We start from the raw sequence: 47,064 nt of genomic DNA on the forward strand, positions 1-47,064 counted from the left end.
ACTCAGGGGCTGGGTCTACGGCCTTCGCTGGGTCCCGGGCCCTCAGGGGCTGGGTCTACGGCCTTCGCTGGGTCCCGGGCCCTCAGGGGCTGGGTCTACGGCCTTCGCTGGGTCCCGGGCCCTCAGGGGCTGGGTCCACGGCCTTCGCTGGGTCCCGGGCCTTTGGGCGGGGGCTGGGTCCACGGCCTTCGCCGGGCGTTGCGTCCCTGGCCGCCCCGGACTGCCCCTTCGGGTGGGTTCCCCGTGGCCTGAAGGGCTGGAGAATCCAGCCCGTCAGGCCACGGCACCCCGAGCGGTAATTGGGCGAGGTGGGGGACCGGGGTCCGGCGGCGGAGCCCCGGTTTCTTCGACGGACCGGGCCCGCGCAACGAATCGACGCGCTTGGCCCAAAACCCGTAATGAATCGACGGCGGATGCGCAACATTCGGACCTTGTCGGTCGATCCCCCCAAACGTACCGTCATTATGTCGCTACGTCTCTCCCCAAGGTCTGCCCATGCCGCCGCTGCGCACTGCCCTGCTCCAGAGCTCCGGTCACCCCGGCGACCCTGCCCGTAACCTCAAGGTTCTCGATGAGGCCGCCGGGCGCGCCGCGGCCGGCGGGGCCGGGCTGCTCGTCACCTCGGAGATGTTCCTTACGGGCTACGCCATCGGCGAGGGCATCCGTCGGCTGGCCGAGCCGGCCGACGGGCCGGGTGGCCGGGCCGTGGCCGAGATCGCCGCCGCGCACGGCCTCGCCGTCCTCTACGGCTACCCCGAGCGGGACGCCGACCGGGACGACACCGTCTACAACTCCGCGCGGCTGGTCGGCCCGGACGGCGCCGAGCTCGCCAACTACCGCAAGACGCATCTCTTCGGCTGCTTCGAGCGCGACTGGTTCACCCCCGGTGACACCCCCGTCGTCCAGGCCGAGCTCGGCGGGCTCACGGTGGGCGTCATGATCTGCTACGACGTGGAGTTCCCGGAGAACGTACGGGCCCACGCCCTGGCCGGGACCGATCTGCTGCTGGTGCCGACCGCGCAGATGCACCCCTTCCAGATCGTCCCCGAGTCCCTTATCCCGGTCCGGGCCTTCGAGAGCCAGCTGTACATCGCGTACGTCAACCGCACCGGCCCCGAGGGCGAGTTCGACTTCGTCGGGCTGAGCTGTCTGGCCGGCCCCGACGGCACCGTCCGCGCACGGGCCGGCCGCGGCGAGGAGCTGGTCATCGGCGACGCGGACCCCGAGCTGCTGAGCGCCTCGCGCACGGCCAACCCCTATCTGCGCGACCGCAGGCCCGGACTGTACGGGTCGCTGAGCTGACCCGGTCCCGATCCCGCCCCCCTTACTTCCCCCCTCGCAAGGAGTCCGTACCCGATGTCCATGGTGCCCACCGCCGTCCCCGGCGAGCACGAGCCTCTGCAGGCCGACACCCTCCCGCCCGTCACCATGTTCGGTCCGGACTTCCCCTACGCCTACGACGACTACCTTGCCAACCCCGAGGGGCTCGGCCAGATACCGGCGACCGAGCACGGCAGCGAGGTCGCGGTGGTCGGCGGCGGGCTGTCCGGCATCGTCACCGCGTACGAGCTGATGAAGATGGGCCTGAAGCCCGTCGTCTACGAGGCCGACCGGATCGGCGGCCGGCTGCGCACCGTCGGCTTCGAGGGCTGCGACGACTCGCTGAGCGCCGAGATGGGCGCGATGCGCTTCCCGCCGTGCTCCACCGCGCTCCAGCACTACATCGACCTGGTGGGCCTGAAGACCGAGCCGTTCCCCAACCCGCTGGCCCCCGACACCCCCTCGACCGTCGTCGACCTCAAGGGCGAGTCGCACTACGCCCGTACCATCGAGGATCTGCCGCAGATCTACCGCGAGGTGATGGACGCCTGGAACGCCTGTTTGGAGGAGGGCGCCGACTTCTCCGACATGAACCGGGCCATCCGCGAGCGGGACGTCCCCCGGATCCGCGAGATCTGGGCCCGGCTGGTCGAGAAGCTCGACAACCAGACCTTCTACGGCTTCCTCTGTGACTCCCCGGCCTTCCGGTCCTTCCGCCACCGGGAGATCTTCGGCCAGGTCGGCTTCGGCACCGGTGGCTGGGACACCGACTTCCCGAACTCCATCCTGGAGATCCTGCGGGTCGTCTACACCGAGGCCGACGACCACCACCGCGGCATCGTCGGCGGCAGCCAGCAGCTTCCGCTGCGGCTGTGGGAGCGTGAGCCCGAGAAGATCGTCCACTGGGCGCAGGGCACCTCGCTGTCCTCCCTGCACGGTGGCGAGCCGCGCCCGGCCGTGACCCGGCTGCACCGCGCCGCGGGCGACCGGATCGTGGTCACCGACGCGAGCGGCGACATCCGCTCGTACAAGGCGGTCGTCTTCACTGCGCAGTCCTGGATGCTGCTCTCCAAGATCGACTGCGATGACTCGCTCTTCCCGATCGACCACTGGACGGCGATCGAACGCACCCACTACATGGAGTCCAGCAAGCTCTTCGTCCCCGTCGACCGGCCCTTCTGGCTGGACAAGGACGAGGTCACGGGCCGGGACACGATGAGCATGACGCTCACCGACCGGATGACCCGCGGCACCTACCTGCTGGACAACGGCCCGGACCAGCCCGCCGTCATCTGCCTCTCGTACACCTGGTGCGACGACAGCCTCAAGTGGCTGCCGCTGTCCGCGAACGAGCGGATGGAGGTCATGCTGAAGTCACTGTCCGAGATCTATCCGAACGTCGACATCCGCAAGCACATCATCGGCAGCCCGGTCACGGTCTCCTGGGAGAACGAGCCCTACTTCATGGGCGCCTTCAAGGCCAACCTCCCCGGCCACTACCGCTACCAGCGCCGGCTGTTCACCCACTTCATGCAGGACCGGCTGCCGGCCGATCAGCGCGGCATCTTCCTCGCGGGCGACGACATCTCCTGGACCGCGGGGTGGGCCGAAGGCGCCGTACAGACCGCGCTCAACGCGGTGTGGGGCGTGATGCACCGCTTCGGCGGCAGCACGGACGCCAAGAACCCGGGGCCGGGCGATGTGTACGACGACATCGCGCCGGTCGAGCTCCCCGAGGACTGAGCGGCGCATCCGGCTCTCCCGCTCCCCTGCCGTCAGCCGGACGGCAGGGGAGTGAGCAGGTAGCGCCCGACCAGGCCCACGCTCGCGTCGACGCGCGCCACGAACTCCTCCGTCAGCTCCGGCAGTCGGCGCAGCCCCCACAGGGTGCGGAACGTCGCCCACGCGGCGTCCCGCGCCGCGTCCAGGCTCCATGAGCCCACCAGATGGGTCAGCGGGTCGGCCACATCCAGCACATCCGGACCCGGCATCAGATCCTCCCGGATCCGCTCCTCCAGGCCGGTGAGCACCGTGCCGATCCGGTCGAAGTCGCCCTCCAGAGCCGTCGGCTCCAGAGCGCGCGCCCGGCAGGTGTCCAGGAGCGCGAGGGCCAGGTCATGGCCGATATGTGCGTTGATCCCCGCGAGTGCGAACTGCACCGGGCGGACCCCCGGATGGCGCCGCAGCTGGAACAGCGGCCGCCAGCAGGCGGGCGGGCGCCGCCCCGCCACCGCCGCGTCGACCGCCTCCAGATAGCGCCCGGCGAAGCGTACGTCCAACTCCTCGGTGGCGGCGGGGTCCTGGAAGTACCCGGTGGTGAGGCGGCGGCCGACCTCTTCGGTGACCGACAGATACACCCGGTTGAAGACCGCCACCCCGTCTCCGGGCGGCAGCGCCGCGCCGAGCGCGCGCATGCGCGCCACAACGCTCTTCACTGTCCGCGGTGCGAGCCGCGGCGCGTGGATCGGCATCGTCATGGACGCCAGCGTGGCAGCCGGGCCCCCTCCCGTCCGGCCGTGCGCCGTCGCTTCCCCTGGACGGCCTAACCATCCGTCACAGCGCGCCCGCGTCGCTGGCGGTCCACATCGTCGGGTACAGCGGCCGCCAGCCCAGCTCCTCGCGGAGACGGGCGTTGGAGGTGATCCCGAACCACGGGTCGTCGTCGGTCCGCTCGCCCATGCCCTCCGGGATCGCCCGGCCATTGATCCGGTGCAGTTCCACGGCGGTCGCCGGAGCGTCGTCGACGATGTTGTACCGGCGCCCGGAGGCCGATCCGCCCGCCGTGCCGCCGGGAGCGCGCAGCAGCCGCAGCAGCGCCTGCGAGACATCCGCGTAGGAACCGGCGCGAGCCGCCGGTTCCCGGCCCGGTTCCCGGCCCGCCGCAGGGCGTCGCGCAGATGCGTGCCGAGCGGCGGGAGCTGCTGCGGGTGGTGGGTCTGCAGGACCTCGCCCCGCGGGGGTGAGCCCGCGGGGGTGAGGTCCTACGCCAACCGCTCGTCGTCGTTGTAGCCGCTAATGCCCGCGTCCAGCAGCGGCTCCTGCCGCTTGAGATGGGCCGGGGCCAGGGCGCGCAGCACGTGGTAGCCGGTCAGCACCACGATCGTCCCCAGCGCGATCCCGCTCAGCTCGAAGTTCCGGCTGATCTTCAGGCCGACCCCGCCGACGCCGATGACGACGCCCGCGGCGACCGGCACGAGGTTGAGCGGATTACGCAGATCCACGTTGTTGTGCACCCAGATCTGGGCGCCGAGCAGCCCGATCATGCCGTAGAGGATGACGGTGATACCGCCCAGCACCCCACCCGGCACCGCCGCCACCACCGCGCCGAACTTCGGGCACAGCCCGAAGAGCAGCGCGAAGCCCGCCGCTGCCCAGTACGCGGCGGTGGAGTAGACGCGGGTGGCGGCCATGACGCCGATGTTCTCGGAGTACGTGGTGGTGGCCGGACCGCCGACCGCCGTGGAGAGCACCGTCGCCGCGCCGTCCGCCGCGATGGCCGTGCCGAGCTGGTCGTCCAGCGGGTCGCCGATCATTTCGCCGACGGCCTTCACATGCCCGGCGTTCTCGGCGATCAGGGCGATCACGACCGGCAGCGCGACCAGCACCGCGGACCACTGGAAGCTCGGCGCGTGCAGGGACGGCAGGCCGATCCAGTCCGCCTTGGCCACACCGGACAGATCCAGCCGCCAGTGGTCGGTGACCCGCCCGCTGCCGTCGATCGAGTGGATCCTGCCGAGGAGGCGGTCGAAGAGCCAGGAGACCGCGTAGCCGAAGACCAGCCCCAGGAAGATCGCGACACGGGACCAGAAGCCGCGCAGACAGACCACGGCCGCCCCTGTGACCAGCATCGTGAGCAGCGCGGTCCATTGGTCGGCGGGCCAGTACGTCCCGGCGGTCACGGGGGCGAGATTGAACCCGATCAGCATGACCACCGCACCGGTCACCACCGGCGGCATCGCCGCGTGGATGACGCCCGCGCCGAATTTCCGTACCGCCAGTCCGCTCAGGAACAGCACCGTGCCGACCACCAGGATCGCCCCGGTGACGGCGGCGCTGCCGCCGCCCTGTGCCCGGATCACCGCCGCCACGCCGACGAAGGACAGGCTGCACCCCAGATAGCTGGGCACCCGGCCGCGGGTCGCGAGCAGGAACAGCATGGTCGCGACCCCGGACATCATGATCGCGAGGTTGGGGTCGAGGCCCATCAGCACCGGGGCGACAAAGCTCGCTCCGAACATGGCCACGACATGCTGTGCGCCCAGGCCCAGCGTCCTCGGCCAGGACAGCCGCTCATCCGGCCTGACGACCGCTCCGGGGGCGGGGGTGCGCCCATCGCCGTGCAAGGTCCAGCGCACGCCGAGGCCCATGACTGCTCCACTTCATTGCTGCGGGGGGATCGCACCAATGTTAGACGGCCGAAAATGTGTTCCTTGCAGCTATGTCGTCGCCGTGAAGGGATCGGACAGCGACTGCGCCTCGGCATAGCTGGGCGGATCACCGGCCGGATCGGCGCCCGGGTGGGCGATCGTCCAGGCCAGCTCGACGGCGCGGTGCAGGGCGGCGCGGAAGAGCAGCGATCCGCAGCTGATCCGCCGCACGCCGAGCTCGGCCAGCCGGTCGTAGGTGTGGCGGCCGGGGGCGAACAGGATGTTCAGCGGGGTCTCGCCGAGGTCGCGGACCAGGGCGGCGATGTCCCGTTCAGCGGTGAGCGCGGGGACGAAGACGCCGTCGGCACCCGCCCGTACATACGCCTCGGCGCGCTCGGCCGCGGCGGCCAGTGGGGGCGTCATTCCGCCACCGATGGCGGCGAGCCAGTGGGTGTCGGTGCGCGCGTTCACAAAGAGGCGGGGCACCCGCTCCTTGACCGCCGCGATCACCGCGTACTGGTGTGTCAAGGGCGCGAGGGTGCCGTCCGGGCGTCCGTCCTCGATGTTCACCCCGGCGACCCCGGCCTCGTCCAGCTCGGCCGCGAGCGCCGCGACCTCCTCGGGCCGTTCGCCGAACCCGCCCTCGATGTCGACGGTCACCAGCACCGGCAGCCGAACGATGCCGCGCGCGAGGGCGAGCGTCTGCTCGCGCGTGGCGCCGGTCGCGTCCGGCAGCCCGGCCGCCACGGCCACGCCGAGGCTGGTGGTGCCGATGGCGGGAAAGCCGCGCCGGGCGAGGGCGGCGGCGGAGGCGTGGTCCCAGGCGTTGGGGAGGAGCAGAGGGCGCTCAGCGTGGTGGAGTCGGCGGAAATCCGCGTGGGGAGAGGCGTTCATGCCGCCGACCGTAGGCGCGGATCGTTTCGGCGCCGGCCGAAGCCTGGCGCCGGCGCGTCATTCCGCGCGTCACTCGGCGAGAGTGACGCCGAGCAACTCGCGCATCGCCCGCTCGCCGTGCGCACTGACGCGCAGCGCCCGCCCGCTGCCGATCCGTACGCACCAGCCGGCGTCCAGCGTGTGCCGGCACAGCGCGGCCCCGGCCACCCCGGCCAGATGCGGGCGGCGCTCGGTCCAGTCGAGACAGCTGCGGACCATCGGCCGCCGCCCGCGCGAGGCGGCAGCCGTGAGATCGATGCCCAGGTCCTGGAACCAGGCCATCCCGGGCTCCGTCAGCGCGAACCCCGTCGCGCCCTGCAGCAGCCCGCGCTCCAGCATCGCGTCCGTGATCGCGGTGCCCAGGCGCCCGGCGAGATGGTCGTAGCAGGTCCGGGCCCGCGCCATGGCCCCGCTCGCGCTGGAGGCGCGCAGCGTACGGGGCGGGGGCGGGGGTGCGGCGTGCGCGGACAGATCCTCGATCAGCTGCGCGACCTGCGGCCCGGCCAGCCGTACGTAGCGATGCCGGCCCTGGCGCTCCTCCGCCAGCAGGCCGCCCTCGATGAGCCGGCTCAGATGCTCGCTCGCCGTCGACGCGGCGACCCCGGCGTGGCGCGCCAACTCCCCGGCGGTCCATGCGCGCCCGTCGAGCAGCGCCAGACAGATGGTGGCGCGTGTCTCATCGGCGATGAGGGAGGCCAGCCGCGCGAGTTGCGGCCCGCGGAGTCCGCCTCCGCTGTGTGCGGTGGGGGTCATGTGCCCATGATGCGCTGCCGGCGTTTCGGTCCCCACCGAACCGTTCGGGCCGGGTCAGGGGAGGGTGGCACGGGAGGACGGGCCGGGTTGGAGGGTGGGGTCCGTGGGCGGCGTGCGCAGGACGCCCGCCCCCGCCACCAGGCCCAGCGTCAACACCGTGACCAGGCAGAACGAGACCGTCAGCGAGGTCATGTCCGCGATCGAGCCCATGGCCGCCGGGGCGATCAGGCCCGAGGTGTAGGTGATCGTGGCGACGCCCGCGATGGCCTGGCTGGGGGCCGCGCCGCTGCGGCCGGCGGCGGCGAAGGCCAGAGGCACGACGACCGCGATGCCCAGGCCGATGAGGCCGAAGCCGGCGATGGCGAGGGCCGGTCCGGAGGCCGTGACGAGGAGGAGGCCGCCGAGGGTGGCGAGGACTCCGCCGGTCCGTACCGTCCGTACGGAGCCGAAGCGGGCCACCGCCGCGTCGCCGATCAACCGCGCTCCGGCCATCGTGCAGGAGAAGGCGGTGGTGCAGGCGGCGGCGACACCGGGGGAGGAGCCCATGACGTCGCGCAGGTAGACCGCAGACCAGTCCAGGCTGGCCCCCTCGGCGAAGACCGCGCAGAACCCCACCGCGCCGATGATCAGCGCGGAGCGGGGCGGGAGGGTGAAGCGGGGCGGGGGGTGCTCCTCGGGGGCGCTGCGCAGGTCGAGGACCCAGTGACAGGCCACCGCGCCGAGCACCGTGAGGACCGCGGCGGCGACGCCGAGGTGCAGCCGGGCGTCCGCGTCGGCGTGGGCGGCGACCGTGCCCGCGGCCGAGCCGGTGAGCGCGCCAACGCTCCACATTCCGTGCAGCCCGGACATGATCGGGCGGCCGAGGCGGGTCTCGATCTCCACGCCGAGGGCGTTCATGGCGACGTCGGACATCCCGGCGCTCGCGCCGGAGAGGAAGAGCGCGCCGCACAGCCAGCTCAGCCCGGGGGCGAGCGGGGGCATCACCAGCCACGCGCACCACAGGGCGAGCAGCCCGCGCAGCGCCGCGCGGGCGCCGAAGCGGTGGCTGATCCGCCCGGCCAGCGGCATCGCGACGGAGGCGCCGATCGCGGGGAAGGCGAGCGCGAGGCCGAGTTGGCCGGCGCTGATGTCCAACCGCTCCTGGATCCAGGGGATGCGGGTGGCGAAGTTGCCGGTGACCGCGCCGTGGACGGCGAACACCGCCGCGACGGCCACCCGCGCCCGCCGTACCTGGGGCATCCCGGGTGTCCGGGAGTCCGTACCACCGCCCATGTCTGTCGCACGCTCCTCGTGGCGCGGCTTTCCGACGATAAGTCCTCAGCCGAATGCCCGGCCGAGCGGAAACTATCAGGAAGCCTGCCTGATAGATGGAGTTCTCCCGGCAGCCGGTCTGGAAGGATCCCGGCACGACGTCGACGCGCGTGCCCGTGGCGGGCCGCACCGCCTCTCCGAGTACGGCACGGACCATCAATGACCGCCTGGCCCTGCAACTTCTCAAGGACGGGGGCCCGTTGACCGCGGGGCAGCTCAAAACGCTGACCGGCCTGTCCCGCCCCACCATCGCGGACCTGGTCGAGCGGCTGCGGGCGGCCGGGCTGGTGGCGGTCGTGGGCGAGTCGGGGGCGGAGCGGCGCGGCCCCACGTCGCCCGCATGTCGCCGCTGCGTACGCGGGTACGCGCCGGGGCGGTGGGCGGCGGCGGGGTGCTGCGCGGTGCGGTGCTGACCGCGATGGACGCGGCGCACAACGAGCCGTTCGGCGCCCGGTAGCCCCCCGCCCGGCGGGATCTGTGGGCGGTACGGCCCGCCGTCGAGCAGCTCGACAGCATCGCGCTCGCGCAGGGCGAGTGAGCCACACCACATGGGGCCCGGCTCCACCTGCGGCAATGACCCGTGGCACACTGGGGCCGTACCAGTGACGTCAGCGCACTCCGGGGTCGGTGAAAATCCGAACCGGCGGTTACAGTCCGCGACCCGTCCGCCGCCAGCGGCCGGTTGACCAGGTGAAATTCCTGGACCGACGGTTAGAGTCCGGATGGGAGGCAGTGCGCGGCGGTAGCGACATCACCGGTGCGCCGCCATTGGCGGGCCGCCCTTTCGGCGCGGGCCCGTTGTCCCGATCGCGGCGTGCTGGCGGCGGCGTTTCCGTCTCTTGTCTTACTCGACAGCCCCGGAGTCCGTGCCCGAAGAGGCAGGAGGACCCGGTGGCCACCGCAGCCGAAGCCGAAGCGATGCGCCGTGCCGTCGCGCTCGCCGCCCGCGGCCTCGGCCACACCAGCCCCAACCCCGTCGTCGGCTGCGTCGTGCTCGACGCCGACGGCCGCATCGTCGGCGAGGGCTGGCATCAGCGGGCTGGCGGCCCCCACGCCGAGATCCACGCGCTGCGCGAGGCGGGGGAGCGGGCCCGCGGCGGCACCGCCCTGGTCACCCTCGAACCCTGTAACCACACCGGCCGCACCGGCCCCTGTGCCCAGGCGCTCATCGACGCCGGGATCGCCCGTGTCCGCTACGCGGTCGCCGATCCCACCGCCCAGGCCAGGGGCGGCGGCGCCACCCTCGCCGCCGCGGGGATCGACGTCGAGGCGGGAGCGCTGGCGCAGGAGGCCGAGGCGGTCAACGAAGCCTGGCTGACGTCGATGCGGCGCGGCCGCCCCTTCGTGCTGTGGAAGTACGCGGCCACCCTGGACGGGCGCAGCGCGGCCGCCGACGGCACCAGCCGCTGGATCACCTCGGCCGCGTCCCGCGCCGATGTGCACCGGCTGCGCGCGGAGGCGGACGCCGTCGTCGTCGGCTCCGGCACCCTGCGCGCCGACGACCCCCATCTGGCCGTACGGGACCGGGAGGGCGCGAGGCAGCCGCTGCGCGTCGTCGTCGACACCAACGCGACCGTGAAGCCTGACGCCCGGGTCCTGGACGACGCGGCGCCCACCCTGATCGCGGTGGCCGAGGACGCCGACACCGACCGTCTGCCGGGCGGCGCCGAGACCGTGCGGCTGCCGCGCGCCCAAGACGGCGGGGGGCTCGACATCGCCGCGCTCCTCGCCGAACTGCACGGCCGTGGGGTGCGCTCCGTCCTGCTGGAGGGCGGCCCCACCCTCGCCGGGGCGTTCCTCGCCGCGGGCGCCGTCGACAAGGTCGTCGGCTATCTCGCCCCCGTACTGCTCGGTGCGGGCCCCGCCGCCCTCGCCGACGCCGGAATCACCACCATCGCCCGGGCGTTGCGCCTCGATACGGCCGAAGTCACCCGGCTCGGCCCCGATCTGCGCATCACCGCCCACCCCGTCGCCCCCGCCCCCCTCGCCGAGGAGAACTGAAGTGTTCACCGGAATTGTCGAAGAACTGGGTGAGATCGTCGCCATCGAGAACCTGGGCGACGCCTCCCGCTTCCAGGTGCGCGGCCCCGTCGTCACCGAGGGTGCGAAGCATGGCGACTCCATCGCCGTCAACGGCGTCTGTCTCACCGTCGTCGACATCCACGAGGGCGGCGGAGGCGGCGAGTTCAGCGCCGATGTCATGGCCGAGACCCTGAACCGCTCCAGCCTCGGCGCGCTCACCGTCGGCTCCCGGGTCAACCTGGAGCGCCCGATGGCGCTCGGCGGGCGGCTCGGCGGCCACATCGTCCAGGGCCACGTCGACGGCACCGGCACGATCGTCGAGCGCAAGCTCTCCGAGCACTGGGAGATCGTGAGCATCTCGCTGCCCGCCGAGCTGAGCCGCTATGTCGTCGAGAAGGGCTCCATCACGGTCGACGGCATCAGCCTGACCGTCGTCGACGCGGGCCCCGACTACTTCACCGTCAGTCTCATCCCGACCACGCTCGCGCTCACCACGCTCGGGGTCAAGCAGTCCGGCGACCCGGTCAACCTCGAGGTGGACGTGCTCGCCAAATACGTCGAGCGGCTGCTGGGACGGGACGCCGGCGCCCAGAAGAAGGAGGCCATCGCATGAGTGAGGCACACGCGGTCACCGAGCCGCAGCCGACGACCGCGCCCGCACCGCTGCGCCCCCCGCGCCGCGCGGGGGAGTGGCCCGACGAGCTGGCGCTGGACACCGTCGAGCGGGCCATCGCCGAGATCGCCGCGGGCCGCCCCGTCGTGGTCGTGGACGACGAGGACCGGGAGAACGAGGGCGATCTCATCATCGCCGCCGAGACGATCACCCCGGAGCACGTCGCGTTCATGATGACCGAGTGCCGCGGGCTGATCTGCGCCACCCTGGACGCCGCCGACATCGACCGGCTCGAACTGCCGCAGATGGTCGAGCACAACTCCGAGTCCATGCGCACCGCCTTCACCGTCTCGGTCGACGCCACCGCCGAGCACGGCGTCGGCACCGGCATCTCCGCCGCCGACCGGGCCACCACCCTGCGGCTGCTGGCCGACCCGGACAGCACCCCAGCCGACTTCGCCCGCCCAGGCCACATCTTCCCGCTGCGCGCCCGCCCCGGCGGCGTGCTCGCCCGCAACGGCCACACCGAGGCCGGGGTGGACCTGGCCCGGCTCGCGGGGCTGCGCCCGGCGGCCGCGATCGTCGAGATCGCGGGGGAGGACGGTGCGATGCTGCGCCTGCCCGAGCTGGTCGCCTTCGCGCGTAAGCACGGTCTCGCGATCATCTCCATCGAGGACCTGATCGCCCACCGCAGGCCCGCCGAGCCCCTGGTGAAGCGCGAGGCCGAGACCCGGCTGCCCACCGCCTTCGGGGACTTCCAGGCGTACGGCTACCGCGCGACCACCGACGGGGTCGAGCACATCGCGCTCGTCCAGGGCGAGATCGGCGACGGCGAGGACGTCCTCGTCCGGGTTCACTCCGAATGCCTCACCGGCGATGTCTTCCACTCGCTGCGCTGCGACTGCGGCCCCCAGCTGCACGCCTCGCTGAAGCGGGTCACCGTCGAGGGGCGCGGCGTCGTCCTGTATCTGCGCGGCCACGAGGGGCGCGGCATCGGGCTGCTGTCCAAGCTGCGCGCGTACGAGCTCCAGGAGCTGGGCCGGGACACCCTGGACGCCAATCTGGAGCTCGGCCTGCCCGCCGACGCCCGCGACTACGCCGCGGGCGCGGAGATCCTCGCCGACCTCGGCGTGCGCTCCCTGCGGCTGATGACCAACAACCCCGAGAAGACCACGGCCCTGGTCCGGCACGGGCTGCGGGTCACCGGCCGGGAGCCGATGCCCGTCCAGGCCGGGGAGCACAATCTGCGCTACCTGCGGACCAAGCGGGACCGGATGGGGCATGACCTGCCGTGGCTGGACGGCGACCGCGCCGAGCCCGTGTCCGCCTGCGGCAATCAGTAAGCACACCAAGTACACCCGTACGTATGAAAGATCTGCACCGAGGAGAGACGTGAGCGGTAAGGGCGCCCCCGAACTGTCCGTGAAGAACTGCGGGGACCTGCGCGTCGCCGTCATCGCCGCACAGTGGCACGAGAAGGTGATGGACGGACTGGTCGACGGCGCCCTGCGCGCCCTCGGCGAGCTGGGCATCGACGAGCCCACCCTGCTGCGGGTGCCCGGCAGCTTCGAACTGCCGGTGGTCGCGAAGGTCCTCGCCGCCCGCGGCTACGACGCGATCGTGGCGCTGGGCGTCGTCATCCGTGGCGGCACCCCCCACTTCGACTATGTCTGCCAGGGCGTCACCCAGGGCCTCACCCAGGTCAGCGTGGACACCGGCGTCCCCATCGGCTTCGGCGTGCTGACCTGCGACACCGAGGAGCAGGCCCTCGACCGGGCCGGGATCGCGGGCTCCAGCGAGGACAAGGGCCACGAGGCGGTCACCGCCGCCGTCGCCACCGCCACCACCCTGCGCTCGGTCGCCGAACCCTGGCGCTGAGTGGTGTCGCGCGACCCAAGTAGGATGACGGACACCATGCCCAAGAAGACGTTCGAGGAGCTCTTCACCGAGCTCCAGCAGAAGGCCGCCACGGCCGACCCCGCCACCTCCCGCACCGCCGAGCTGCTCCAGTCCGGTGTGCACGCCATCGGCAAGAAGGTGGTGGAGGAGGCCGCCGAGGTGTGGATGGCCGCGGAGTACGAAAGCGACGCGGCCACCGCCGAGGAGATCTCCCAGCTCCTCTACCACCTTCAGGTGATGATGGTCGCCCGGGGCCTGACCCTCGACGACGTCTACGCCCACCTCTGACACACCCCCGCCCTCCCAGCCCGTCCCTCGCGACCGAAGGAAAGAACACTCATGCTGCGCATCGCCGTCCCCAACAAGGGTTCACTGTCCGAGCCTGCGTCGGCGATGCTCCATGAGGCGGGCTACCGGCAGCGCAAGGACCGCAGGGAGCTCGTCCTCGTCGACGCCGACAACGGGGTGGAGTTCTTCTTCCTGCGCCCCCGCGACATCGCCGTGTACGTCGGCTCCGGCCGGCTCGACATCGGCATCACCGGCCGCGATCTGCTGCTGGACTCCGGCTCCCAGGCCGAGGAGATCATGCAGCTCGGCTTCGCCGGGTCCACCTTCCGCTACGCCACCCGCCCCGGCACCGCGAAGGACGTCACCGAGTTCGGCGGCATGACCGTGGCCACCTCCTTCGCCGGCCTGGTCACCAAGCACCTCGCCGACAGCGGGGTGGACGCCGCCGTGGTGCACCTGGACGGTGCCGTCGAGACCGCCATCCAGCTCGGCGTCGCCGAGGTCATCGCCGATGTCGTCGAGACCGGCACGACCCTGCGCAACGCGGGCCTGGAGATCATCGGCGAGCCGATCCTGGAGTCGGAGGCGATCGTCATCCGCCGCACCGGCGCCCCCACCGACGACCCCAAGGTGCAGCAGTTCCTCCGCCGGATGCAGGGTGTGCTGGTGGCCCGGCGCTACGTGATGATGGACTACGACATCCGGGTCGAGCAGGTGGAGCGCGCCGTGGCGCTGACCCCCGGCCTCGAGTCGCCCACCGTCTCCCCGCTGCACCACGAGGGCTGGGTCGCGGTCCGCTCGATGGTCCCCGCCAAGGACGCCCAGCGGATCATGGACGAGCTGTACGAGCTGGGTGCCCGGGCGATCCTCACCACCGGCATCCACGCCTGCCGCCTCTGATCCCCCTGCCGCCCCCTCTCCACGCCCTCTCACGAGAGACCGACCACGTGTCCGCCGCCGCGCCCCCGCCCGCCCTGCCCATCACCTTCCGGCCGACCCGGACCCGGGCCGTCCTGATGACCGTCGGCGTCGCCGTCGTGATCGTCCTCACCGCGGTCGGGCTGCTCCTGGAGAGCCTGACCCCGGGCGAGAAGGCCAGCTTCATCGTCACCGGACTGCTGTTCTTCGGGGTGCTGGCGCTGTTCTGCCGCCCCAAGGTGGTGGCCGAGGCGGACGGGGTGACCGTCGTCAACCTCACGACCACGCGGCGGCTGGAGTGGGCGGAGGTGCTCCGGGTCAATCTGCGGCCCGGTGACCCCTGGGTCTATCTGGACCTCGCCGACGGCACCAGCCTGCCCGCGATGGGCATCCAGCCGGGCATCGCCAAGGCGCGGGCCATCAGCGACGCGCGCGCCCTGCGCGCGCTCGCCGAGCGGCACGGCACGGGCGGCGCCGACGGCGCAAGGGACTGATCGGCCCTGGGGGCCTGCCCTCTTCACCCCATCCTTGATTACTCTGTTGCCCCGGGGCCGAACGGTGCCCCACCCCGCCTTCAACCTGCCCGCGCGCCGCGCGCGCAGCCGGCGGGCTCCCCTGCGACCCGAGGAGTGACTCCCTCCGCAGATGGACGGATCGTCCTGTAGTACCTGCGCCGCCGCCGACCTCAAGGCGGCGGCATGAGCACCACCCTGTCCCTCCTGCTGCTCTCCGCGGCACTCGTCCTCATCCTCGCCAACGGCTTCTTCGTGGCCGCCGAATTCGGCCTGGTCACCGTCGAGCGACCGGACGCCGAGCGCGCGGCCGACGAGGGCGACCGGCGCGCCCGTACCGTCGTCGACGCGCTGCGCGAGCTGTCCTTCCAGCTCTCCGGCACCCAGCTCGGCATCACCATCACCTCGCTGGTCGTCGGCATGCTCGCCGAGCCCGCGCTCGGCCATCTGCTGATCGCGCCGCTGGAAGCGGTCGGGCTGCCGCACGGTGCCGTCTCCGGCGTCGCCGTCGTCCTCGGCATGCTGGTGGCATCCGCCGTCCAGATGGTCATCGGCGAGCTCGTGCCGAAGAACTGGGCGATCTCCCGGCCGCTGCAGGTCGCCCGCTTCGTCGCCGGCCCGCAGTACGCCTTCGCCCGCTTCTTCCGGCCCGTGATCGCCCTGCTCAACACCGTCGCCAACCGGCTGGTGCGGGCGCTGGGCGTCGAGCCCACCGAGGAGCTGGCCTCCGCCCGTACCCCCGGTGAGCTGGTCTCGCTCGCCCGCCACTCGGCGCTGGCCGGCGCGATCGAGCAGGACACCGCCGATCTGTTCGTCCGGACCCTCTCGCTCGGCGAGCTGACCGCCCAGCATGTGATGACCCCCCGGGTGCGGGTCAGCGCGCTCCAGTCCTCGGCGACCGCCGTGGATGTTCTCAACCTCACCCGCGCCACCGGGCTGTCCCGCTTCCCCGTCTACCGCGACCGGCTCGACGAGGTCATCGGGATGGTGCACCTCAAGGACGCCCTCGCGGTGCCCTCCGAGGACCGGCTGCGCACCCCCGTCGTGCGGATCGCCCGGCCCCCGCTGCTGGTCCCCGAGACGCTGCCCGTCCAGCCGCTGCTGGAGCGGCTGCGCAACGAGCAGCCGATAGCCGTTGTCGTCGACGAGTACGGGGGCACGGCGGGCGTCGTCACGCTGGAGGACATCGTGGAGGAGCTGGTCGGCGAGGTCCGCGACGAACACGACGACGCGACCGCCGACACGCCCGATCTGGGGCCGACCGTCACCGACGACGGCAGCCCCGCCTGGGACGCCGACGGCAGCTGCCGCGTCGACACGCTGCGCCGTATCGGCCTGGAGGCGCCCGACGGGCCGTACGAGACCGTGGCCGGACTCGTCGCCGATCTGCTGGAGCGGATCCCCGCCCCCGGTGACACCGCCGAGCTGCCCGGCTGGAAGCTGGCCGTCCGGCAGGTCGGCCACCATCGGGCGGAGCTGGTACGCATCGTCCGGAGCAAGGCGGGTACGCCGGGTACGCAGACGGGTGCCGATGCCGATGCCGGTGCCGGTGTCGGTGTCGGTGTCGGTGCCGGTGCCGGTGCCGGGGCCGATGGTGCGATCGCTGCCGGGAAGGGGGCTGGGCGATGAGTGTCGTACAGCTTCTCTTCGCCGCGCTGTTGGTCCTCGCCAACGGCTTCTTCGTGGGCGCCGAGTTCGCCCTCGTCTCGGTGCGCCGCAGCCAGATCGAGCCGCGCGCGGCCGAGGGCTCGGGGCGCGCCCGTACGGTCCTCACGGGCCTGGAGAACCTGCCGCAGATGATGGCGGCCGCGCAGTTCGGCATCACCGTCTGCTCGCTGACCCTCGGTGCGGTCGCCGAGCCGACCATCGCCCATTTGCTGGAGCCGGTCTTCCACGCCGTCCAGCTGCCCGAGCAGCTGGTCCACCCCCTCGGCTACGTCATCGCGCTCGCCTTCGTCGTCTGTCTGCACCTGGTCATCGGCGAGATGGTGCCGAAGAACCTGGCCATGGCGGCGCCGGCGAAGACCGCGCTGTGGCTCGGCCCCGGCCTTGTCGCCTTCGCCCGGCTGTGCCGGCCGGTCACCGCGCTGCTCGGGGCCTGCGCCCGGCTGGTGCTGCGGCTGTTCCGCGTCGAGCCCAAGGACGAGGTCGAGGCCGTCTTCACCAGTGAGCAGCTGACCCATCTGGTCGAGGACTCCCACCAGGCCGGGCTGCTCGACCCCGGCGAGCACGAGCGGCTGGCCGACGCCCTGGAGCTCGGCAGCCGCCCGATCACGGATGTGCTCCTGGACCCGGCGGGGCTGGTCACCGTCGACCCCTCGGTCACGCCGCGGCAGATCGAGGAGCTGACGGTACGGACCGGCTACTCGCGCTTCCCGGTGCGGGGGCCCGTCGGCGCCTTCATGGGCTATCTGCATGTGAAGGACGTCCTGGACCTGGAGTCCCCCGAGCGGGCCGTACCGCAGCGGGTCTGGCGGCCGATCGAGACCCTACGGGCCGAGCTGCCGCTGGACGACGCCCTCACGGTGATGCGGCGCGCCGCCTCCCATCTGGCCGCCGTCGCCGACGCGTCCGGGAAGGTGCTGGGGCTTGTGGCCCTGGAGGACGTCCTGGAGATGCTGGTCGGCGAGGTGCGCGACCCCGCCCACCGGGACGAGGGCCGCGGGCGGGTGAGCGAGCCGCGCGGTGAGTCGGCGGCCGCGTCCATGCCGGCGTCGGCGTCGGCGTCGTCGTCGGCGTCGGCGGATGAGCGGGCGATGGTCGCGCGGTAGGGGACAGGGCCTACGCCAGCGGGGGGTCCTGGGGATCGCGGTACATGGGGCCGCGACCGGACAGGACCTCCCCGTACGCCTGCATCAGATCCGGCAGCCGCAGGGTGGCGAGGTCGTCACGGGTCGGCGTCCCCGTCCAGCCGGACAGCCGCAGATCCCGGTACGCGCAGCTCTTCTCGTACAGCGTGCGCAGAAACCGCCCGTTCCCCAGCTCGTCGATCCAGCCCTGGTCCACCACATGGCCGCTGATGCTCCGCAGCTCCTCCAGGGCCTCCTCGTCCCACACATCGCCGTTCTCCGCGGCCAGTACTTGCCCGATGCGGGTGAGTTCGAGCGGGCGGTAGCTGGGGAAGTCCACGCGGGTGGTGAAGCGGGAGCCGAGGCCGGGGTTGGCGGCGAGCAGCCGGTCCATGCCCTCGGGGTAGCCGGCGAGGATGACGACGAGCCGGTCGCGGTTGTCCTCGGCACGTTTGAGGAGGACCTGGAGCGCCTCGTCGCCGTAGGCGTCGCCCTTGCTGTAGCCGGAGTTGGACAGGCTGTACGCCTCGTCGACGAAGAGCACCCCGCCGAGCGCCGAGTCGATGAGCTCATTGGCCTTGACCGCCGTCTGGCCGAGGTACTCGCCGACCAGATCGGCGCGCCCGGCCTCGACCAGATGGTCGCCGCCGAGGAGCCCGAGGGCGTAGAAGACGCGGCCGAGGATGCGGGCCACGGTGGTCTTGCCGGTGCCGGAGGGGCCGGAGAAGACGAAGTGCCGCTTGGGCGGCTGGACCGGGAGGCCCTGGCCTGCACGCAGCCGCGCCATATGGAGCTGCGCCGACAGCGCCCGCACCTGCCGTTTGACGGGCTCCAGGCCGACCATGCGCTCCAGCTCCTGCAGGGCGCTCTCCAGCAGGACGGGGTCGGAGGGGCCGGGCTGGGAGGAGAGGCCGGCCCGCTCGCGCGTCCCGCCCGCGCCGACCACGGCGGGGCCGATGAAGCGTGGGCCGTCGGGGCCTTCGGCGGCGGGCCGCGGATCGCGGCTGTCGGCCGGATCGGGGGCGGACAGCGGGTCGGCGGGGTCGATGGCGGTGGTGTCCCGGCCGTCCGTGGCGTCCTGACTGCCGACCCCGGCTAAGGTGACGGCGGCAAGATCCGCGGTCTCGTCCAGACCGTCGGACTCCGCTATCGCCGCGAGCCGCGCCGAGGTGTCCATGAAGGTGGGGTCGATACGGTGCACCGCGCGGTAGAGGGGGTGCGCGGCGGCGCTGCGCCCGGTGCCCTCATGCGCGCGGGCGAGCCAGTACCGCAGCTCCTTGCGCTGGGGCTGTTCGCTGCGACAGCGCATCAACGCGGCCGAGAGCAGCGGTTCGGCCTGGCTGTACATCTCCAGCCGGACCCGGGCCATTCCGCCGAAGAGCCCCGCCTCGATGCCGAGGAAGGCATCGTCCAGCAGCGGCTCGGTGTGGCGCACGAGCTGCTCCCAGTCCTTGACCAGATAGGCGCGGCAGGCGTGCAGAAAGCGGGCCTGGGGGTCCGCCTCCACGGGCGGGCAGCCGGCCAGCGCCCGGTCCAGCTCGGGGACATGACGGCCGTCGAGCCAGTGCGAGGCGTGCGCGAGCAGCAGATCCCGGCTGGTCTCCAGCACCGGCTGGACCCACCAGCCCAGCCAGTACCAGGAGTTGAGGGTGCGGCGATGGCGGGCGCGCTGCTCGCCGAAGCGGTCGCGGTGCCGGTACATCCGCAGCAGCGCGGTGGCGGTGTCGGCGCGCAGCGCGTGCAGTCCGAGCCAGGCGTCGGCCATGCCGGGGTCGTGCCGCACCGCGGCCCGGAACTCCTCCTCGGCCTGCGCGTACGCGCCCATGGTGTAGGCGTCGACGGCCCGCAGCCAGGCGAGATCGGCCGGGGCGTGCGAACTCTGCGTGCCGAAATCCATCACGTCCCCCACAACCCCTGCCCCCGTGGATGCCGCAAGGGCGACTGCCCCTCTCGCATCCTACCTGCGCAGGCGGCACCGGCCGAGGGTGCCGCACTGTTGTTCGTCGCAATCACACAAGGTCGGGCGGTTGTGCGCGGGGGGCGTGTAAGGGGCGCGGAAAGGCCGGTGCCGCATGGTCACCCAGAGTGAGGAGGTGGCGGCGGAAAGCGCCCGAAAAGCGGCGACAGACAGGACGAAGCCCCCGATCACGGGGGAACAACCGGGGGCTTCGCGTTGTGGGGCGACTCGTACGAGTCACACATTGAGAACGTAAGACCTGTATGGCCCCCAGGTCAAGCCGAGTTGAGCCACGCGTCACACGTCGGCGCGGGGGTGCGAGCGGGCCGGTCACACAGGATCACGCTGTGTGAGGCCGAGGGGCGTTTCCGTCGTCCGCCGCGGGCCCCGATAGCAACTCGTACCCCTTCTTTCGCTCCAGCACCAATGTTCCGGCATATGGACGCGAGGGGTCGGCGGCGAAGTGCGCGCGCTCGGCGGGCCGCCAGCCGTCCCAGAATGCGGACAGCTCCGGTCCGTCACGCAGCTGTCCACGGTGCCAGGACGCGAGGTCGGGCAGGTCCATCCACACCAGATGGGCCAGATGCGGACGTACCGCGCGGCGGCCGCTGCCCACCCCTTCGAGCAGGACGACCGGGGCGGGGTCGAGCCGCCGCCGCGTCGCCGCGAAGCGGCGCTCCACCCAGTCGTACGGGGCGAACCAGGCGGCGGCGCCCCGGGCGAGCGGGGCCAGGATGTGCTCGTGCAACCGCCCGGTCCACCCGAACAGCTCCTCATGGGTGGCGAAGTCGTCCGTGTGCAGAACGGGCGCGCCGCCGAGCGCCGCCGCCAGCCGCCCGGCGAAGGTGGTCTTCCCGGAGCCGGCGTGCCCGTCGACGGCCACGAGCCGGACCGCACCGCATGAGGGGGGCAGGGCGCGCAGCCGCCGGGCGAGGGCGTCGAGGGGGCCGGCCGGGTCCGAAGTCTGCATCGCGGACCACCTTACGGCTCCCGCGGCCCGTTCACTCCACTGGTCCACACCACTATTGATGACCGCGCCAGGCGGGGAACCACTGGTCTGAGACGACTCGCGGCGGCATAGTTGTGCGACTGTCGCGCACCCGCCGACCCGTTGGACTGGACGACGACTGGGGGAACCCCGCATGACCAGATCCGGATTCACGCCTCGCCGCTCCGTGCTCGCCGCCGCTCTTGGCGTCGCGGGCGCGGCCGCCGTGTCCACGACCGCCGTCGCGGCCTCCGGGACGCCCCGTCCGGCCGCGGCCCCGGCGGGGGCCGCGGCGGGGAAACCGGCGGGCAAGAAGGCCGGCCCGGTCGCGGAGTACCACGGCTGGAGCAGTCACGCCGAATGGCGGACCGGCGCCGCCAAGGGCGTCCGCGCCGAGGCCGGCGCCCGCCCCGGCATCGTGATCTCCCGCCCGCTCGGCACCGTGGACTACACCGATCCGCACACCGGCACCAAGGCCGCATGGGAGTACGCGACCTGGACCTCCCCGGCGCGGAAGCTCTCCGTCCCGGCGACCGAGGCCATCGTCTCCTGGAACGCCCGCACCCCGGCCGGCACCTGGATCCAGGCCGAGCTGAAGGGCACGTACTCCGATTCCACCGCGACCCCCTGGTATGTGATGGGCCGCTGGGCGTCCGACGACGGCGCCGCCTCCATCCGGCGCACGTCGGTGGACGGCCAGAGCGACGACAAGAGCTCGGTGTGGACCGACACCTTCGCCATCGACAAGCCCGCGAGTGGGCTGCGGCTGGTCTCCTACCAGGTGCGGCTGACCCTCTACCGCACGCCCGGCTCCACGCTCACCCCCATGGTGTGGCGGGTCGGCGCGATGGGTTCGGACGTCCCCGACCGCTTCGAGGTGCCCGCCTCCACGCCGAGCCTGAGCGGGGGGCGCGAACTCGTCGTACCGCGCTACTCGCAGGAGATCCACAAGGGGCAGTACCCGGAGTACGACAACGGTGGCGAGGCGTGGTGCAGCCCCACCTCCTCGCAGATGATCATCGAGTACTGGGGCCGTAAGCCCACCGCCGGGGATCTGGCCTGGGTCAACCCGGACTACGCCGATCCGCAGGTCTGCCACGCCGCCCGGGCCACCTTTGACTACCAGTACGAGGGCTGCGGCAACTGGCCGTTCAACGCCGCCTACGCCGCCACGTACCGCGATCTGCAGGGTGTGGTCACCCGGCTCGGATCGCTCACCGACGCCGAGAAGCTGATCAGCGCCGGCATTCCGCTGATCACCTCGCAGTCGTTCCTCAAGACGGAGCTGGACGGGGCGGGGTACGGCACCTCCGGCCATCTCATGACCGTCATTGGTTTCACCTCCGACGGCGACATCATCGCCAACGACCCGGCCTCGCCCAGCGACGAGGCGGTCCGCCATGTCTACAAGCGGCGGCAGTGGGAGAACATCTGGCTGCGGACGAAGCGGTACACCGCCGACGGCAAGGTGGTCTCCGGCACCGGCGGCGTCTGCTACCTCTACTTCCCGGCCAAGCCGACCGCGAGCCAGCGCCGGGTGCTGAAGGAGTTCGGCATCCGCTGAGGGCCCCGGTCCGTCCCCGGCCGCCACCGGAGACGGGCCGGCGTGCCGTTGCGCGGTGGCCGGCATCTCTGGGGTGGTGGCCGGCGCCTCTGGGGTGGTGGCCGGCGCCTCTGGGGTGGTGGCCGGCGCCTCTGGGGTGGTGGCCGGCGCCTCTGGGGTGGTGGCCGGCGCCTCTGGGGTGGTGGCCGGCGCCTCCGGGGTGGTGGCCGGCGCCTCTGGAGTGGTGGCCGGCGCCTCCGGGTGGTGGCCGGCGCCTCCGGGTGGTGGCCGGCATCTCTGGGGTGGTGGCCGGCATCTCCGGGGTGGTGGCCGGCGCCTCTGGGGTGGTGGCCGGCATCTCCGGGGTGGTGGCCGGCGCCTCCGGGGTGGTGGCCGGCGCCTCTGGGGTGGTGGCCGGCGCCTCCGGGGTGGTGGCCGGCGCCTCCGGGGTGGTGGCCGGCGCCTCCGGGGCGGCGGCCCGCACCTCCCGCGCGGCGGCCCGCACCTCCGGCGCGGCGGTGCGCCCATGCGCGCCCGGCGATGCCCTCCGCTATGCGGGTCCGCTCCGCATGAGCTTCCAGATCCTGGTGGCCACATGGAGGTTGAGCCTGCTGTCCACGTCCGTGAGATCGCTGCCGCTGATCTCACGGATGCGCTGCAGCCGGTAGCGCAGGGTGGAGCGGTGGATGACGAGGGCCGCCGCCGTCTCGCTGTAGTTGCCGCCGCGGTCGAAGTACTGGCAGAGGGTTTCCACCAGGGCCGTGTGGTGCGTGGAGTCGTAGTCCAGCAGCGGGCCCAGCCATTCGTGGAGGAACCGCTCGACCTCCTGGTGGTCCTCACCGGTGCGCAGGATCCGGTAGAGGCCGAGGTCGTCGAAGAAGGTCATGCCGTACGCGGTGTGGGAGCGGCGGCGTATTTCGAGCGCCTGCAGCGCCTCCTGGTAGGAGCGGGGCACCTCGTGCGGGGTGTCGCAGCGGCCGCCCACGCCGATCGCTCCGGTGTCCGTGCCGATCTCCCGGCTCAGCGCGGTGTGCAGGGACCGCTCGCCGGGCCCGCCCTGGGCGACCAGGACCGCCGTACCGTCGCGGAGGGCCGGCAGGACCCGCATGCCGAGGCTCGCGGCGGCCCGGCCGACGGCCCGGAGGAAGGAGTCGTCCGCCGGTCTGTCCGGCCGGCACGCCGCGATCACATGGTGCGGGCCGTGCAGATCGTGGCCGACCGCCTCGGAGCGGGCGTACGCGCTCGGGTCGTCCGCGCCCGCGAGCAGATCGTCGACCAGCTCGCGCCGCAGCCGCAGCTCCACCTCGGCCAGCTCGCGCAGATGCGCCAGCTCCAGCGCGAGGGAGGCCGTGGCCTGGTCCAGCGCGCGGACGGCCCGCTCGTCGGCCCGGCCCTCGGGGTCCACCAGGAACAGCGCGCCCAGCACCTCGCCGCGCGGATCGGCGACCGCGACCAGCCGGTCCTTCACCCGCACCGGACGCGGCCGGCGGGCGGCGTCGCGCAGCAGTTCCTCGCGGTGCGCCGGATCGGGTTTGGGGTACGGATCGGGGCGCCCGGGGCCCGCCCAGGCGCGGAGGTTGCCGAACCGGTCCTCGGCCGCGGCCGGCAGTCCGGTGATCCGGTGCAGCGCCCGGACGATGCCCTCCTCGCCGTCGCCGCGGGCGGCGGCATGGGCGAGGGCGTCATGGACCTCGCGCAGATGGCCGAGGTCGGTCAGCGAGGAGTCCAGCCGCCGCCGTATCGCCTCCTGCTCGTCCCGCGCCCGGCGCAGCTCCACGGCCTGGACCCGTTCGCGACGGTGCGCGGCGGCGGCGGACAGCGCCGCGGACGTCTGCCGTACGAGCACGCTCAGCAGAAACCGCTCGTCATCGCCCGGCCGGTCGCGGGCGCTCACCACCAGGGCGCCGCGCAGCCCGCTCGGGGCGCGCGGTCCGCCCGGTTCGCGCAGCCCGAACGCCCACCCCCAGGCCCGCTGGGGAAACCGCACCGGCCCGTCCCGGCCCGCCAGCCCCCTCACCTGCGCGTCGAGCGCGGCGGTGGCCCGCAGGCCGTCGTGCGGGCAGCGGACCAGGGCGCCGCCGAGCAGCAGATAGCCCGCCTCGGCGCGGCCCGGTACGACCGCGCCGACCTGGGCCATCGCCTGGCGCAGTATCTCCGCCTCGTCCCGGCCGTCGACGCCGTCGAAGCTGTAGAAGAGGGTCAGACAGCGGTCCAGCAGCAGGTCGTGGGCGGCACCTAGTGGAGCCATGCGGTCACTCCGTGCGTCCGGGTACGTCCTCGTACATGCTCGGAGTACCCATTTCCGGACAATTCACCGCACGGACCGAATCGAGGTCCGGTTTTTCGCCCCCGTGGGCGCAGGGCGCCCCGCGCCACCGGCACGTGCCCGGCTTCTCCCGGCTTCAACCATCTCCCGGGCTCCATCCGGACGATGGATTCCCGTTCTTCCTTTCCTCAGCGAACGGTTGATCAGTAATCTCGCCACAGCAGCGGGTTGCCCTGTGCTCTTCGACGTGCTCCACTTCCCCGAGGACGCGGACGACCCCCAGGGCGGCCCCGGAAGCCGGAAGAGGGCGAAGGAAGTGCACGACGTGGACTGGCGGCCGGAGGACATCGACGCCACAGGCGGTGGAGAGACGGCCCATGGCGGCTGCCCCGCGGAGCGCGCGATATGACCTCGGAACCGAGCGGGCCGAGACGTGACGACGGCGTGGGCGGCCCCGCCGCGGACCCCGCCCAACTCGTGAACGCCCGGCTCAGGCGGTTCGCGGCCATCTGGAGCAGGGCCGTCCACCCCGTCGCGGCCACGACAATGACCCGCGACGAGTTCGAGGACTATCTGCTGCCACTGGCCCGCCGGTTGGGCACCGCGCTGCGCAGCCGCCCCTTCGACACCGCGGCCGCCTACGAGGTCGGGGCCGCGCTGGTGGACGCCCAGTGCACCGAACCCGACGCGCTCCCCGCCATCCTGGGCGTCATCGACGCGTATCTGGTGCTCCACTGCCCGCCCGAGGAACCGATGAGCGAGGAGGAGGGCCGCGCCCGCTGTGCCCGGCTGCAGCATGCGCTCGCCGCCGGCTTCGTCCGTGAGCTGCGCGAACGCGAGCGCGATGAGCAAGCGGCCATCTCCCGGGCGGCGTTGGCCGCCCGTACCGAGGCCGAGAAGGCGCTGCACACGAGCGAGGCCAAGTTCCAGGCGGTGTTCGAGGGCGCGGTCATCGGCGTCGGCATCGCGGGGCTCGACGGCGAAGTGCTCGTCGTCAACGACGCCTTGGCCCGGATGTTCGGCGGTGCGGACTTCTTCCGCCCCGGGCGCAACGTCACCGAGTTCGTCCACCCCGACGACGTCCCCGGCGCCCATGAGCTCTACCGCGAGCTGGTCACCGGCGAACGCGACCACTTCCGCATCGAGAAGCCGCACTACCGCGACGACGGCAGCGTGCTGTGGACCAATCTGACGGTCACTTTGCTTCGCGACTCCACGGGCGCCCCCCAGTACCAGCTCGCCCTCGCCGAGGACATCACCGAGCACCGGCTGCTCCAGGAGCGGCTGCGCTACGAGGCCACCCACGACGAACTGACCGGACTGCCCAACCGCGCCCTGTTCCTGGAACGCCTCGACCAGGTGCTCGCCGCCGACGCCGACGCCGAGCGGTTCGGCGTGTGCTATCTGGACCTCGACGGCTTCAAGGCCGTCAACGACAGCCTCGGGCACGCCGCCGGCGACCGGATGCTCAAGGCCGTCGCCGACCGGCTGGGGAAGTGCGTGACCTCGCCGGACGAGCTGATCGCCCGCGTCGGCGGCGATGAGTTCCTGGCCCTGGTCACCGGCGTCTCGGCGCAGAGCGACGGCACCGCGCTGGCCCGCCGGATGCTCGCCGCGCTCGCCGAGCCCGTCCGGGTCGAGGGCGGTGAGCTCCAGGTACGGGCCAGCATCGGCGTCGTCGACGGGCGGGCCGGGGAGATCGGCCGGGCCGAGGTGCTGCGCAGCGCCGACATCACCATGTACCGGGCCAAGGCCGCGGGCGGCAACCGCTACGAGCTCGCCGACGCCGACTCCAACGCCCGGGTGATCGCCCGCCACAGCCTCACCAACGGGCTGCCCTCCGCCCTGGAGAAGGGCGAGTTCTTCATCGAGTACCAGCCGCTGGTACGGCTCGCCGACGGCACCGTACGCGGCGCCGAGGCGCTCGTACGCTGGCTGCACCCGGTGCACGGCGTGCTCGGCCCCGACCAGTTCATCCCGCTCGCCGAGGACACCGGACTGATCGTGCCGCTCGGCCGCTGGGTGCTGGAGCAGGCCGCACGGCAGGCCCGCGACTGGCTGGACGCCGCCGAGGACGACGGCGAACCGCTGCGCGTCAACGTCAACCTCTCGCCGTGCCAGCTCAGCCACCCCACCCTGGTCTCCGACACGGTGGCCGTGCTGGAGAACTCCGGGCTCTCGCCCAGCGGCCTGTGCCTGGAGGTCACCGAGACCGACCTCATCGGCGCCGACGAGGACGCCCTGCGCCCCCTGCGCCAACTCGCCGACCTGGGCGTGGACATCGCCCTCGACGACTTCGGCACCGGCTACTCCAACCTCTCGTATCTGCGCCGGCTGCCGGTCTCCACGCTCAAGCTGGACCGCTCCTTCACCCGCGGGATGCAGCGGGCACCGGCCGACCCCGTGGACGTCAAGATCGTCGAGGGGATCGTCTCGCTCGCCCATACGCTCGATCTGGCGGTCACGGTGGAGGGCGTGGAGACGGCGGTGCAGGCCGAGCATCTGCGGGTGCTGGGCTGCGATACGGCGCAGGGCTGGTACTACGCCCGCCCCGGCCCCCCGGAGCGGCTCCACACCCTCGCCCTGGCCGACGCCAGCTGACGGCGCGAGGAGGTGGCCTCACCACCCCCTCGCACCGGCCCTGTTCAGCGCGCGTGGCTCAGCCCGTCTCGTCCATCAGGCGGGAGCGGATCAGGAAGCGCACGCCCTCCGGCGCCTCCAGGGAGAAGCCGCTGCCCCGGCCCGGCACCACATCCACCGTCAGATGCGTGTGCCGCCACCGCTCGAACTGGGAGGCCGACATCCAGAAGCCCACCGGCTCCTCGACCCCGTCCACCTCCAGCTCCCCGAGCAGCACATCGGACGCGCCGGTACGGAACTCGCCCAGCGGATAGCACATCGGCGCGCTGCCGTCGCAGCAGCCGCCGGACTGATGGAACATCAGCGGGCCGTGGTCCGCCCGCAGTCGACGGAGCAGATCGGCGGCCGCGGGCGTCAGCGCGACCCGGGGGGAGACCTCGGGCATCAGAAGATTCCAAGCTTCTTCGGCGAGTAGCTGACCATCAGATTCTTCGGTCTCATGGTAGTACACCTGTCGCACCGTGGGTGACCAGCAGGAATGGCGGCTTGGCTGTCGTTGGTGGGGCGGCTGCCCGTGAGTGGTCCGGATCTCGGTCGGACGAGGGGGCACGAACAGCGGCCGAACCTCCGTGACGCCGTCAGGTGGTCAGCCCACCCGCGGCGAGTCGATCGCCCACGTCGCTCACCAACCCCTTGCCCAGCCGGTCAGCCCGGGTGAGGAGAGTCTCGAAAGCCGTGAGGCGACGGAAGGTTTCGGCATACGCCACCTGCCCCTCCAAGGGGAGTTGGAGTACCTGCAGACGCCGGATGTCGACCCGGGAGGAACTGGAGGCGTGGGTACCTGCCTGGCGGCCGTTCGCAGGGGCGCGCAGACAGCCGGCGAGGAAGTGGGCATCCAGTTTCTGCGGGTCCACCCGCAAGACGTAGAGCTGGGGGCCCAGCGCCATCGGCGGTCCTTCGTGCACCCAGGCCTTGTACGCCCGGACGACTCCGGCGATCACGACGTCACCTTCCTCGGCGACGGCGTGTGCCGAGTCGGCAGGGATCAGCCCGCTGGGAGTGCCGTCCATCAGCAGGTCGGAGACGGTGAGCAGCGGTAGGGCGGCCCGACGGGGCGAGGCCGCGGTCTCCGGCGGTTGCTGTCCGGCGCGCAACGTCAGGGCACCGGCCTTGACGAGGTCTCCGACCGTGGCTGTGGTCTGCGGCGTCTCGGCCTCGAGGCCGAGTTCCGACAGGTACTGCACGTGGTCGGACAGGTCGGCCAGGTGAGTCCTCAACTCCTTCCAGGACGCAGCGAGTTCGAGGCCGGAAGGTTCCGCGCTCGCTGCGGTGTAGCGCCCCGGAGTGACGTCCACCTCGTCGTCCAGAAGATCGAGCAGAGAGACACGAATGGCGTTCTCCGGCGGATTGTCGTCAGGGCGGTCGAGGGCGTCCAGGGCGGAGAGGACGAAAGAGCCGAGAGCGTCCCAGTCGGGTCCCGGCTCGCGCGCGTCGGGTTTCGCGAACCGGGAGGCGTCCACGAGCAGTGCGTCGTGGCTGGGGAGAGCGGCGACGGTGCTGTCCGGAGCGGCTCGCAGGACCCACAACTGCAGTGAAACGCTGTGCGGTTGTGCGCTGCCGGGCGGCAGGGCCACGACTGCTCGGAGCACGCCGGTACGCAGCAGGGAGCCCCGGATGCGTCGGCCGGCCTTGCGCGACGCGACGGCGGGCGGAAGGACGACGACAGCCGCCCCGCCGGGCCTGAGGTGGGAGAGCAGGTGCTGCACCCAGGCGAGTTCCGGCTCGGTCCGCGGTGGCAGTCCGTGGGTCCAGCGCTGGTCGGTGGCGAGTTCCTCGTAGCCCCAGTCGCGTTCGTTGAATGGCGGGTTGCAGAGCGCGATGTCGGCCCGCGCCCCGGCGAACGGATCCTCGCGCAGCGCGTCGGCCGTAGCGATCTCCGAACGGACATGCCGGTCCTCCGAGATGAATCCGAGCCGCGCGGAGGCCAGCGCGGCGAGAGCCGGATCCCGCTCACACGCCTGCACCACCAGGCCCGAACCATCGTATTCCTGTGCCGCCGCGGTAGGCAGATGCCCAGTGCCGCAGGCCGGATCGAAGACGGTCAGTCCCTCATCGTCCTCGCCCATTCGGACCGCGAGGGCGATCCGGGTCATCAGGGCGGCGAGCTGCGGGGGCGTGGTGCTGAGCTGCCGTACATGCGTTTCGAGCCACCGTTGCAGCAGGAACTCAAAGGTCTCGCGTGGCCCCTCGCTTCGCCCCAGCTTCGCCGCCTCACCCACCAGCTTCCGGGTGTCCGCGGAGAGTTCGGACTGCGAGGCCCGTGCGCGAGGAGAACGCATCCGACGGGCTGCCTCGGCGACGGCCAAGCCCGACTCGTCTCTGCTGCCGAGTGCCTCGAATCGCGGCCAGAGGAACTCGCGACCACCGATGTCCTTGAGTTTGCCGTTGTCCCGCAGCCATTGCTCCACCTCCGCCAGGGAGAACTGCGGACTCACGTCGGTGCCGCCGATCCGGGTGGGAAACGAGGTGTGGCGGCGGCGCCAGTTGCTCACCGCGGCGCGCCCCACGCCGGCGATCCGGGCGATCTCGGCCAGGCTGACGGGTACGGCGCTGGGTGTACTCATCGAACAGTCTCCGAGGTCTTCGCCGGCTGGGCTGGTCGGCGTCCCAGCGGCCGTGTTGCATGGAAGGCTACTACGCTCATTGACTTTGTTCACAATACAAAAACGCGAGACCGCTGTGTGGGAAGTGTAGAGGACGGAGAAATGCAGAAAATCGCGCCGGGAATGGTGCTCCGTGACCGCTACCAGCTGAAGTCGGTCCTCGGCCGAGGGGTGATGGGACAGGTGTGGCAGGGCTGTGACCTGTATCTCGAACGGCCGGTGGCGGTGAAGACCGTCGCCGCGGAACTGCTGGCCGTCCCTCGGACCCGCACCGCGGCACTGACGCGTTTCAAGAGGGAGGCGCAGGCCGCGGCGCGCCTCGACCACCCCAATATCACCACGGTCTTCGACGCCTCGATCACGGACGACACCTGCTGTCTGGTGATGGAATTAATCGAGGGCACCACCCTGGAGTACCTCTTCGACCAGCAGGAGGGCGGACGATTCGACGTGCCCTCGGCCGCCGCCGCCACCGCCCAGCTGTGCGCCGGACTGTCCGCGGCCCACGCCGCCGGCCTCGTGCACCGTGACCTCAAGACGCAGAACGTCATGATCCGGCGGGACGGTGTCGTGAAGATCCTGGACTTCGGACTGGTGAAACTGCTCGCCGATGCCGACCCGCGCCTGACCATGACCGGCGAGGGCATCGGCAACATCGTCTGTGCGTCACCCGAACTGCTCTCCGGCCGGGACCGGCTCGACGGCCGCAGTGATCTCTACGCGGTGGGCTGTCTGCTCCACCACATGCTCACGGGGGATACGCCCTTCGCCACCGACCAGCCGGCGGTGCTCGCCTCCCGTCATCTGAGCTCGCCCCCGCCCGTCATCTCCGACTCGGGTGTGGACGTCCCCGGCGACCTTCAGGAGCTGGTGACGGCCCTGCTGGCCAAGCGTCCGCAGGACCGCCCCGCCTCCGCCGCCGAGGTCTACGCGGCCCTCGCGCCTTACCTGCCGGCCCCGGACCACCGGCTGGCCACCCGCCGCGGTCTGCCCGAGGATCCCCGCCGCCCTTTCCTGGTTCCGCAAGGGCCGAGGCCCGTGTGAACAGTGAGAGGATGACCTCGCCGACCGGGTGCGCTGCGCCGCCCCGGCCGCAGGGGCGGGGGTGTGACGGGCGCCGCGGGCGCCGGGACTGGGGACGGGCGCAATGCGGCGAAGCCTTGGACGGTACGAGCTCACGCGCGAGTTGGGCCGGGGCGGCATGGGAGTCGTATGGGCGGCCTACGACCGCGCCCACGACCGGGAAGTGGCCGTGAAGCTCGTCGCGCCTCGCGGTCGCGGTACCGAACTCACCACGCTGGAACGCCGGTTCCTGCGAGAGGCGCGCCTCACCAGCCGTCTGGAGCACCCGGGCATCCCCGCAGTCCACGATCATGGCAGCCACGAGGGCGAGCTCCCGCCCCCCACTCACCGCCCGCCTCCGCGCCGCCGGTACCCGCCTCGAATCTCACCGTCGGGACTTGATGCTTGCGCGCCACATGGGGCTCACCTCCACTTACAACCTGGTCCACAGCCCTAACTGCCAGGACGAGGGCATCACCGAACTCCGCCGTATCCATGAGGAGATCGACAAGGCCACTGTTGAGGCGTACGGCTGGCATGACCTCCTGGACGAGTCCGGGCAGACGCCGCCCGCCGATCCGGCCCACGAGACGTTCCGGCTCGACCATGGCTTCCACGAGACCGATCAGGGCACCCGCTACACCATCGGGCTGCTCGCCCGGACCGAGATCATCGATCGGCTGCGTCAGTTGAACCATCAGGCGTACGCCGACGAGGTGCACCTCGGCCTACACAACGGGGTAACGGAGAACAAGGCGAGGGAGAAGCACCCCGACCTGCCTCCGCCTTCCCCCGAGGCCGTCCGGAAGCGCAAGGAGCAGCTGGCTGCGCGAGGTGGTTCGGATTTCGGTGAGGGCGCCGAGGGCGCCCTCTTCTGAGCCAGCGGCATGACAACGGGCTCGCTCGCGTCACCTCAAGTGACGTGAGCGAGCCCGTTGTTCCGCTCGGAAGCGCTGCTTGGCTCTACTTCGCAGCGAGCGCCAGGAAGGCAGCCCACTCATCCTGGCCGACCTGCAGTACCGGTCCGCGCCCTGCGGCCTTCGAGTCCCGTACGTACACGGCGTCCACACCGGCGGCCACCTCCACGCAGTCGCCGCCGTCCGATCCGCTGTAGCTGCTCTTGAACCAGCGGAGCCCGTCCACGTTGTCGGCCACCTGCTCCACGCTCATGTCTCTCCCACTATCCGTTCGACGAGTCGCGCAGACTCCTCGACGTTCAGGGCCTGCGATCGCAGCTTGCCATAGCGCAACGCGAAGGCGCTGACCTCGGCAGCATCTGCAACGACGCACCCGACCCCTTGGGACTCGAAGTATCCGAGGAGTCGATGTTCGTGCGACTCCACGACCACGAACGGGCCGTTCTTCCCCGGATGGAATCCCCGCCCGGCAGGCATGACCTGAACCTCAACGTTCCGCAACGCGCTCACCTCCAGTAGCCGTTGCCACTGCTCGCGCATTACCTCCGGGCTGCCCACCGGATCGCGCAGCGCCTCCTCGCTGAGGATGAACGACAGCTCCGCGAGCGGCACCCGCGTCAGCAGCTTCTGGCGGCTCAGCCGCGCCTCCGTGTGCTGGTCGACGATCTCCTCGCTTAGCGGCGGGCAGTGCCCGGCGAACACCGCCCGCGCGTACGCCTCCGTCTGCAACAGCCCGGGCACCAGCAGCGGATCGTACGAGAAGCGGCTCACCACCTCCGCCTCGATGAGCGCGAAGTTGCGGAAGAACCGCGGGAGCTTCGCCCGGTCCACCTCGTCCTGGAGCACCTCCAGGACTCCCCGCGCCTCCAGCACCCGGTCCGCCGCCACCGTGAACGCAGCCTTCGCCGGCCGCCGACCCTGCTCTACCGAGGCGACCTGTTCCAGCGAGTAGCCGATGGCCTCCCCAAGCTCCTGCTGGCTCATCCCGGCCCGCTTGCGCAGATGCTGAAGCAGCTTGCCGTAGGCCGACCACGCCCCCGGCAGGTCGCCGCCTTCCTCCTTCGTCTTCACCATGCGACCCTTCGTCCGCGTCTCCCGCACCGCCCTCACGCCCTTCCGTCCCGAATGCACCCGCCCACACCCACAGTGGCGTGCTCGCCACCCGCACGCCGCTGGCGCAATGTCCAACGGGAGCCGGAACGACGGGGACACGACCCGGGCCCCTACAACGCCCGTACAGAACCCGTACAACCAAGGTGGCGGGGGACCGCGCACTCCGTACGACGAGGCCGACGTACGGCCGTCGCACCTCGTCAGCGGCATACCCACACGCCCAAGCTGGCACCGTGACGCACCAACAGATCACCGACGAGCCCGGCACCCCAGTCCACAAGTTGAGCCTGCGCTTCAGCAGCACCCGACGCGGTGCACGTCTCGCCCGCCAACTCGCCGTCCAGCAGCTCACCGAGTGGACCGGCCTCCCGCACGACTCCGACACCGCTCACACCGTCGCCCTCGTCACGGCCGAATTGGCATCCAACGCGATCACCCACGGTCGCCTCCCCGGCCGGGACTTCCGGCTGACCCTGCTCCTCCTGCCCCAGGCCGTACGGATCGAGGTGACGGACACCCGCCCGGAGCGCCGTCCTCGTCACTCCACGGCCGAACCGACGCCGCCCGACGCGACGTCGGGCCGTGGCCTGCTCCTCGTCGAGGCGTACGCGGACCGCTGGGGGTGCGAGGCCGGAGTCACGTATAAGAAGACCGTCTGGGCCGAGGTTGCGCGGCCATCCGGACAGCCGTCGCCGTGAACGCCGGGGACGCGCGTGGCTGAACTGGAGCCCTGTTTCGCCGGGCGGACCCGTTGCTCGGCGCATACTGAGCCCATGCTTGTTCCCTCCCTGCCTCTGTCGCCCCTCCACCACCGCATCTTGCGGGAGCTGGACCTCGGCGACCTCCCCGCTCCCGAGGCGGAGGCAGCGTCCTGGGCGGCGCGGGGTCTCGACGCGGACGAAGTGCGCGACGCCCTGCCCACGCTGCTGTGGGCAGGACTGGTCGAGGAGAAGGGCGGCGCCGGCGGCACGATCGCTCTCTCGCCGTCCGGGGCAGCGGCTCTGTACGCTGCGCAGTGCGACGAACTGACGGCACGCTTGAGCGCTGTGGCGGCCTTCGCTGACACAGTGGCGCGCGGGGCGGCATCCCGCCCCGCCGGCTACGCGCTGAAGCAACTTGCCGAGGGGGCGTGGGCCTTGGCACAGGCGGAGGCTCACGTCAGGTCGTCCGCGGAGTAGAGCCGCCCCGCCAGATCATGTGTGTCCTGGCTCGTCGAAGCCCAGGTCGATGCGTCGCCGGGGGCGGGCGGCCTTGGGCTGCGGCGGGAGAACGCCCGCACACGTGAGGTCGGCGACTGTGATGACCGGCGAATTCACGATCTTCGTTGTGTGCGCGTGCTGCGTCGGGGCGAGGTCCACCAGCCGCCGCAGCACCGACAGCAACTCGATCAGCTCCTCGGTCCACTCGCCCGGCCAGGACGTGACGTGGATGTCGTCGAGCGGGCTGGTCTTCCGGCTGGTGGGGGACGCCTTGCGGTAGCCGAACCACTTCCTGACGATCCGCATGCCTCCGACCTCGTAGTTCCAGACCTCCGGCGGGACCCCGCTGAAGGCTCCCGGCCCCAGGTGGAGAGTGCGTTTCTCCTCGTCGTAGTGCAGGGTGTCGGGCACCGCGGTGCCGATGGGGGCGTCGTACCGCACCTGGCGCGGGTCACCGGGGGTGAACCCAACGCCGTCCGAACCGGACGCCTGCGAAGCCGGAAGGGTGCCGCGCTCTCCGTATGTCGCGGCCCAGAGGAACTCTTGGCCAATCTCGACCGCGCTGTGCCACAGCTCCGGGTCGCGGGTGAGAGGCAACCGGACCCCGGCGGTGAGAAGTTCCTCGGCGAACTGCTCGGTGAACGCGCTGTGCCCGGCCACGGCTACGGCGTACGCGGCGAGGTCATGAACGGTCACCTCGTCCAGACCGAGCACGCGGGCCAGGTGCCGGAGCAGGCCGGTGGGCACGTTGGCGCTGCCGTCCGGGTGGAGGACGGGATGCACCCGCCCGCCGCGGCCGTTGAAGTGGTCGGTGTCCGGTAACAGCGCCGCCGCGACCAGTGCCGCACCGGTACTGATCACGTGTGTGTGCTGCTGGTTGAGGAACACCTGCCCCGGCTGCAGGGACTCCCACAGGTCGGGCCGCGGGAAGTCGACTACCCGGTTGTCCGCGACGAGCCACTGGCGGTCGAAGCTGCGCAGTGCGATCCGTAAGAGTCGCGGACGGGCGCGGGTTTCCTCGTCAACGGTCCGGTCCAGGTGCGGGAATCCCGGCAGGCACCCAGGCCGGGAATCGAGCCGGCGGTCCCGGGTCTCCTTGAACAGCCGGGTCTTCACCTCCGGATCCGTCTCCCCGGTGAGGCGTGCCCACCGGCGTAGGAGAACGGAGCCGGAGGGGGACGTCACCCACGATCTGTTGGCCTTGATGCCAGGGCTGCCCCACGGAAAGAGGTCCTCCAGCGCCGGGTAGTCCTCCCAGCCCGACAACGTGGCCGGCGTGAAGGGCCGTACTCCCTCATGGTGCGTGTCGCGCCAGCCGTCGTCGTCGAGGCGGAGAGCCCGGAGCTGGGCGAACTTCTCCGCGCGCCTCCCGTGCAGCGCCCGGTAGTGAACGCGTGCCGACCCGCCGGGTTCGTGGTCCGCGCGTCGTACGAAGATGCAGATGGACAGTGGCTGGGCGACGTGAGGGAACACGCGGTTGGCCACGTCCGAGCGCTGTCCTTCCGGGGACAGACTGATGACCCACCCCTCGTCGCACGCCCGGCGCAGGTATTCGCGCATCCCCCGCCCGGCAGGACCGGTGGCGAACGCCGACGGAGTGATGAAGCAGACGACCCCGTGCCGTTCGTCCGAGTGCGCGTCGAACACCTTCCAGGTGGCCCAGCGCCAGAAGTAGATGTACATGTTCTTGAGCGCGTGCTCGTAGCGGCCGTTGCCCGGGTGGCGGAAGTCGTCCAGCGGCGGGCGGCCCTGGCCCTTGACGCGCTTCTCGATCCAGCCTCCGCGATTCTCGGCCTTGTCGTCGTACGGCGGATTGGCGATGACGACGGTGACCGGCACGTTCGCCTTGACGTGGTTGGCGCGGGCGCGCGACTCCGAGATCGCCGCGTACGTGGAGGCGGCGAACTGCTCGTCCTGGATGTACGGATCGTCGAGCGTGTCAGTGACGTAGAGGTTCAGCCCGCAGGGCGGCAGTGTGGCGCCGTACTTCTTGAGGAGGTCGGCGGTCCGCAGTTCGGCCACGGCGAAGGGGCCCATCTGGAGCTCGAAGCCGTAGAGCCGTTCGGCGAGCCGGCCGATCGCGTCGGGTGCCATGGCGTCGCCGTACCGTTCGGCCGCCTGGCGCGCGACACGGTCGATGATCGTGTGCAGGTACGTGCCGGTACCCATCGCGGGATCGACGATGTGGACGTCCTCATCGCCGTAGCCCCGGGCCTTGCCGAGGCGGGTGCGGAGCACGTCCTCGGCGAGGCGGACCATCTCCTCGACCACCTCGCGCGGGGTGTAGTACGAGCCGCTGCGCTGCCGCAGATCGTCGTCGTAGACGGAGAGGAACGACTCGTACAGGTGGAGGTAGGCGTCGCGGTTGCCCTGCCGGATGGTCTTCCAGTCGACGGCGGCGATGGTCCGGGCCAGGAGGTGGAGGGTCACCTCGAAGCGTTCGTTGATGTTGTCGGTGAGGAGCTGGAGGGCCTTGCCCATCAGGGCGTGGCCGGCGTTGAGGCGGCGGCCGACCTCGTGGAAGCTCGTGCCGGTGACGGGGATGTCCTCGGTGTGGGCGAGGAGGAGGGCGAAGGTGACGGTCTGGGCGTAGCCGTCGGCGAAGGTCGCGTCGTCGGCGGTGGGGAAGAGCAGTCTGCGCCAGTCGCTCCGGAGGCCGGTGAAGGGGCGGTCGGCGGAGGTGGAGTCCCCGTGGTCCGCGCGGGCTTCGGCCCGCAGCTGTTCCCGTACGGCCTCGCGCAGCAGCCGGCACAGCGGGGCCAGGTGCTGGACGAGTACCGAGACCCGCCGGATCTTCTCCGGCTTCCAGCAGAGCACCGTCCGCGTCAGCGCGTCGAAGGCGGCCGGATTCTCGGGGGTCAGCTTCTCTCCGGCGCTCTTGAGAGCCCCGGAGAGTACGACCTCCCCGCCGACCTGCACGCCGAACTGGAACAGCCGCCAGTGCGTGCCGTTGGAGTAAAGCAGGTTGGGGAGGTCGCGCAGACGCTGCCACTGTCGTTTGTCGTGACCGGTGAAGTTTTCAGGGTCGATGCTCTTCCCTGGGCGCTTCACCTCGACGTACCCGGTGATCTGCGCGTTCACGCGCACGGCCCAGTCCGGGCGGACCCCGAGGTGCGGTATGCGGGTCTCGGGATGCCAGGTGACTTCGGGCAGGGCGTGGTGCGTGCCTATGGTGCGGAACAGTTGCTCCAGCGGGGACCGGATCGCGGCCTCGCGGTCGCCGGGGCCCGCAAGGTTCCGCCTGCATTCAGCCCCGAACACGGACACGGCGTCCTGGAGCCACTGAAGGTGTGCCTCAGACATCGCATCGTCCCCCCACCCCCTTGGGCCCGATGTGGCATCCGGGCCTACCCCTCCTGTTGCGCAGTATGGGAGGAGCTAATGGAAATTGATAGGGGTTGTGCGGGGGTTGAGTAACCCTGTGCGTACGCCCGGTAGCTGACGGCCCGCATCGGCGGGCGTCCCGGAGTGGCCCGGAGGCTTCCGGAGCATTCCCGCAGGCGCCCGGACGGGAGAGCGTCAGTGCTCGTGCTCGGCGTAGTGCTTCGCCAGTTTCTCGATCTCCCTGGTCCACAGCTCCACATCGTCACCCGACCGCCGGTACGGCGCGCGCCGGGCCAGTTTGAAGAAGCCGCTGGACGGCCAGCCGGTGTCCTTCAGCACCACGAGGGCCGACAGCAGGGGCAGTGAGCCGTCGGGGCTCTCCCGGACCGAGGCGTCCTCCAAGAGGTATGGCATCGGTCCCTCGCTGGGCGAGACATGGTGGCCAAGTCGGGCCAATTCGGTGCTCAATTGGCCGTATTGCAGAGGTGATGCACCTTGGCGCGCGCGGGCGCGCAGAATCTCGATCACGGCGTCCAGGGCCTGCTCGTACTCCAGAGTGCCCTTCTGCATGGTCCCCCCGATCCCTCGTTCCGTTTGTGCGCTCCGAACCTTGCGGACCCGCACCCGGGTGCTGATCTTTTCGGAGAAGATCTTGTCCCGGGGGATGTTCTTTGCGGCGAGCGCGTCCAGCTGTGACTGGAGCTCCTGGGTGAGGCTGGAGCACCGCGCGTACCCGATATGGATGTCCGCGGTCGGGGTGTCCGGGTCGACCGGCGCGGGGACGGGGGTGCCCGGCCGCCACGGCTGCCCCGGGTCGCGGTCAGCGGGCGTCGGCACCCGCAGAAGCTTCGCGAGCCGGGGGACCTTCGTGAACCGGCCGGTGTGATACGCCCCGGCGACCGCGCCGGAGCGCGAGCGGCAGGGTGAACCTGGCGCTGCGTGACAGCGTGGGCAGGAGCACCGCTCGACGTCGTCGGCGTCGGACACGAGTGCGGTTTGAGGGTCCGTCATGACCCCGGATACTGTCACAAACATTTCCCAGAACATGCCCCGTTTCACTTTTGAGTGAGAACGAGTTGTGACAGTGAATCCGGCTTCCGGGCCGCTTCCGCCGACCATTCTGGATCAAGCTCCGGGAAAGGGTCGTTTGTGGGAGCGGCGTTTGCCGGGGTGTAGGACGGAGGGGCTACCGGATGCCCTCTCCTTTATGCGTGCGCGGTTGCCGCAACCCCTGGAGGAGCAGTTCGATCAGCCGGCGGGGGTCGTAGCGGGGGTCACTGTCCTGTCCGATGCAGAGGTTGCCGATGCCGCGCATCAGCTCGTAGGGCTGTATGCCGGGCCTGATGTCGCCGGCGGCGGCCGAGGCGTCGAGGAGTTCGGCGCAGACGGGCATCAGGCGGTCGAGGAAGTGGGTGTGCAGCGCGGCGAAGCGCTCACTGTCGGACTGCAGGGCGTCGGCCAGTCCGTGCTTGGTGACCAGGAAGTCCACGAAGAGGTCGACCCACTGGCGCAGCGCCTCGAACGGGGAGGCAGCGTCGGCCAGCAGGTTCGGCCCGGCCTCGGCGCACGCCTCGATCTGGTGGCGGTAGACGGCGGTGACGAGGTCCGCCCGGGTCGGGAAGTGGCGGTAGAGCGTCCCCAGCCCGACGCCCGCCCGGGCCGCGATCTCCCGGATCGGTGCGTCGATCCCCGAGGTCACGAACACCTCCGCGGCGGCATCGAGCAGCGTCTGCTGGTTGCGCACCGCGTCTGCTCGCTTGCTGCGGGCGGACGCCCCTTTGGGCTGGCCTGCAATGGGCACCACGCTCTCCTTCCGATCGGCCGTTGACGAAACGGAACAGCGATCCGTATCTTAAATGGAACAACGATCCGCTTTCAGAGTAGCTGACTGCGGGCACTCCGCCATATCTGCCGCCGGTCGCACGCAGTCGACGGCAGGGGCCATCGAAGGGCATGCTCGTCATGAGTGAACCTGCTTACACAGCCGACGCCCCCAGCACACCCGTTCCGGTTCTCTCCGTCGGTCCGGTGGTGCTGCCGGCTCCCGGCCGCGCAGTGGACCTGCAGGTGCGCATCTCCGCACCGGTGACCGGGAGCGAGCTGCCGGTCATCCTCCTCTCGCACGGTCTCGGCTTCTCCAACAACCTCTCCTCGCTGAACGGCTACGCCCCGCTCGCGAACTTCTGGGCGGCACACGGCTTCGTCGTGATCCAGCCGACCCATCTGGACTCCAGGACTCTGAGCCTGGATCCCCACGCCCCAGGCGTTGGTGCGCACTGGCGCACCCGGGCCGAGGACATGACGCGCATCCTCGACCAGCTCGACGCGATCGAGGCCGCCGTCCCGCAGCTCGCCGGCCGCCTCGACCCCAGTCGAGTCGCTGTCGCCGGGCACTCGATGGGCGGTCACACCGCGAGCCTGCTCCTCGGTGCCCGGCTCACTGACCCTCATAACGGAACGGAAGTGGACCTGTCCGATTCCCGGATCAAGGCCGGCGTGCTGCTCGCGGCACCCGGCCGGGGCGGGGACGCCCTCACCGAGTTCACCGTCGAGAACTACTCCTTTTTCCTGACCACGGACTTCTCCAGGATGACGACGCCCGCGCTCGTGGTCGCCGGCGACAAGGACGACTCCGCCTTCCTCACGGTCCGGGGCCCGGACTGGCACGCCGACCCGTACGCCCTCGCCCCCGGCCCCAAGACCCTGCTCACCCTGTTCAATGCCGAGCACGGGCTCGGCGGGATCTCTGGATACGACGTCGCCGAGACCACCGACGAGAACCCCGAACGGGTCGCCACGGTCGCACACCTCACCTGCGCCTACCTGCGCAGCGAGCTCTACCCCGGCAACCCCGCCTGGCAGACGGCGCACGACGCGCTGGCGGCCGGCACCGACCCACTCGGACAGGTCGAATCCAAGTAGCCGAAGGAGCCCCCGCCCCGCATGCCGTCCGGCGCGAGACACCCCACCCCTCGCGCCGGACCTGCACTCCCGAAGCGATAGGGGGCGGCGCACTCCGTCACGGGGGCTGCCTGGTGGGCTGGAGCTCGACGGCGTCCATGGCTCTCACGATGCCGACGTAGTGCGGCACCCAGCGTGCTGGCAGTGCCCTTCAGCGGCCCTGCCGGTTCGTTCATCGCCGGCTCTGTCACTCACGCACGTTGCCCGGGACGCTGAAGCGTCCCGGGCAACGTCGTCTTCACCACGGTTTTGGCCAGGGCCCGGAGTCCGGGTCTCACGCCGGTGCTGCGGCTGCCTCCCCTTGCGGGGAGCGCGAGCCGGGAACCGTCGCCCGGATGGACGGGTCCAGATCGAGGCGGCTGTTCATATCTAGCTCGAACCGGCCGTACGGATTCACATGGGTCCAGAACAACGGGGAGAGCGCCCGCCGGTCCGCGGCGGTAAGCCTGCCCGGCCGCAGCAGCCGAAGATGCTGGACCGCAAGACGGGTGAGCAGGTGGACTTCCTGTTCGCGCACCGGGCCAAACGCCTCGCGAACACCTACATCAACACCGCGGTCATCCCCTCGCTCTGCCGCAAGGCCGGCGTCCCGACCGCCGATGTTCGGGGCAACATCACCAGCCACCGGGCCCGGTCGACGATCGCCAGCCAGCTCTACAACGCCAAGGAGCCGATGACGCTCTTCGAGCTGCAGGCCTGGCTCGGTCACCGGAGCCCGGAGGCTACTCAGCATTACGCCAAGATCACCCCGAACACGCTGGCCAGGGAGCGTAACGTCCGGACGATCGAGGTCCTGGTCGACCGGGACGCGGTTACCTCCGGAGCCGCCGCGTCGGGTGAGCCATGGCAGTACTACGACCTCGGTCACGGGTTCTGCACCTACACGTTTTTCGAGCAGTGCCCGCACCGGATGGCCTGTGCTCGCTGCGACTTCTACACACCGAAGGGCTCCAGCAAGGGTCAGCTTATGGAGGCCAAGGACAACCTTCAGCGCATGCTGGCGAGCGTCCCGCTCAGCGACGAGGAACGCGCCGCTGTCGATGATGGTCAGGCCGCGCTCGACCAGCTGCTGGAACGGCTGGCCGACATCCCCGCGCCAGCTGGGGCGACACCCCGAGAGATCGGCGTTCCGGCGACCGCGACGCTCCTGCCGATCGTCGCCGTCAACCAGGGTAAAGGCTGAACTACTCGACAAATCAGATTCCACAAAAAGCATTTGACGCTCACCGGCGCCGGACGATCGGATGACGGCCCATGAGCACAGGGCAAATGCATCCCGGCCAGCACCCCATCGACGACGACCTCGTACGGCGGCTGATTGCTGGGCAGTTCCCGCAGTGGTCGGGGCTGCCGGTGGAGCGTTTTCCCTCCGGCGGCACGGTCAACGCCATGTACCGGCTGGGCGACGGCATGGTTGTGCGGCTGCCGTTGGTGCGGGGCGGAGCCAAGGACGTAGCGATGGAGCAGGAGTGGCTGCCCCGCCTCGCGCCCCGGCTGCCCACGGCCATTCCGGAGGTGCTCGGGGCCGGGGAGCCCGCCGAGGGGTATCCGTGGCCGTGGTCGGTGTATCGGTGGCTGGCGGGGGAGCTTCCCGAAGCGGGGGCACTGAGCGAGCCCGTGCTGCTGGCCAAGGATCTGGCCGAGTTCGTAGCGGCGATGCGGAGCATCACCCTGCAGGGGGCGCCGCAGGCCCATCGCGGCGGGCCGGTCAGCTCGCTCGACGCGGAGACCCGGGCGGCGATCGAGGAACTGCGTGGGATCCCGCAGGAGGACGTCGACTGCGATGCCGCGGCCGCTGTATGGGAGGACGCGCTGCGGACCCCGGGCTGGGAGGGGCCGTCGGTATGGCTGCACGCCGATCTGATGCCGGGCAACTTGCTGGTCGACGGCGGCAGGCTGGCCTCGGTGATTGACTTCGGGTGCACGGGGGTGGGAGATCCGGCCTGCGATCTGTTCCCGGCGTGGAATCTGCTGCCGGCCGATGCACGGGAGGTCTTCCGCGAGGCGCTGGGCGTGGACGACGCGACCTGGATCCGCGGCCGGGGGCGGACGCTATCGCAGGCGCTGATCGCACTGCCGTACTACCGGAGAACGAACCCGGCGATGGCGTACAACGCCCGACACGTGATCCGGGCGGTGCTGGGAGAGAGCTGAGGTCTCCCAAGACTCCGCCCGCAACGCTGCGAGTCCGAACCGGATCGCTGGCGACCACCACCTCGAGGTTGACAAACCTGATTCCACAGAACGCACACGAACGCCGTGCGCACCGCCCGCCCGAGCTCTTCGATCGCCTGGTAGGTGGGGTGCTTGGGGCCGCCGCGGATGAACCGGCGCAGGACCTGCTCGGCCTCGGCGGTGCCCAAGCGCAGGGCGGTGGTGTACTTCACGATCTGGTCGTACTGCTGGGTGATCAGCTCCCAGTTGATCGTCTTGGTGGACAGCACCGGCGCGAGGTGCGGCCACTTCTCGTCCTGACCGGCCGCCGGCCGGTACAGCTTCGCCGCCCCGATGTTCTTCAGTCGCGGCATCAGCTTGAAGTCGAGCATGTGCGCGAAGGCGAAGCCGACGATGGACGCGCCGTGGGTGTCGGTGTACTGCCGGTCGACCTCCATGTCGGTGCAGTGCCGTAGCACGCCCTCGATCATCGAGGCGACCTCGGAGGCCGAACAGGACGTGAGCTGGGAGTAGATGCACACCGACTTCCGCTCGACGTGCCAGTAGATCATCACGCCGGGGCCGCGGTAGCGCTGGTGCCACTCGGTCATCAGGTTGGAGGACCAGGCGCCGAACTTGCGGCTGTCGGAGGCACACGCGGTGCCGGTGCCCCACCACATCTCATCGCGGACGGCGAAGGTGGCGTTCACCAGCTTGCGCAGGGCCGCGCGCATGTTGGCCCGGTTGACGAACAGGTGCCGCACCCGGCGCAGCGTCGCCTCGCTCTCGCCGTGCTTGCCGGTGACCGCGACTCGCTTGATCCCCATGTTCGTGCCCAGGCCGAACAGGACCAGCAGCAGCCGGCGCCGCAGCACGTCCTTCGACAGCATCTCGCGGGTGGCGACCGAGGTGAACTCCTCGGTGAAGCCGGTGTCGAACTCGGCGTACTTCAGGATGTCCAGCAGATCGATGGTGCCCCAGCGCCGCTCGATCTCCCCCTTGATCGCCACCAGGGACTCCGGCTCTTCCTGCTTGCCGCGCGGGGAGACCCTGATCCACGGCTCGCCGTGCTTCTTGACGATCGACACCCCGCCCGTCGTGCCCTCCGCCAGTGCGGTCTCGAAGCGGTCCAGCGAGGTGCGGAGCTTGCCTTGCAGGGCGGTGATGAACTCGCCGGAGTCCTGCGGCTGGCCCAGCGCGGCGTAGTGCACGTCCCGGTTGTCCTCGAAGTCCGCGGGCAGGTCGTCCTCCGGGTTGCGCCACCGGTTCGCACCCACCACCCAGATCTCCCGTCGGCGCACCGCGTCCCGGAGCGCGACCAGCACGCACAGCTCATACGGGATGCGCTCGACACGTCCCTTGTCGTCCACCACCGCCGCCCGCCACTGATCGGGCACCACCCCCGCCAGCGGCACGCTCTCCGCCGGATCAAAGAACGCGCCCTCCTTCAGCGGCTGCTCCAGGTAGCGCTGGAGCAGGTCGATCGCGTCCATCACCGGCCGGTAGGAGGTGTTGTTGCACTTCAGCTCCAGCGCGCCCAGCAGCGGCGAGAGCATCCGTCGAAAGCCGGGTCTGCTTCACTGCGTCCAGGGCGAGGGCGCCGGGTTTGGAGCTGGGGTCGATACGGGGCAGCCAGTTGATGCTGCTGCCCGGCGGCATCGTGATTTCGGTTCGGATGTCCTCGGGCGAGGGGACTTCGAGGAACACGGTGGCGGGCAGGTCCGCAGGAGAGGTCTCCAGGATGGCGAGGATCGCCGGGAGTGCGCTCTCGTCTCCGGCGAGGAGCTGCCATGTGGCGCTTGCGGACGGGGCATAGCTGTGTCCCTCGTCGAGGAAGGACACCTTTGTGCCCGGCGCGGCGGCCAGCGCCCACCGGGTCCCCGGGGCCGATGCCTGGCCGGACGCGCCGATCTCGTGGAGCGAGACCTCGAGTCGAACGCTGATTCCGCCGGCCTGAACCTGCGCATCGTGTACGTCCGTACCCGCGGGCGCCGCTTGCCGCCCTGCAGCGTGAGCTGGAGAATCCACCGCTCACTGCCGGGCAGGAACACGTCGCCGTCGTCGGCGGGGTCGGCGAAATACAGACGGCCAGCCTGGTCGAAGCCGGTCTGTTGCAGGTGCCGGACGTCGTCTCCGCCCAGCGTGACGGTCATGAAGTGCGGGCTGGTCTGCTCGCTGGCCTGAACGGTCAACGACAGCATCCGCCGCTTGCTCGGGCGTTGGATGCGCGGCGTCATGACCGTCCACCGCCTCGCAGGATCGTGCTGCTTGTCGGGCTCATAACGCCACTGTCCGGCTGTCCACCCATGCGGGACCACCGGTAAACTGACGCCTGATGCCGAAAGACCGCCAACCTTCATCGGAGTCGCCCGGCCCCGAAGCGACGCCGCTCCAAGGTGCCGCGTGGCTGCCGCACGGCTACCAGCTCGACCCCCACTCGCATGCCGAGGGGCAGCTCGTCTATGCCGCCGCCGGCGCGCTGGCCACCGCCACCGAACGCGGAACATGGGTCGCCCCGGCCAACCGCGTCACCTGGACGCCCCCGCACTTCGCGCACTCCCACCGTTTCTACGGCCAGACCGACGTACGCCTCCTTCAGGTCCCGCTCGGCCTGTGCGCACAGCTCGTGGCCCACCCCAGCGTCTTCGCCGTCAGTCCGCTACTGCGCGAAGCGCTCCTCGCGCTCACCGACAGCCCAGAGCGGCGCCCCGGCGCCCACCGACGACTGCTCACCGTCATCGTGGACGAGCTTGTCGACGCCGCCGAGCAGTCCCTCCACCTGCCGGAAGCCAACGACGACCGGCTCCGCGCCGCCACCGCGCTCCTACACGAGGACCCCGCCCAGCCCACGACCCTTGCCGACCTGGGCCGCAGGGTGGGAGCCAGCGAACGCACCCTGAGCCGTCTGTTCCACACCGAGCTGGGCATGAGCTTTCACCGTTGGCGCACCACCCTGCGCATCCACCACGCGCTGGCCCGCCTCACCGACGGGATGTCCGTGACGGAGACCGCGGTGGCGTGCGGCTGGTCCAACCCCTCCAGCTTTATCGACGCCTTCACCGAAGTCGTCGGCCGGACACCCGGCCGCTACCAGGCCGAACTGCGCCACCACTCCTGACCATCAGCGTCTGTGCAGCTCAGACACCCTGCGTCGACCTCACTCGCCAGGTTGGCGGCTTTCCGGTATCTGCTGTCCAATCACCAGTGGTGCGCATGACAGGGGGCGTCGCAGGGTGGTGACCGAACGCCGCACCACCCGGGCGGCGCCGCCGGTCGCGGCCATGCCGCGAACCGGTCCACCGCCCTGAGCACGGAGGCTCGCACACCTATGACCACGACACGCGACGACACGGCAGTCGTCATCATCGGAGCTGGCGTCGCCGGTCTGACCCTCGGCAACTTCCTGCTGCGCAACGGCATCGACTGCATCGTGCTGGAGAAGCATCCCCGCGCCTACGTCGAAAAGCGCCAGCGCGCCGGGACCATCGACACCTTCGGGGTGCGCATGTTCCGCGCGTGGGGCCTGGACGAAGTCCTGGCGGGCGACCCGATCCCGCACAGCGAAGGCGGCTTCTACATCGACGGCCACGCGATGCCGATCGATGTGGACGAGCACAACAACGAGAGCCTGTACTGCCCGCAGCAAGTCCTCGTACGCAACCTCACCGAGGTCTTCCTGCGCGAAGGCGGCGACCTGCGCTACGAAGCCGCCGACGTCGCCCTGGAGAACCTCACCACGGGCCACCCCGTCGTGCGCTACCAGGACGCCGACGGAACGGCCCGGGCCATCGACTGCAACTTTATTGCCGGCTGCGACGGCTTCCACGGCATCTCCCGCCGTAGCATCCCCGCCACGGCCCTGACCGAGTACTCCCACGAATACGGCTACTCCTGGCTCAGCGTCCTGGCCGCCACCCCGACCAGCCCGTCCGGCATGGCCATCCACGAACTGGGCCTGGCCGGCATGATTCCCCGCGGACCCCAGGCCAGCCGCATCTACCTCCAATGCGCCGTGGACGACACCCCCGAACAGTGGCCCGACGAGCGCATCTGGAGCGAGCTGGAAGCCCGCTTCGGCACCCCTCCCTCGCGCGGCGAGATCCTGTCCAAGCAGATCGTGCCCCTGCGCAGCGTGGTCTTCGACCCAATGAGTCACGGCAAGCTGTACCTCCTGGGCGACGCCGCCCACATCGTCCCGCCGATGAGCGCCAAGGGCATCCATCTCGCCCTGCACGACACCGAGGTCTTCGCCCGAGCCGTGATCCGCCACGCGACGGAAGGCGACTCCAGTCTCCTCGACAGCTACTCGGAGACCTGCCTGCCGCACATCTGGAACTACCAGGCGTTCGCCACGTGGATCACCGACACCATGCACAACGCCGGATTCACCGGTTTCGAGGGCGAGTTCAAGAAGCAGATCGCCCGTGCCGAGCTCCAGCGCCAGTTCGCCTCGGAGTCAGCGAACAAGCTGTTCAGCGAACTCACCGCCGGTACCAACTAGTACGTGTCGTTGCAGTACTAGGGCCTGTTCTGAGTTCAGATCACTGATGGGTTGCTTCGGCTCCCGGGAGGCTTCCGGCTGCTGCAGGAACGATCTGTGACGCGTGGTGAT

40 protein-coding genes, 3 pseudogenes and 1 riboswitch are annotated in these 47,064 nt (G+C 71.0%); of the genes and pseudogenes, 24 read left to right on the forward strand and 19 right to left on the reverse strand.

Going from position 1 to position 47,064, the window contains the following annotated elements; translation table 11 throughout:
- Positions 1-495: 495 nt before the first annotated feature.
- Positions 496-1,302: a carbon-nitrogen hydrolase family protein gene (locus ABZS71_RS11445; protein WP_356208997.1), complete on the forward strand. Its 807-nt coding sequence runs from the start codon at positions 496-498 to the stop codon at positions 1,300-1,302.
- Positions 1,303-1,356: 54 nt separating this feature from the next.
- Positions 1,357-3,063, forward strand: a complete 1,707-nt coding sequence (locus tag ABZS71_RS11450; protein WP_356208999.1) for an NAD(P)/FAD-dependent oxidoreductase — start codon at positions 1,357-1,359, stop codon at positions 3,061-3,063.
- Positions 3,064-3,095: 32 nt separating this feature from the next.
- On the opposite strand, the gene ABZS71_RS11455 is transcribed toward ABZS71_RS11450, so the two are convergent.
- From ABZS71_RS11455 to ABZS71_RS11480, 6 genes are all read right to left on the reverse strand, one after another.
- Positions 3,096-3,791, reverse strand: coding sequence for a DUF5995 family protein (locus tag ABZS71_RS11455; protein WP_356209043.1), 696 nt, complete (start codon positions 3,789-3,791; stop codon positions 3,096-3,098).
- 82 nt (positions 3,792-3,873) lie between these two features.
- Complete coding sequence (locus ABZS71_RS11460) at positions 3,874-4,041, reverse strand: epimerase (protein ID WP_356209000.1); 168 nt, start codon at positions 4,039-4,041, stop codon at positions 3,874-3,876.
- Between the two features lie 260 nt (positions 4,042-4,301).
- A complete protein-coding gene (locus ABZS71_RS11465) occupies positions 4,302-5,687 on the reverse strand; it encodes a solute carrier family 23 protein (RefSeq protein WP_356209001.1) in 1,386 nt (461 codons plus the stop codon).
- Between the two features lie 69 nt (positions 5,688-5,756).
- Positions 5,757-6,581: an isocitrate lyase/phosphoenolpyruvate mutase family protein gene (locus ABZS71_RS11470; RefSeq protein WP_356209003.1), complete on the reverse strand. Its 825-nt coding sequence runs from the start codon at positions 6,579-6,581 to the stop codon at positions 5,757-5,759.
- 69 nt (positions 6,582-6,650) lie between these two features.
- Entirely contained in the window at positions 6,651-7,373 is a 723-nt protein-coding gene (locus ABZS71_RS11475) for a winged helix-turn-helix domain-containing protein (RefSeq protein WP_356209004.1), read from the reverse strand.
- Positions 7,374-7,427: 54 nt separating this feature from the next.
- Positions 7,428-8,645, reverse strand: coding sequence for an MFS transporter (locus ABZS71_RS11480; protein ID WP_356209005.1), 1,218 nt, complete (start codon positions 8,643-8,645; stop codon positions 7,428-7,430).
- 95 nt (positions 8,646-8,740) lie between these two features.
- Between ABZS71_RS11480 and ABZS71_RS11485 the strand changes: the two are divergent.
- The 10 genes and pseudogenes from ABZS71_RS11485 to ABZS71_RS11530 all read left to right on the forward strand — a co-directional run.
- Positions 8,741-9,013 (forward strand): annotated as a pseudogene (locus tag ABZS71_RS11485) (helix-turn-helix domain-containing protein); the annotation flags it as partial.
- A gap of 280 nt (positions 9,014-9,293) precedes the next feature.
- Positions 9,294-9,424, forward strand: a riboswitch (FMN riboswitch).
- Between the two features lie 151 nt (positions 9,425-9,575).
- Entirely contained in the window at positions 9,576-10,685 is a 1,110-nt protein-coding gene (ribD, locus tag ABZS71_RS11490) for a bifunctional diaminohydroxyphosphoribosylaminopyrimidine deaminase/5-amino-6-(5-phosphoribosylamino)uracil reductase RibD (protein ID WP_356209007.1), read from the forward strand.
- A 1-nt stretch (position 10,686) separates the two neighbouring features.
- Positions 10,687-11,319, forward strand: coding sequence for a riboflavin synthase (locus ABZS71_RS11495; protein WP_356209009.1), 633 nt, complete (start codon positions 10,687-10,689; stop codon positions 11,317-11,319).
- Positions 11,316-12,662 (forward strand): bifunctional 3,4-dihydroxy-2-butanone-4-phosphate synthase/GTP cyclohydrolase II, encoded by a 1,347-nt coding sequence (locus ABZS71_RS11500; RefSeq protein WP_356209010.1) that lies wholly within the window; start codon positions 11,316-11,318, stop codon positions 12,660-12,662. Before ABZS71_RS11495 ends, ABZS71_RS11500 begins: the two co-directional genes overlap by 4 nt.
- Positions 12,663-12,711: 49 nt before the next feature.
- Positions 12,712-13,197 carry a 6,7-dimethyl-8-ribityllumazine synthase gene (gene ribH / locus ABZS71_RS11505; RefSeq protein ID WP_356209011.1) on the forward strand — a complete coding sequence of 162 codons (486 nt, stop codon included), beginning with the start codon at positions 12,712-12,714 and terminating at the stop codon, positions 13,195-13,197.
- Between the two features lie 36 nt (positions 13,198-13,233).
- Complete coding sequence (locus ABZS71_RS11510) at positions 13,234-13,506, forward strand: phosphoribosyl-ATP diphosphatase (protein WP_355852702.1); 273 nt, start codon at positions 13,234-13,236, stop codon at positions 13,504-13,506.
- Positions 13,507-13,557: 51 nt separating this feature from the next.
- Complete coding sequence (hisG, locus tag ABZS71_RS11515; protein ID WP_355852654.1) at positions 13,558-14,406, forward strand: ATP phosphoribosyltransferase; 849 nt, start codon at positions 13,558-13,560, stop codon at positions 14,404-14,406.
- 47 nt (positions 14,407-14,453) lie between these two features.
- The gene (locus ABZS71_RS11520; RefSeq protein ID WP_356209013.1) at positions 14,454-14,918 is read left to right on the forward strand and encodes a PH domain-containing protein; all 465 of its coding nucleotides are present in this window, start codon (positions 14,454-14,456) and stop codon (positions 14,916-14,918) included.
- A gap of 204 nt (positions 14,919-15,122) precedes the next feature.
- Positions 15,123-16,565 carry a hemolysin family protein gene (locus ABZS71_RS11525; RefSeq protein WP_356209014.1) on the forward strand — a complete coding sequence of 481 codons (1,443 nt, stop codon included), beginning with the start codon at positions 15,123-15,125 and terminating at the stop codon, positions 16,563-16,565.
- Entirely contained in the window at positions 16,562-17,707 is a 1,146-nt protein-coding gene (locus ABZS71_RS11530) for a hemolysin family protein (RefSeq protein WP_356209015.1), read from the forward strand. The genes ABZS71_RS11525 and ABZS71_RS11530 overlap by 4 nt, the downstream gene beginning before the upstream one ends.
- 10 nt (positions 17,708-17,717) lie before the next feature.
- Here ABZS71_RS11530 and ABZS71_RS11535 read toward each other — a convergent pair whose 3' ends face one another.
- A complete protein-coding gene (locus ABZS71_RS11535; protein WP_356209016.1) occupies positions 17,718-19,622 on the reverse strand; it encodes an AAA family ATPase in 1,905 nt (634 codons plus the stop codon).
- Positions 19,623-20,022: 400 nt separating this feature from the next.
- Positions 20,023-20,652, reverse strand: coding sequence for a hypothetical protein (locus ABZS71_RS11540; protein ID WP_356209017.1), 630 nt, complete (start codon positions 20,650-20,652; stop codon positions 20,023-20,025).
- 172 nt (positions 20,653-20,824) lie between these two features.
- Between ABZS71_RS11540 and ABZS71_RS11545 the strand changes: the two genes are divergently transcribed.
- On the forward strand, positions 20,825-22,234 hold the full coding sequence (locus ABZS71_RS11545) for a peptidase C39 family protein (protein WP_356209018.1): 1,410 nt from the start codon (positions 20,825-20,827) through the stop codon (positions 22,232-22,234).
- A gap of 529 nt (positions 22,235-22,763) precedes the next feature.
- Here ABZS71_RS11545 and ABZS71_RS11550 read toward each other — a convergent pair.
- Positions 22,764-24,461: a helix-turn-helix domain-containing protein gene (locus ABZS71_RS11550; RefSeq protein WP_356209020.1), complete on the reverse strand. Its 1,698-nt coding sequence runs from the start codon at positions 24,459-24,461 to the stop codon at positions 22,764-22,766.
- Positions 24,462-24,714: 253 nt separating this feature from the next.
- Between ABZS71_RS11550 and ABZS71_RS11555 the strand changes: the two genes are divergently transcribed.
- Both ABZS71_RS11555 and ABZS71_RS11560 read left to right on the forward strand, forming a co-directional pair.
- Positions 24,715-24,888 carry a hypothetical protein gene (locus tag ABZS71_RS11555; protein WP_356209022.1) on the forward strand — a complete coding sequence of 58 codons (174 nt, stop codon included), beginning with the start codon at positions 24,715-24,717 and terminating at the stop codon, positions 24,886-24,888.
- A complete protein-coding gene (locus ABZS71_RS11560) occupies positions 24,885-27,080 on the forward strand; it encodes an EAL domain-containing protein (RefSeq protein WP_355852610.1) in 2,196 nt (731 codons plus the stop codon). The genes ABZS71_RS11555 and ABZS71_RS11560 overlap by 4 nt, the downstream gene beginning before the upstream one ends.
- Before the next feature lie 58 nt (positions 27,081-27,138).
- On the opposite strand, the gene ABZS71_RS11565 is transcribed toward ABZS71_RS11560, so the two are convergent.
- Together ABZS71_RS11565 and ABZS71_RS11570 are read right to left on the reverse strand one after the other, a co-directional pair.
- Positions 27,139-27,504, reverse strand: coding sequence for a DUF779 domain-containing protein (locus ABZS71_RS11565; protein WP_355852607.1), 366 nt, complete (start codon positions 27,502-27,504; stop codon positions 27,139-27,141).
- 193 nt (positions 27,505-27,697) lie between these two features.
- Entirely contained in the window at positions 27,698-29,683 is a 1,986-nt protein-coding gene (locus ABZS71_RS11570) for an N-6 DNA methylase (protein ID WP_356209024.1), read from the reverse strand.
- Between the two features lie 141 nt (positions 29,684-29,824).
- Here ABZS71_RS11570 and ABZS71_RS11575 point away from each other — a divergent pair, with 141 nt between their 5' ends.
- A complete protein-coding gene (locus ABZS71_RS11575) occupies positions 29,825-30,766 on the forward strand; it encodes a serine/threonine-protein kinase (RefSeq protein ID WP_356209026.1) in 942 nt (313 codons plus the stop codon).
- A 416-nt stretch (positions 30,767-31,182) separates the two neighbouring features.
- Positions 31,183-31,662 (forward strand): hypothetical protein, encoded by a 480-nt coding sequence (locus tag ABZS71_RS11580; protein ID WP_356209028.1) that lies wholly within the window; start codon positions 31,183-31,185, stop codon positions 31,660-31,662.
- A gap of 85 nt (positions 31,663-31,747) precedes the next feature.
- Here ABZS71_RS11580 and ABZS71_RS11585 read toward each other — a convergent pair whose 3' ends face one another.
- Both ABZS71_RS11585 and ABZS71_RS11590 read right to left on the reverse strand, forming a co-directional pair.
- Complete coding sequence (locus tag ABZS71_RS11585; protein WP_356209030.1) at positions 31,748-31,954, reverse strand: DUF397 domain-containing protein; 207 nt, start codon at positions 31,952-31,954, stop codon at positions 31,748-31,750.
- A complete protein-coding gene (locus tag ABZS71_RS11590; RefSeq protein WP_356209032.1) occupies positions 31,951-32,775 on the reverse strand; it encodes a helix-turn-helix transcriptional regulator in 825 nt (274 codons plus the stop codon). The genes ABZS71_RS11585 and ABZS71_RS11590 overlap by 4 nt, the downstream gene beginning before the upstream one ends.
- Before the next feature lie 272 nt (positions 32,776-33,047).
- Here ABZS71_RS11590 and ABZS71_RS11595 point away from each other — a divergent pair, with 272 nt between their 5' ends.
- Complete coding sequence (locus tag ABZS71_RS11595; protein ID WP_356209034.1) at positions 33,048-33,512, forward strand: ATP-binding protein; 465 nt, start codon at positions 33,048-33,050, stop codon at positions 33,510-33,512.
- 75 nt (positions 33,513-33,587) lie between these two features.
- The gene (locus ABZS71_RS11600; protein ID WP_356209036.1) at positions 33,588-33,992 is read left to right on the forward strand and encodes a hypothetical protein; all 405 of its coding nucleotides are present in this window, start codon (positions 33,588-33,590) and stop codon (positions 33,990-33,992) included.
- Positions 33,993-34,007: 15 nt separating this feature from the next.
- Here the strand turns inward: ABZS71_RS11600 and ABZS71_RS11605 are convergent, their stop codons facing one another.
- The 3 genes from ABZS71_RS11605 to ABZS71_RS11615 all read right to left on the reverse strand — a co-directional run bounded on the left by ABZS71_RS11605 (position 34,008) and on the right by ABZS71_RS11615 (position 39,138).
- Positions 34,008-37,316, reverse strand: coding sequence for a type ISP restriction/modification enzyme (locus tag ABZS71_RS11605; RefSeq protein ID WP_356209037.1), 3,309 nt, complete (start codon positions 37,314-37,316; stop codon positions 34,008-34,010).
- Between the two features lie 216 nt (positions 37,317-37,532).
- Positions 37,533-38,174 (reverse strand): hypothetical protein, encoded by a 642-nt coding sequence (locus ABZS71_RS11610; protein WP_356209038.1) that lies wholly within the window; start codon positions 38,172-38,174, stop codon positions 37,533-37,535.
- A 349-nt stretch (positions 38,175-38,523) separates the two neighbouring features.
- Positions 38,524-39,138 (reverse strand): TetR/AcrR family transcriptional regulator, encoded by a 615-nt coding sequence (locus tag ABZS71_RS11615; protein WP_355852566.1) that lies wholly within the window; start codon positions 39,136-39,138, stop codon positions 38,524-38,526.
- A gap of 161 nt (positions 39,139-39,299) precedes the next feature.
- Between ABZS71_RS11615 and ABZS71_RS11620 the strand changes: the two genes are divergently transcribed.
- From ABZS71_RS11620 to ABZS71_RS11630, 3 genes are all read left to right on the forward strand, one after another.
- Positions 39,300-40,259, forward strand: a complete 960-nt coding sequence (locus ABZS71_RS11620) for a chlorophyllase (RefSeq protein WP_355852563.1) — start codon at positions 39,300-39,302, stop codon at positions 40,257-40,259.
- Positions 40,260-40,767: 508 nt separating this feature from the next.
- Complete coding sequence (locus ABZS71_RS11625; protein ID WP_356209039.1) at positions 40,768-41,481, forward strand: tyrosine-type recombinase/integrase; 714 nt, start codon at positions 40,768-40,770, stop codon at positions 41,479-41,481.
- A gap of 71 nt (positions 41,482-41,552) precedes the next feature.
- On the forward strand, positions 41,553-42,452 hold the full coding sequence (locus ABZS71_RS11630; RefSeq protein ID WP_356209040.1) for an aminoglycoside phosphotransferase family protein: 900 nt from the start codon (positions 41,553-41,555) through the stop codon (positions 42,450-42,452).
- Here ABZS71_RS11630 and ABZS71_RS11635 read toward each other — a convergent pair.
- From ABZS71_RS11635 to ABZS71_RS11645, 3 genes and pseudogenes are all read right to left on the reverse strand, one after another.
- On the reverse strand, positions 42,380-44,008 hold the full coding sequence (locus ABZS71_RS11635; protein ID WP_356209041.1) for a Tn3 family transposase: 1,629 nt from the start codon (positions 44,006-44,008) through the stop codon (positions 42,380-42,382). The genes ABZS71_RS11630 and ABZS71_RS11635 overlap by 73 nt on opposite strands.
- Positions 44,009-44,066: 58 nt before the next feature.
- A pseudogene (locus tag ABZS71_RS11640) lies at positions 44,067-44,480 on the reverse strand (siderophore-interacting protein); the annotation flags it as partial.
- Positions 44,396-44,812 (reverse strand): annotated as a pseudogene (locus ABZS71_RS11645) (siderophore-interacting protein); the annotation flags it as partial. The pseudogenes ABZS71_RS11645 and ABZS71_RS11640, both read right to left, overlap by 85 nt.
- Between ABZS71_RS11645 and ABZS71_RS11650 the strand changes: the two are divergent.
- Positions 44,788-45,570, forward strand: a complete 783-nt coding sequence (locus ABZS71_RS11650) for an AraC family transcriptional regulator (protein WP_355860884.1) — start codon at positions 44,788-44,790, stop codon at positions 45,568-45,570. The pseudogene ABZS71_RS11645 and the gene ABZS71_RS11650 sit on opposite strands and share 25 nt — an antisense overlap.
- A 210-nt stretch (positions 45,571-45,780) precedes the next feature.
- Positions 45,781-46,953 (forward strand): 4-hydroxybenzoate 3-monooxygenase, encoded by a 1,173-nt coding sequence (locus ABZS71_RS11655; protein ID WP_355860882.1) that lies wholly within the window; start codon positions 45,781-45,783, stop codon positions 46,951-46,953.
- Positions 46,954-47,064: the final 111 nt, after the last annotated feature.

The sequence above is a fragment of the Streptomyces sp. NPDC005393 genome, from assembly GCF_040606675.1.
In the GTDB taxonomy this organism is placed as follows: Bacteria; Actinomycetota; Actinomycetes; order Streptomycetales; family Streptomycetaceae; genus Streptomyces.

What these genes read in the sequence shown, in the direction of transcription:
- ABZS71_RS11445 (WP_356208997.1), top strand. Translation starts at nt 496, where the DNA reads ATGCCGCCGCTGCGCACTGCCCTGCTCCAGAGCTCCGGTCACCCCGGC.
- ABZS71_RS11450 (WP_356208999.1), top strand. Translation starts at nt 1,357, where the DNA reads ATGTCCATGGTGCCCACCGCCGTCCCCGGCGAGCACGAGCCTCTGCAG.
- ABZS71_RS11455 (WP_356209043.1), bottom strand. Translation starts at nt 3,791, where the DNA reads ATGCCGATCCACGCGCCGCGGCTCGCACCGCGGACAGTGAAGAGCGTT.
- ABZS71_RS11465 (WP_356209001.1), bottom strand. Translation starts at nt 5,687, where the DNA reads ATGGGCCTCGGCGTGCGCTGGACCTTGCACGGCGATGGGCGCACCCCC.
- ABZS71_RS11470 (WP_356209003.1), bottom strand. Translation starts at nt 6,581, where the DNA reads ATGAACGCCTCTCCCCACGCGGATTTCCGCCGACTCCACCACGCTGAG.
- ABZS71_RS11475 (WP_356209004.1), bottom strand. Translation starts at nt 7,373, where the DNA reads ATGACCCCCACCGCACACAGCGGAGGCGGACTCCGCGGGCCGCAACTC.
- ABZS71_RS11480 (WP_356209005.1), bottom strand. Translation starts at nt 8,645, where the DNA reads ATGGGCGGTGGTACGGACTCCCGGACACCCGGGATGCCCCAGGTACGG.
- ABZS71_RS11500 (WP_356209010.1), top strand. Translation starts at nt 11,316, where the DNA reads ATGAGTGAGGCACACGCGGTCACCGAGCCGCAGCCGACGACCGCGCCC.
- ABZS71_RS11510 (WP_355852702.1), top strand. Translation starts at nt 13,234, where the DNA reads ATGCCCAAGAAGACGTTCGAGGAGCTCTTCACCGAGCTCCAGCAGAAG.
- hisG (WP_355852654.1), top strand. Translation starts at nt 13,558, where the DNA reads ATGCTGCGCATCGCCGTCCCCAACAAGGGTTCACTGTCCGAGCCTGCG.
- ABZS71_RS11525 (WP_356209014.1), top strand. Translation starts at nt 15,123, where the DNA reads ATGAGCACCACCCTGTCCCTCCTGCTGCTCTCCGCGGCACTCGTCCTC.
- ABZS71_RS11530 (WP_356209015.1), top strand. Translation starts at nt 16,562, where the DNA reads ATGAGTGTCGTACAGCTTCTCTTCGCCGCGCTGTTGGTCCTCGCCAAC.
- ABZS71_RS11535 (WP_356209016.1), bottom strand. Translation starts at nt 19,622, where the DNA reads ATGGATTTCGGCACGCAGAGTTCGCACGCCCCGGCCGATCTCGCCTGG.
- ABZS71_RS11540 (WP_356209017.1), bottom strand. Translation starts at nt 20,652, where the DNA reads ATGCAGACTTCGGACCCGGCCGGCCCCCTCGACGCCCTCGCCCGGCGG.
- ABZS71_RS11545 (WP_356209018.1), top strand. Translation starts at nt 20,825, where the DNA reads ATGACCAGATCCGGATTCACGCCTCGCCGCTCCGTGCTCGCCGCCGCT.
- ABZS71_RS11550 (WP_356209020.1), bottom strand. Translation starts at nt 24,461, where the DNA reads ATGGCTCCACTAGGTGCCGCCCACGACCTGCTGCTGGACCGCTGTCTG.
- ABZS71_RS11560 (WP_355852610.1), top strand. Translation starts at nt 24,885, where the DNA reads ATGACCTCGGAACCGAGCGGGCCGAGACGTGACGACGGCGTGGGCGGC.
- ABZS71_RS11565 (WP_355852607.1), bottom strand. Translation starts at nt 27,504, where the DNA reads ATGCCCGAGGTCTCCCCCCGGGTCGCGCTGACGCCCGCGGCCGCCGAT.
- ABZS71_RS11570 (WP_356209024.1), bottom strand. Translation starts at nt 29,683, where the DNA reads ATGAGTACACCCAGCGCCGTACCCGTCAGCCTGGCCGAGATCGCCCGG.
- ABZS71_RS11575 (WP_356209026.1), top strand. Translation starts at nt 29,825, where the DNA reads ATGCAGAAAATCGCGCCGGGAATGGTGCTCCGTGACCGCTACCAGCTG.
- ABZS71_RS11585 (WP_356209030.1), bottom strand. Translation starts at nt 31,954, where the DNA reads ATGAGCGTGGAGCAGGTGGCCGACAACGTGGACGGGCTCCGCTGGTTC.
- ABZS71_RS11590 (WP_356209032.1), bottom strand. Translation starts at nt 32,775, where the DNA reads ATGGTGAAGACGAAGGAGGAAGGCGGCGACCTGCCGGGGGCGTGGTCG.
- ABZS71_RS11600 (WP_356209036.1), top strand. Translation starts at nt 33,588, where the DNA reads ATGCTTGTTCCCTCCCTGCCTCTGTCGCCCCTCCACCACCGCATCTTG.
- ABZS71_RS11605 (WP_356209037.1), bottom strand. Translation starts at nt 37,316, where the DNA reads ATGTCTGAGGCACACCTTCAGTGGCTCCAGGACGCCGTGTCCGTGTTC.
- ABZS71_RS11620 (WP_355852563.1), top strand. Translation starts at nt 39,300, where the DNA reads ATGAGTGAACCTGCTTACACAGCCGACGCCCCCAGCACACCCGTTCCG.
- ABZS71_RS11625 (WP_356209039.1), top strand. Translation starts at nt 40,768, where the DNA reads ATGCTGGACCGCAAGACGGGTGAGCAGGTGGACTTCCTGTTCGCGCAC.
- ABZS71_RS11630 (WP_356209040.1), top strand. Translation starts at nt 41,553, where the DNA reads ATGAGCACAGGGCAAATGCATCCCGGCCAGCACCCCATCGACGACGAC.
- ABZS71_RS11635 (WP_356209041.1), bottom strand. Translation starts at nt 44,008, where the DNA reads ATGCTCTCGCCGCTGCTGGGCGCGCTGGAGCTGAAGTGCAACAACACC.
- ABZS71_RS11650 (WP_355860884.1), top strand. Translation starts at nt 44,788, where the DNA reads ATGCCGAAAGACCGCCAACCTTCATCGGAGTCGCCCGGCCCCGAAGCG.
- ABZS71_RS11655 (WP_355860882.1), top strand. Translation starts at nt 45,781, where the DNA reads ATGACCACGACACGCGACGACACGGCAGTCGTCATCATCGGAGCTGGC.